Source organism: Variovorax sp. FW301-JW7 (genome assembly GCF_058788795.1).
Map to the genome: position 1 here is coordinate 54,371 of NZ_JBYTBC010000013.1, position 54,671 is coordinate 109,041.

52 protein-coding genes and 1 tRNA gene (2 of these 53 running past the window's edge) are annotated in these 54,671 nt (G+C 69.5%); 33 read left to right on the forward strand and 20 right to left on the reverse strand.

Features of this window, described 5'->3' with window-relative positions; genetic code table 11:
• Both AC3WQM_RS27495 and AC3WQM_RS27500 read left to right on the forward strand, forming a co-directional pair.
• Window positions 1–31, forward strand: partial view of a 2OG-Fe(II) oxygenase gene (locus tag AC3WQM_RS27495; RefSeq protein ID WP_492683195.1) — the 3' portion only. The gene continues 683 nt to the left of window position 1, outside the view; 31 of the gene's 714 nt are visible here — the last part of the coding sequence; its start codon lies off the left edge, out of view; it ends in the stop codon at window positions 29–31.
• A gap of 226 nt (window positions 32–257) precedes the next feature.
• A complete protein-coding gene (locus AC3WQM_RS27500) occupies window positions 258–2,222 on the forward strand; it encodes an adenylate/guanylate cyclase domain-containing protein (protein ID WP_492683197.1) in 1,965 nt (654 codons plus the stop codon).
• Between the two features lie 33 nt (window positions 2,223–2,255).
• Here the strand turns inward: AC3WQM_RS27500 and AC3WQM_RS27505 are convergent, their stop codons facing one another.
• On the reverse strand, window positions 2,256–2,723 hold the full coding sequence (locus tag AC3WQM_RS27505) for a YbaY family lipoprotein (RefSeq protein WP_070061382.1): 468 nt from the start codon (window positions 2,721–2,723) through the stop codon (window positions 2,256–2,258).
• Window positions 2,724–2,730: 7 nt separating this feature from the next.
• Window positions 2,731–4,725 carry an acetoacetate--CoA ligase gene (locus tag AC3WQM_RS27510; RefSeq protein WP_492683199.1) on the reverse strand — a complete coding sequence of 665 codons (1,995 nt, stop codon included), beginning with the start codon at window positions 4,723–4,725 and terminating at the stop codon, window positions 2,731–2,733.
• A 100-nt stretch (window positions 4,726–4,825) separates the two neighbouring features.
• On the opposite strand from AC3WQM_RS27510, the gene AC3WQM_RS27515 reads away from it, so the two are divergent.
• From AC3WQM_RS27515 to fahA, 7 genes are read left to right on the forward strand one after another with little or no spacing between them, the layout of a single operon-like run.
• Window positions 4,826–5,605: a TetR/AcrR family transcriptional regulator gene (locus AC3WQM_RS27515; RefSeq protein ID WP_492683201.1), complete on the forward strand. Its 780-nt coding sequence runs from the start codon at window positions 4,826–4,828 to the stop codon at window positions 5,603–5,605.
• Window positions 5,602–6,549 (forward strand): ABC transporter substrate-binding protein, encoded by a 948-nt coding sequence (locus AC3WQM_RS27520; RefSeq protein WP_354346114.1) that lies wholly within the window; start codon window positions 5,602–5,604, stop codon window positions 6,547–6,549. Before AC3WQM_RS27515 ends, AC3WQM_RS27520 begins: the two co-directional genes overlap by 4 nt.
• Window positions 6,546–7,331 (forward strand): ABC transporter ATP-binding protein, encoded by a 786-nt coding sequence (locus tag AC3WQM_RS27525; protein ID WP_492683203.1) that lies wholly within the window; start codon window positions 6,546–6,548, stop codon window positions 7,329–7,331. The genes AC3WQM_RS27520 and AC3WQM_RS27525 overlap by 4 nt, the downstream gene beginning before the upstream one ends.
• Window positions 7,324–8,094 carry an ABC transporter permease gene (locus tag AC3WQM_RS27530; protein ID WP_492683205.1) on the forward strand — a complete coding sequence of 257 codons (771 nt, stop codon included), beginning with the start codon at window positions 7,324–7,326 and terminating at the stop codon, window positions 8,092–8,094. Before AC3WQM_RS27525 ends, AC3WQM_RS27530 begins: the two co-directional genes overlap by 8 nt.
• Complete coding sequence (locus AC3WQM_RS27535; protein ID WP_492683206.1) at window positions 8,091–8,885, forward strand: ABC transporter permease; 795 nt, start codon at window positions 8,091–8,093, stop codon at window positions 8,883–8,885. The genes AC3WQM_RS27530 and AC3WQM_RS27535 overlap by 4 nt, the downstream gene beginning before the upstream one ends.
• A 49-nt stretch (window positions 8,886–8,934) precedes the next feature.
• Window positions 8,935–9,741: a cyclase family protein gene (locus tag AC3WQM_RS27540; RefSeq protein WP_095743084.1), complete on the forward strand. Its 807-nt coding sequence runs from the start codon at window positions 8,935–8,937 to the stop codon at window positions 9,739–9,741.
• A 2-nt stretch (window positions 9,742–9,743) separates the two neighbouring features.
• Window positions 9,744–11,066, forward strand: coding sequence for a fumarylacetoacetase (gene fahA / locus AC3WQM_RS27545; RefSeq protein WP_492683208.1), 1,323 nt, complete (start codon window positions 9,744–9,746; stop codon window positions 11,064–11,066).
• A 54-nt stretch (window positions 11,067–11,120) separates the two neighbouring features.
• Here fahA and AC3WQM_RS27550 read toward each other — a convergent pair.
• The 3 genes from AC3WQM_RS27550 to AC3WQM_RS27560 all read right to left on the reverse strand — a co-directional run bounded on the left by AC3WQM_RS27550 (window position 11,121) and on the right by AC3WQM_RS27560 (window position 12,613).
• A tRNA-Gly gene (locus AC3WQM_RS27550) sits at window positions 11,121–11,196 on the reverse strand.
• Window positions 11,197–11,259: 63 nt separating this feature from the next.
• A complete protein-coding gene (locus tag AC3WQM_RS27555; RefSeq protein WP_492683210.1) occupies window positions 11,260–12,162 on the reverse strand; it encodes an NAD(P)/FAD-dependent oxidoreductase in 903 nt (300 codons plus the stop codon).
• Window positions 12,152–12,613 (reverse strand): RrF2 family transcriptional regulator, encoded by a 462-nt coding sequence (locus tag AC3WQM_RS27560; protein WP_354346103.1) that lies wholly within the window; start codon window positions 12,611–12,613, stop codon window positions 12,152–12,154. The genes AC3WQM_RS27555 and AC3WQM_RS27560 overlap by 11 nt, the downstream gene beginning before the upstream one ends.
• A gap of 249 nt (window positions 12,614–12,862) precedes the next feature.
• Here AC3WQM_RS27560 and AC3WQM_RS27565 point away from each other — a divergent pair, with 249 nt between their 5' ends.
• On the forward strand, window positions 12,863–13,339 hold the full coding sequence (locus tag AC3WQM_RS27565; RefSeq protein WP_062470328.1) for a hypothetical protein: 477 nt from the start codon (window positions 12,863–12,865) through the stop codon (window positions 13,337–13,339).
• A gap of 105 nt (window positions 13,340–13,444) precedes the next feature.
• On the opposite strand, the gene AC3WQM_RS27570 is transcribed toward AC3WQM_RS27565, so the two are convergent.
• The 5 genes from AC3WQM_RS27570 to AC3WQM_RS27590 all read right to left on the reverse strand — a co-directional run bounded on the left by AC3WQM_RS27570 (window position 13,445) and on the right by AC3WQM_RS27590 (window position 19,775).
• Window positions 13,445–13,891, reverse strand: coding sequence for a MaoC family dehydratase (locus AC3WQM_RS27570; protein WP_062470325.1), 447 nt, complete (start codon window positions 13,889–13,891; stop codon window positions 13,445–13,447).
• A gap of 10 nt (window positions 13,892–13,901) precedes the next feature.
• Window positions 13,902–15,182 (reverse strand): benzoyl-CoA 2,3-epoxidase subunit BoxA, encoded by a 1,281-nt coding sequence (gene boxA / locus AC3WQM_RS27575; RefSeq protein ID WP_070061454.1) that lies wholly within the window; start codon window positions 15,180–15,182, stop codon window positions 13,902–13,904.
• Window positions 15,183–15,232: 50 nt separating this feature from the next.
• Window positions 15,233–16,660: a benzoyl-CoA 2,3-epoxidase subunit BoxB gene (boxB, locus tag AC3WQM_RS27580; protein ID WP_062470322.1), complete on the reverse strand. Its 1,428-nt coding sequence runs from the start codon at window positions 16,658–16,660 to the stop codon at window positions 15,233–15,235.
• Window positions 16,661–16,694: 34 nt separating this feature from the next.
• Entirely contained in the window at window positions 16,695–18,368 is a 1,674-nt protein-coding gene (gene boxC / locus AC3WQM_RS27585; protein WP_489062247.1) for a 2,3-epoxybenzoyl-CoA dihydrolase, read from the reverse strand.
• A gap of 459 nt (window positions 18,369–18,827) precedes the next feature.
• A complete protein-coding gene (locus AC3WQM_RS27590; RefSeq protein ID WP_492683212.1) occupies window positions 18,828–19,775 on the reverse strand; it encodes a helix-turn-helix transcriptional regulator in 948 nt (315 codons plus the stop codon).
• Window positions 19,776–19,943: 168 nt separating this feature from the next.
• Here AC3WQM_RS27590 and AC3WQM_RS27595 point away from each other — a divergent pair, with 168 nt between their 5' ends.
• The 9 genes from AC3WQM_RS27595 to AC3WQM_RS27635 all read left to right on the forward strand — a co-directional run bounded on the left by AC3WQM_RS27595 (window position 19,944) and on the right by AC3WQM_RS27635 (window position 29,260).
• On the forward strand, window positions 19,944–20,438 hold the full coding sequence (locus tag AC3WQM_RS27595; protein ID WP_492683214.1) for a 4-hydroxylaminobenzoate lyase: 495 nt from the start codon (window positions 19,944–19,946) through the stop codon (window positions 20,436–20,438).
• The gene (locus AC3WQM_RS27600; RefSeq protein WP_492683216.1) at window positions 20,435–21,985 is read left to right on the forward strand and encodes a 3,4-dehydroadipyl-CoA semialdehyde dehydrogenase; all 1,551 of its coding nucleotides are present in this window, start codon (window positions 20,435–20,437) and stop codon (window positions 21,983–21,985) included. Before AC3WQM_RS27595 ends, AC3WQM_RS27600 begins: the two co-directional genes overlap by 4 nt.
• A gap of 34 nt (window positions 21,986–22,019) precedes the next feature.
• The gene (locus AC3WQM_RS27605; RefSeq protein ID WP_492683218.1) at window positions 22,020–23,573 is read left to right on the forward strand and encodes a benzoate-CoA ligase family protein; all 1,554 of its coding nucleotides are present in this window, start codon (window positions 22,020–22,022) and stop codon (window positions 23,571–23,573) included.
• 151 nt (window positions 23,574–23,724) lie between these two features.
• Window positions 23,725–24,534: an alpha/beta fold hydrolase gene (locus tag AC3WQM_RS27610; protein ID WP_492683220.1), complete on the forward strand. Its 810-nt coding sequence runs from the start codon at window positions 23,725–23,727 to the stop codon at window positions 24,532–24,534.
• Window positions 24,531–25,706 carry an ABC transporter substrate-binding protein gene (locus AC3WQM_RS27615; protein WP_307582577.1) on the forward strand — a complete coding sequence of 392 codons (1,176 nt, stop codon included), beginning with the start codon at window positions 24,531–24,533 and terminating at the stop codon, window positions 25,704–25,706. The genes AC3WQM_RS27610 and AC3WQM_RS27615 overlap by 4 nt, the downstream gene beginning before the upstream one ends.
• A 105-nt stretch (window positions 25,707–25,811) precedes the next feature.
• Window positions 25,812–26,684, forward strand: coding sequence for a branched-chain amino acid ABC transporter permease (locus AC3WQM_RS27620; protein ID WP_492683222.1), 873 nt, complete (start codon window positions 25,812–25,814; stop codon window positions 26,682–26,684).
• Window positions 26,681–27,664 carry a branched-chain amino acid ABC transporter permease gene (locus tag AC3WQM_RS27625; protein ID WP_492683224.1) on the forward strand — a complete coding sequence of 328 codons (984 nt, stop codon included), beginning with the start codon at window positions 26,681–26,683 and terminating at the stop codon, window positions 27,662–27,664. The genes AC3WQM_RS27620 and AC3WQM_RS27625 overlap by 4 nt, the downstream gene beginning before the upstream one ends.
• Before the next feature lie 145 nt (window positions 27,665–27,809).
• Window positions 27,810–28,559, forward strand: coding sequence for an ABC transporter ATP-binding protein (locus AC3WQM_RS27630; RefSeq protein ID WP_492683226.1), 750 nt, complete (start codon window positions 27,810–27,812; stop codon window positions 28,557–28,559).
• Window positions 28,559–29,260: an ABC transporter ATP-binding protein gene (locus AC3WQM_RS27635; protein ID WP_492683228.1), complete on the forward strand. Its 702-nt coding sequence runs from the start codon at window positions 28,559–28,561 to the stop codon at window positions 29,258–29,260. The genes AC3WQM_RS27630 and AC3WQM_RS27635 overlap by 1 nt, the downstream gene beginning before the upstream one ends.
• Before the next feature lie 15 nt (window positions 29,261–29,275).
• On the opposite strand, the gene AC3WQM_RS27640 is transcribed toward AC3WQM_RS27635, so the two are convergent.
• Window positions 29,276–29,680 (reverse strand): hypothetical protein, encoded by a 405-nt coding sequence (locus AC3WQM_RS27640; protein ID WP_492683230.1) that lies wholly within the window; start codon window positions 29,678–29,680, stop codon window positions 29,276–29,278.
• A gap of 128 nt (window positions 29,681–29,808) precedes the next feature.
• Here AC3WQM_RS27640 and AC3WQM_RS27645 point away from each other — a divergent pair, with 128 nt between their 5' ends.
• Window positions 29,809–31,761: a sigma-54-dependent Fis family transcriptional regulator gene (locus tag AC3WQM_RS27645; RefSeq protein ID WP_492683232.1), complete on the forward strand. Its 1,953-nt coding sequence runs from the start codon at window positions 29,809–29,811 to the stop codon at window positions 31,759–31,761.
• On the opposite strand, the gene AC3WQM_RS27650 is transcribed toward AC3WQM_RS27645, so the two are convergent.
• On the reverse strand, window positions 31,758–32,972 hold the full coding sequence (locus tag AC3WQM_RS27650; RefSeq protein ID WP_492683234.1) for a glycosyltransferase: 1,215 nt from the start codon (window positions 32,970–32,972) through the stop codon (window positions 31,758–31,760). The genes AC3WQM_RS27645 and AC3WQM_RS27650 overlap by 4 nt on opposite strands.
• On the reverse strand, window positions 32,969–33,616 hold the full coding sequence (locus AC3WQM_RS27655; protein ID WP_492683236.1) for a TetR/AcrR family transcriptional regulator: 648 nt from the start codon (window positions 33,614–33,616) through the stop codon (window positions 32,969–32,971). Before AC3WQM_RS27655 ends, AC3WQM_RS27650 begins: the two co-directional genes overlap by 4 nt.
• A 224-nt stretch (window positions 33,617–33,840) precedes the next feature.
• On the opposite strand from AC3WQM_RS27655, the gene AC3WQM_RS27660 reads away from it, so the two are divergent.
• Complete coding sequence (locus tag AC3WQM_RS27660) at window positions 33,841–35,643, forward strand: NAD(P)-binding domain-containing protein (protein WP_492683237.1); 1,803 nt, start codon at window positions 33,841–33,843, stop codon at window positions 35,641–35,643.
• A 143-nt stretch (window positions 35,644–35,786) separates the two neighbouring features.
• Here AC3WQM_RS27660 and AC3WQM_RS27665 read toward each other — a convergent pair whose 3' ends face one another.
• Together AC3WQM_RS27665 and AC3WQM_RS27670 are read right to left on the reverse strand one after the other, a co-directional pair.
• Complete coding sequence (locus AC3WQM_RS27665) at window positions 35,787–36,497, reverse strand: Crp/Fnr family transcriptional regulator (protein WP_070061409.1); 711 nt, start codon at window positions 36,495–36,497, stop codon at window positions 35,787–35,789.
• Window positions 36,498–36,511: 14 nt separating this feature from the next.
• A complete protein-coding gene (locus AC3WQM_RS27670; RefSeq protein ID WP_354346070.1) occupies window positions 36,512–36,892 on the reverse strand; it encodes a DUF1090 domain-containing protein in 381 nt (126 codons plus the stop codon).
• A gap of 153 nt (window positions 36,893–37,045) precedes the next feature.
• Here AC3WQM_RS27670 and AC3WQM_RS27675 point away from each other — a divergent pair, with 153 nt between their 5' ends.
• Genes AC3WQM_RS27675 through AC3WQM_RS27690 form a run of 4 tightly spaced genes read left to right on the forward strand, consistent with a single transcriptional unit; the run spans window position 37,046 to window position 41,962 of the window.
• Entirely contained in the window at window positions 37,046–37,966 is a 921-nt protein-coding gene (locus AC3WQM_RS27675) for a beta-keto acid cleavage family enzyme (protein ID WP_070061411.1), read from the forward strand.
• Window positions 37,967–37,999: 33 nt separating this feature from the next.
• Window positions 38,000–39,208: an ABC transporter substrate-binding protein gene (locus AC3WQM_RS27680; RefSeq protein ID WP_492683238.1), complete on the forward strand. Its 1,209-nt coding sequence runs from the start codon at window positions 38,000–38,002 to the stop codon at window positions 39,206–39,208.
• Window positions 39,205–40,152: a 3-hydroxyacyl-CoA dehydrogenase NAD-binding domain-containing protein gene (locus tag AC3WQM_RS27685; RefSeq protein ID WP_492683239.1), complete on the forward strand. Its 948-nt coding sequence runs from the start codon at window positions 39,205–39,207 to the stop codon at window positions 40,150–40,152. The genes AC3WQM_RS27680 and AC3WQM_RS27685 overlap by 4 nt, the downstream gene beginning before the upstream one ends.
• 1 nt (window position 40,153) lies before the next feature.
• On the forward strand, window positions 40,154–41,962 hold the full coding sequence (locus tag AC3WQM_RS27690; RefSeq protein ID WP_492683240.1) for a feruloyl-CoA synthase: 1,809 nt from the start codon (window positions 40,154–40,156) through the stop codon (window positions 41,960–41,962).
• A gap of 13 nt (window positions 41,963–41,975) precedes the next feature.
• Here the strand turns inward: AC3WQM_RS27690 and AC3WQM_RS27695 are convergent, their stop codons facing one another.
• A complete protein-coding gene (locus tag AC3WQM_RS27695; RefSeq protein ID WP_492683272.1) occupies window positions 41,976–42,758 on the reverse strand; it encodes a PaaX family transcriptional regulator in 783 nt (260 codons plus the stop codon).
• A gap of 110 nt (window positions 42,759–42,868) precedes the next feature.
• On the opposite strand from AC3WQM_RS27695, the gene AC3WQM_RS27700 reads away from it, so the two are divergent.
• Both AC3WQM_RS27700 and AC3WQM_RS27705 read left to right on the forward strand, forming a co-directional pair.
• Window positions 42,869–43,651: a crotonase/enoyl-CoA hydratase family protein gene (locus tag AC3WQM_RS27700; RefSeq protein WP_492683241.1), complete on the forward strand. Its 783-nt coding sequence runs from the start codon at window positions 42,869–42,871 to the stop codon at window positions 43,649–43,651.
• A 47-nt stretch (window positions 43,652–43,698) separates the two neighbouring features.
• Window positions 43,699–45,243 (forward strand): class I adenylate-forming enzyme family protein, encoded by a 1,545-nt coding sequence (locus tag AC3WQM_RS27705; protein WP_492683242.1) that lies wholly within the window; start codon window positions 43,699–43,701, stop codon window positions 45,241–45,243.
• 15 nt (window positions 45,244–45,258) lie between these two features.
• On the opposite strand, the gene AC3WQM_RS27710 is transcribed toward AC3WQM_RS27705, so the two are convergent.
• Window positions 45,259–46,650, reverse strand: coding sequence for an aminotransferase-like domain-containing protein (locus tag AC3WQM_RS27710; RefSeq protein WP_489062274.1), 1,392 nt, complete (start codon window positions 46,648–46,650; stop codon window positions 45,259–45,261).
• A 137-nt stretch (window positions 46,651–46,787) separates the two neighbouring features.
• Between AC3WQM_RS27710 and AC3WQM_RS27715 the strand changes: the two genes are divergently transcribed.
• The 3 genes from AC3WQM_RS27715 (at window position 46,788) to AC3WQM_RS27725 (ending at window position 50,008) form a co-directional block, all read left to right on the forward strand.
• Entirely contained in the window at window positions 46,788–48,074 is a 1,287-nt protein-coding gene (locus AC3WQM_RS27715; RefSeq protein ID WP_492683243.1) for a hydroxymethylglutaryl-CoA reductase, degradative, read from the forward strand.
• 93 nt (window positions 48,075–48,167) lie between these two features.
• On the forward strand, window positions 48,168–48,623 hold the full coding sequence (locus AC3WQM_RS27720) for a hypothetical protein (protein WP_492683244.1): 456 nt from the start codon (window positions 48,168–48,170) through the stop codon (window positions 48,621–48,623).
• Between the two features lie 41 nt (window positions 48,624–48,664).
• The gene (locus AC3WQM_RS27725) at window positions 48,665–50,008 is read left to right on the forward strand and encodes a tripartite tricarboxylate transporter permease (RefSeq protein ID WP_159274353.1); all 1,344 of its coding nucleotides are present in this window, start codon (window positions 48,665–48,667) and stop codon (window positions 50,006–50,008) included.
• 154 nt (window positions 50,009–50,162) lie between these two features.
• Here the strand turns inward: AC3WQM_RS27725 and AC3WQM_RS27730 are convergent, their stop codons facing one another.
• Window positions 50,163–51,488: an AsmA family protein gene (locus AC3WQM_RS27730; RefSeq protein ID WP_492683245.1), complete on the reverse strand. Its 1,326-nt coding sequence runs from the start codon at window positions 51,486–51,488 to the stop codon at window positions 50,163–50,165.
• 87 nt (window positions 51,489–51,575) lie between these two features.
• On the opposite strand from AC3WQM_RS27730, the gene AC3WQM_RS27735 reads away from it, so the two are divergent.
• A complete protein-coding gene (locus tag AC3WQM_RS27735) occupies window positions 51,576–51,998 on the forward strand; it encodes a hotdog fold thioesterase (protein ID WP_159274265.1) in 423 nt (140 codons plus the stop codon).
• A 16-nt stretch (window positions 51,999–52,014) separates the two neighbouring features.
• On the opposite strand, the gene AC3WQM_RS27740 is transcribed toward AC3WQM_RS27735, so the two are convergent.
• Window positions 52,015–52,461, reverse strand: a complete 447-nt coding sequence (locus AC3WQM_RS27740) for a lysozyme inhibitor LprI family protein (RefSeq protein ID WP_492683246.1) — start codon at window positions 52,459–52,461, stop codon at window positions 52,015–52,017.
• A 23-nt stretch (window positions 52,462–52,484) separates the two neighbouring features.
• A complete protein-coding gene (locus tag AC3WQM_RS27745) occupies window positions 52,485–52,985 on the reverse strand; it encodes a glycoside hydrolase family protein (RefSeq protein WP_489062281.1) in 501 nt (166 codons plus the stop codon).
• A 225-nt stretch (window positions 52,986–53,210) separates the two neighbouring features.
• Between AC3WQM_RS27745 and AC3WQM_RS27750 the strand changes: the two genes are divergently transcribed.
• Both AC3WQM_RS27750 and minC read left to right on the forward strand, forming a co-directional pair.
• Window positions 53,211–54,497 (forward strand): solute carrier family 23 protein, encoded by a 1,287-nt coding sequence (locus AC3WQM_RS27750; RefSeq protein WP_492683247.1) that lies wholly within the window; start codon window positions 53,211–53,213, stop codon window positions 54,495–54,497.
• Between the two features lie 131 nt (window positions 54,498–54,628).
• Window positions 54,629–54,671: the 5' end (the start) of a septum site-determining protein MinC gene (gene minC / locus AC3WQM_RS27755; RefSeq protein ID WP_099794337.1), read on the forward strand. Its footprint extends 734 nt past the window's final position; 43 of the gene's 777 nt are visible here — the first part of the coding sequence; it begins with the start codon at window positions 54,629–54,631; its stop codon lies beyond the right edge, outside the window.

Sequence of the window (54,671 nt, forward strand, 5' to 3'; positions counted from 1 at the left end):
GCTGGGCCTGATCTTTCACGACGCGCGCTGAATAGAACGAACGTCCGTTCGCAATCAAGCCCTCGGGCGCAGCAACATCGCACCAAGCGTGCAAAGTTGCACACATGTATCAAATACAGGCGAAAATCCCGCGCGCATCCGGGGGATTGCCAGGATGGCCGGCGCACACGATCGGCCCCGCAACACCCTCCGGACGCCGGACCACGACCTCGTGAGGAGGAGCCGGGGTCCGTTCCGAGTTGTCGTCAGGGAGCTGTATGTACAAGGAATCGTCCGGGCCTCCGGATGCGGCGGGTCGCCCGTCTTTCGCGCACGTCACCACGCCGTTGCCACCGTCTCCGTCACCCTCTTCCGCTGAAATCCCACCGCCCCGGCGCCCCCGTCGCTTCCGGGTCGATGTCGGCTCCATCGTCAGTGCCGTTGCGCTCGCGCAGTCGCTGCTGCTGGTCACGCTGGGCTACTGGGGTTCGCAGCGGCTGGTGACGACGATCGGCACCTCGGCGCACAAGTCGAACCACGACCGCATCGAAGACAAGGTGCTGGCCTTCCTGGCCAAGGCCGAGTCGGCGGTCGGCGCGATCGGCAGTTCGCCCAGCCTCACGCCCGCGGGCGAGAACGTCGAGCGCACGGCCGAGCTCCTGTGGACGCTGCTGCAGCAATCGCCCGAACTCGACAGCGTCTACGTGGCGAACGTCGAGGGCAAGATGCTGATGGCCCTGCGCTACCCGGTGCCGGCCATCCGCCACATCGCGCGCAGCGCCGACTTCACCACCGAGACCTGGCAGTACAAGCTGCCGCTGGGCTCCGAGGCCGATGTGCAGCAGCGCTTTGCCACGCAGCGCGTGGAGGCCTACCGCAGCAACTACAACCCGACGCAGCGCAGCTGGTTCGTGCAGGCGCGCAAGACACAAGGGCCGGTGTGGACCAGCCCCTATGTGTTCGCCGCCGCGCAGGAACTGGGCGTGACCTACGCGCTGCCCAGCCAACGCCGCCAGGCCGAGGGCAGCCCGCAGGCGATGGTGGTGGCGGGCGACGTGTCGCTGGGCCGGCTGTCGGAGTTCGTGCGCCTGTTCAGCCGCAACGGCAATGGCAACAGCGCGCTGCTGAGTGCCGACCACAAGGTGCTCGCGCGCAGCGACATGCCTGGTGTGCTGCACACGCTGGAGGCGCCCACGGGCGCACTCGGCGCGCTGGACGCACAGATGACGGCCGACGGCATCGCCGGCAGCGGCAGCGACAAGGCCTTCGCCTTCAGCCACGAAGGGCGGCGCTACCTGGTGCAGGCCTCGCGCATTCCCGCCACCGGTTGGCAGCTCGTCAGCTGGGTGCCCGAAGACGTGCTGCTGGGTGGCCTGCGCCGCGCAGTGGCGTGGTCGCTGCTGCTGGCGCTGGTGTTCCTGGGGCTGGCGCTGTACATGTCGCTCAAGCTGTCGAAGCTGGTGACGGCGCCGGTCGAGAATCTCTCGCGCATCGCGCACCGCATCGGTCGCCTCGAGCTCGACAACCTGCCACGCGAGCCCAGCCGCGTGCTCGAGATCCAGCACCTCGATCAGGCGCTCGACGATTCGGCGCGCAGCCTCAAGGCCTTCAGCAAGTTCGTGCCGGTGGACGTGATCAACCAGCTGGTGGCGCAGGGCCATGCGCTCGCGCCCAACGGCTCGCCGCGCCAGGTGACGGTGATGTTCACCGACGTGGAGGGCTTCACGTCGATCTCCGAATCGATCGCGGCCGACGTGCTGGTGCGCCAGCTGACCGAGTACTTCAACCTCGCAGCCGATGTGTTCGCGCGCCATGGCGGCGTGATCGACAAGTTCATCGGCGACGGCATCATGGTGCTGTGGGGCGCGCCGGCCGACCTGGAAGACGCCGAGTACAAGGCCTGCCGCGCCGCGCTCGAGTTGCACGCCGAGATGCACCAGCTCAACCGGCAGTGGGCCGAACAGGGCCTGCCCGAGTTCCGCACGCACATCGGCATTCACACGGGCGTGGTGGTGGCGGGGGTGCTGGGGTCGAACGACCGGCTGTCGTACACGGCGTTCGGCGACGTGGTGAACGTGGCCAGCCGCATCGAAGGCGCGAACCGCCAGCTGGGCACGCGCATGCTGATCTCGGAAGTCACCTACGCGGCCCTGAACGGCCGGCTGGCCACGCGGCGCATCGAAGAGCTGGTGGAGCTGCGCGGCCGGCAGACGCGCATGGTGCTCCACGAGTTGCTGACCTGATCCGCGCGAACCTGTCGCGCGGGTTGGCATCGATCAGCGCGAAGGGCGCGGCGGCGGCGGTGGCGTGGCCACGCGCACCAGCATCAGGTTGGCGGTGGTGCCGTTGCCCTGCGTGAGCACCGAATACTGCGTGTCGTTGATGAACAGCAGCTGCTCGCCGCGCGTGATGCGCGCCGCCACGGCGTAGCGCATGCGCGGGTCGATGCGCGCGGCATCGACGCTGAGTTCGAAGGCGAAGGGCGGCTGCTTGCCGTTGGCGGGAATGCGCTGCTCGGCGAGCACGACCGAGGGCGCGTCCATGCGCGACACGTCGAGCAGTTGCACGCGCACTTCGGCCGCGGGGTCGAGTGCGATGCGCTCGCGGTAGGCCACGGTGCCCGTCACGCGCAGGGGTGCGGCGGCGGGTTGGGCAGGCGTGCCGGGCGAGCCGCCCGCGCAAGCGCTCAGGACGGAGGCGCCGGCAACGGCGGAGAGCATGAGGAGGCTGGTGCGTCTTTTCATCGCCCCATTATGCGGAGGCCCGCTGCGCGGCGAAAGCCACATACCAATCCAGACTGCCGGGGTTTGCCATCGCCTCGCGGTTCACCACCTTCTCGATGGGCTGGCCCAGCAGCAGCTTCTTGATCGGCAGCTCCTGCTTCTTGCCCGACAGCGTGCGCGGAATCTCGGCCACCTGGAAGATGTCGTTGGGCACGAAGCGCGGCGACAGCGAGGTCTTGATCGCATTGTTGATGCGCGCGCGCATGGCCTCGTCGAGCGCCACGCCGGGGCGCAGCACCACGAACAGCGGCATGTAGCTGTCGCGGCCCAGGTATTCGAGGTCGACCACCATCGAGTCGAGCACCTCGGGCAGGCCTTCGACCGCGCTGTAGATCTCGCTGGTGCCCATGCGCAGGCCCTGGCGGTTGATGGTGGCGTCGCTGCGGCCGTAGATGATGCAGCCGCCGTCGCTGCCGATCTTGATCCAGTCGCCGTGGCGCCACACGCCCGGGTAGGTGTCGAAGTAGCTCGACACGTAGCGCGCATTGCCCTCGTCGCCCCAGAAGTACAGCGGCATCGACGGAATGGGCTGCGTGCACACCAGCTCGCCGACCTCGCCGATGACCGGCTGGCCCTGCTCGTTCCAGGCTTCGACCGCGTGGCCGAGTTCGCGGCACTGCATCTGGCCCGGCACCTCGGGCAGCTCGCGGTTGCCGCCGACGAAGGCGCCGCAGAAGTCGGTGCCGCCCGAGATGTTGCACCACCACACCTCCTTCGATCCCGCATCGAGGATCTGCTGCGAGCCCCAGCGCTGCACCTCGTCGGGCAGCGGCGAGCCGGTGCTGCCGAGCGCGCGCACGCGCGACAGGTCGCCGCAGTCTTTGGCGACGAGCCCCGCCTTCATGCAGTTGGTGAAGTAGGCCGCGCCCGCGCCGAAGAAGGTGACGCGGTGCTTCGCCACGAAGCGCCACAGCACGCCCCAGTCGGGCTTGTCCTTGCTGCCCGCCGGGTTGCCGTCGTAGATGCAGATGGTGGCGCCGAAGGCCAGGCCCGAGAGCTGCGAGTTCCACATCACCCAGCCCGTGGAGCTGTACCAGTGGTAGCGCTCGCCGAAGTTGTTGGCGCCGTAGCTCGCGCCCACGTCGTTGTGCAGGCCGCAGGCGTGCATGGTCAGCAGGATGCCGCCCTGCCCGTGCACGATGGGCTTGGGCAGGCCGGTGGTGCCGCTCGAATAGACGATCCAGATCGGGTGGTCGAAGGGCAGCCACTCGGGCTCGAAGGCTGCGACTTCGGCGTCGTCGCGCGCGATGGCCTGCTGCCATTCGACGTCGTGCGCCACGGCGTTCGCGGCGAAGGGCGACTGCACGAGCAGCAGCTTCTGCACGCTCGGCAGCTGGCCGCGCAGCTCCTGCAGCACGGTGCTGCGATCGAGCGGCTTGCCGCCGTAGTGCACGCCGTCGACCGCGATCAGCAGCGTGGGCTCGATCTGGCGAAAGCGGTCGGCCACGGCGGCCGTGCCCATGTCGGGCGCGCACACGCTCCACACCGCGCCGATGCTGGAGCACGCGAGAAACGCGACCATGGTCTCGGGCACGTTCGGCATGTAGGCGGCCACGCGGTCGCCGCGGCGCACGCCGAGCGACTTCAGCGTGAGCGCCACCGCAGCCACCTGCCGGCGCAGCTCGGGCCACGACAGCTCGCGCACCTCGCCGCGTTCGTTGTCGCTCACGATGGCGGGCAGGCCGGCCGCATGGGCCGCGTCGGCATGGCGCAGCACCTCGCGCGTGTAGTTGACCTGTGCGCCGGGAAACCAGCGCGCGCCGGGCATGTGGCGTTCGGCGAGCACCGCGGTGTGCGGCGTGGGCGAGCGCAGGCCGGCGTAGTCCCAGATGCTCTGCCAGAAGGCATCGAGGTCGGTGACGGACCAGCGCCACAGCGCGTCGTAGCTGTCGAAGGCCAGGCCGCGCGTGTCGCGCAGCCAGTTCTGATAAAGGCGGATCTGGGGGATGTTGGGAGCGGGCATGCCACGAGCGTAGCGCCGCGAACGGCCGTGCTCAATGAGGGTTGACCTCAGGGTTTGTACGTGTGTTCAACATTTTTGTACAGCCGTTCAATACGCCCCCATGAACGCTCGCACACCGCCGGCCCGCAAACGCAGCGCCTCTCGAGGCTCAGGCACCTCAGGCGCCCCGACCGTCGCGCCCGAGCCCGCGCGGCCCGACCGCCGCCAGGCCATCCTGCTGGCGGCCGAGAAGCTCTTCGCGCAGCACGGCTACCACGCCGTGACGATCCGCCAGATCGCCGAAGAAGCCGGCGTGCCGCTCGCGCTGGTGGGCTACTACTTCGGCCCGAAGCACGAGCTGTTCCACGCGATCTTCGAGCACTGGAGCCACACCATCGAGGAACGGCTGGCGCGCCTGGCGGCCGTGACCATCGACCCCGACGACGCGCGCACGCTGCCGCGCATCATCGAGGCCTTCACCGCGCCCGTGCTGGCGCTGCGCGCGAGCACCGAGGGCGAGTACTACGCACTGCTGGTGGCGCGCGAGCTGTACCACGCCACCGAGGAAGCCGACCGCGTGCTGCGCGGCTACTTCGACCCGCTGGCCGAGGCCTACATCGACGCGCTGCACGTGGCGCTGCCGCATGTTTCGCGCAGCCAGGTCGCGTGGGGCTACCAGTTCGCGCTGGGCGCACTGCTGCACCACCTGAACGACAGCCGCATCGAACGACTCTCGCGCGGCGAGAACACGCGCGCCGATCCGGCCGTGGCGCCGATGCTCGTGAACTTCATCGTCGGCGGGCTGCGCGCCGCGCTGCCGAAACCGAAAGCGGCCGCCAAGGCCGCCGCCGCCAAGCCCTCACGCACGAAAAAGACCATCCCCAGGAGACCCCAGCCATGATGAAAAGACGCACCCTGCTGTCGGCGCTCGCGGCCGCATCGGCCACCGCCACGTTGCCTTCGCGCGCCCAGCAGGCGCACCCGAAGATCGTGTTCGGCTACACCGCGGTGACCGACTTCGCCTCGGTCTTCGTGGCGGCCGAAGAGGGCTACTTCAAGAAGCGCAGCCTCGACGTGGAGCTGAAGTTCATTCCGCTGAACTCCACCATCCCGGCCGCGCTGCAGTCCGACTCGCTGCAGATCGGCGGGCCCACGCCTTCGGTGTTCCTGCAGGCGGTGGACGGCGGGCTCGATCTCGTGCTGGTGGCCGGCGGCGGCCTCACCTCGAAGACGATCACGGGCTTCGGCCTCGTGGCGCGCGCGGGCTCGGGCATCAAGAGCGCGCAGGACTGCGTGGGCAAGAAGATCGGCGTGCCGGGGCTCGGTGCCTTCCTGCACGTGACCTTCCGCGCGTGGCTGAAGGACAGCGGCGTCGACTACCGCAAGGTCAACTTCATCGAGGCCGCGTTCCCCCAGCACGCCGACCTGCTGCGCGGCGGCTCGGTCGACGCGGTGGTGTCGGCCGACCCGTTCATGAGCCGCATCACCGAGAGCGGCGCGGGCTACGTGGCCTCGTACTACTCGACCTTCCTGCCCGAGAACAACCAGACCATCGTGCACGCGGCCAAGCGCGAGTGGGTGGCGAAGAACCCCGCCACGGCGCGCGCCTTCCGCGAGGCGCTGGTCGAGGCCGGCGCCTTCATCCAGCAGCCGAAGAACGACGCCAAGGTGCGCACGGCCATCGGCAAGTACATCAAGCTGCCGCCCGAGGTGCTGGCCAAGGTGCAGGTCTCGCCGCCCGGCCCGGTCGTCACCGACAAGCAGCTGGGCTACTGGACCGGGCTCATGAAGGAGCAGGACATGCTCAAGACGAACATCGACGTTGCGAAGCTGATCGCCAAGTGAGCGCGGCCGCCGATTCCTTTTTGCGCTTCGACGGCGTCACCATCCGCCTCGGCGGGCGCGAGATCCTGTCGCCCACCTCGTTCGACGTGGCGCGCGGCGAGTTCGTGTGCATCGTCGGCCCGAGCGGCTGCGGCAAGACCACGCTGCTGCGCGCGGCCAGCGGCCTCGTCACGGCCAGTGCCGGCGAGGTGCGGCGCAAGGGCGTGCCGATGACGGCGCCCTCGCGCGAAGTGGCCTTCGTGTTCCAGGACTACGGCCGCGCGCTGCTGCCGTGGCGCACGGTGGAAGGCAATGTGAGCCTGGCGCTCGAAGCGGCCGGCGTACCTGCGGCCGAGCGCGCGCCGCGCATTGCCGACGTGCTCGGCAAGGTCGGGCTCGCGAAGCACGCGCACAAGTTTCCGGTGCAGCTGTCGGGCGGCATGCAGCAGCGCGCGCAGATTGCCCGCTGCCTCGCGCAGAAGCCCGAGCTGATGATGATGGACGAGCCTTTCGGCGCGCTCGACGCGCTCACGCGCCAGAGCCTGCAGGACGAGCTCGCGCGGCTGGTGCGCGACGACGGGCTCACGGTGCTGTTCGTCACGCACGACCTGGAAGAAGCCATCTACCTCGGCGACCGCGTGATCGCGCTGCAGGCCAACCCCGGGCCGGGGCGCCCGAGCCTGGCGCGGATGATCGACGTGAAGATCCCGCGCCCGCGCGACCAGCTGACGACCAAGGAGCATCCGGCGTACCTGCAGTTGCGGCGTGAGCTGTTCGCCTTCATCGAGCAGGGCCATGACTGAAGGCCGCCTCTTGCGCTGGTTGCGGCCGTGGGTGTTTCCCGCGGTGCTGGTCGGCGCCTTCGAGTGGTACGCGCGACGTGCGGCGGCGTTGGGCAGCGATGCGCTCGCACCGCCGAGCGCGGCGGCCAAGGCCTTCGTCGGCGCGGCCATGGACGGCTCGCTCTGGCAGGCCACGGGCTTCACGCTCGGCACGGCCGCGCTCGGCCTGCTGCTGGGTGCGGTGCTCGGCATTGCATTCGGGCTGGTGCTCGGGCTCTCACGCCGTGCGGCGCAGCTGGGCGCCGTGTCCATCGAGGTGCTGCGCCCCGTGCCTTCGGTCGCGCTGATCCCGCTCGCGATGCTGGGCTTCGGGTTCGGCGTGCGCATGGAAGTGGCCATCGTCGCCTTCGCCACCTTCTGGCCGCTGCTGGTGCTGGTGCAGTCGGCCGTGCAGCAGATCGAGCCCCGGCTGCTCGAGGTGAGCCGCGTGCTCGGGCTGTCGGCGCGCGACCGTGCCTTCAAGATCGTGCTGCCGGCCATCGTGCCTCGCCTGTTCGTCGCGCTGCGCCTCGGTGTGGCGGTGGCGCTGGTGGTGGCCGTGACAGTCGAGATCGCCGCCAATCCGCACGGCATGGGCTACGCGATGATGATCGCGCAGCAGAGCTTCGACCCCGCGCTGATGCTCGCGTGGCTGGGCTGGATCGGCGTGGTGGGCTTCGCGGTCAACGCGGGCATGGTCCGCCTGCAGGCCCTCGTCGCGCGCCGCATGGGGGTGCAGCCATGAACAACCACCGCAACGACCGACTGGGTCTGGGGTGGCTGGGCTCGGTGGGCGTGCTGCTCGCACTGGTTGCGCTGTGGTGGGTGGCAAGCAACGCGGGCTGGGTCAGCCGCGTGTTCCTGCCGACGCCGCAGGCCACCTTCGCGAGCCTGCTCGAAGGGCTCAACCTCTCTTCGGGCAATTCAGGCAACGGCGAACTGCTGGCCTTCACGCAGGCCACGGTCGGCCGCATGGTCGAAGGCTGGCTGCTCGCCTCGCTGTTCGGTGTGCTGCTGGGCGCGGCCATCGGCGTGTCGCCCTCCGTGCGCGCGTGGGTGCAGCCGACGCTGGAGTTCATCCGCCCGCTGCCCGCCTCGGCGCTGCTGCCGCTGGCCATTTCGATCTTCGGGCTGAACCCCGGCATGGTGCTGTTCGTGGTCGCCTTCGGCGCGATGTGGCCGGTGCTGCTGGCCACGGTGCACGGCTTCGCGGCCGTGGAGCCGCGCCTGTCGGAGGTGGCGCGCTGCCTGCAGATGTCGCGCACCGCGTACATCTGGAAGATGGGCCTGCCCAACGCCATGCCCGACATCCTGGCCGGCATGCGGCTGGCGCTGACCATCGCGCTGATCGTCGCGGTGGTGGGCGAAATGATCGCCTCGCAAAGCGGCCTGGGCCAGGCCATCCTGCTGGCGGCGCGCGCCTTCCGCGCCAGCGATCTGTTCGCCGGCATCGTGCTGCTCGGGCTCATCGGCTTCGTGAGCAACGCGCTGCTGGCCTTTGCAGAGAAGCGCCTGCTGCGGTGGCAGCAGCCCTGACCGATTCGATCGATTCCTTCAAAACCTACACCCCACAAGGAGCCTCGCCATGCCACGCAAGTTCGTCGACCTGTCGATCTTTCTCGAAAACGACGTGCTGTCCGATCCACCGGCCTTCGCGCCGAAGATCCAGTACTTCACGCACGAGCACACCTTCGAGCAGATCGAGCCCTTCTTTCCCGGCCTGAAGAAAGAAGACCTGCCCGACGGCGAAGGCTGGGCCGTGGAACTGGTGCAGCTGTCCACGCACAACGGCACGCACCTCGATGCGCCCTATCACTTTCACTCGACGATGGACAAGGCACTGGGCGAGAAGAAGCCCGCCATCGCCATCCACGACGTGCCGCTCGAATGGTGCTTCCAGCCCGGCGTGAAGCTCGACTTTCGCCACTTCGCCGACGGCTACGTGGTCACGGCCGCCGATGTCGAGGCCGAGCTGAAGCGCATCAACCACACGCTGAGCCCGCTGGAGATCGTGGTGGTCAACACGCGCGCCGGCTCGCGCTACGGCAACCCCGACTACGTGTCGGCCGGCGCGGGCATGGGCTACGAAGCGACGATGTACCTGCTGGAGCGCGGCGTGCGCCTCACGGGCACCGACGCGTGGAGCTGGGACGCGCCCTTCGTGCACACCGCCAAGAAGTACGGCGAGACGCACGACGCCTCGCTGATCTGGGAAGGTCACAAGGCCGGGCGCGACATCGGCTACTGCCACATCGAGAAGCTGCACAACCTCGAGGTGCTGCCGCCCACGGGCTTTTTCATCAGCTGCTTTCCGCACAAGATCCGCGGCGCCTCGGCGGGCTGGACGCGCGCGGTGGCGATCTTCGACGACGCGCTGATGGCGTCGGTCTGAACATGATCGAACTCAACCACACACACGACGCTGGCGCCCGCAGCTGGGTCGCTTCGGCCAACGTCGCGGGCAGCGACTTTCCGATCCAGAACCTGCCGTATGCGATGTTCCGCCGCACCGGCAGCCCCGAGCCGTTTCGCGGCGGCGTGGCCATCGGCGACCAGGTGCTCGACCTCGCGGCGCTGGCCGCGGGCGCGCACGTCGACGGCCTGGCGCTCGATGCGGCGCGCGCCGCCGCCCTGCCCACGCTGAACGATTTCTTCGCGCTCGGCCCGCCCGCCTGGCAGGCGCTGCGCCACGCAGTCTTCGCGCTGCTGCACAGCGATGCGCCGGCCGCGACCGCAGACGACCTGCGCGGCTGCCTCGTGCCGCAGGCCGAGGTCGAATACACCGTGCCCGCGCGCATCGGCGACTACACCGACTTCTACACCTCGATCGACCACGCGCTGAACATCAGCCGCCTGATGAATCCCGACGGCGACGTCACGCCCAACTTCCGCTGGGTGCCGACCGCGTACCACGGGCGCGTGTCGACCATCGGCGTGAGCGGCCAGCGCTTTCACCGGCCGATGGGCCAGGCCATGGCGCCCGGCGCGAAGGCGCCGACCTACCAGGCCTGCGCGCGGCTCGACTACGAGTTGGAGCTGGGCGTGTGGATCGGCCAGGGCAATGCGCAGGGCGAGGCGATTCCGCTCGCGCGCGCGGAAGACCACATCTTCGGTATCTGCCTGCTCAACGACTGGTCGGCGCGCGACATCCAGTTCTGGGAAATGGCGCCGCTCGGGCCCTTCCTCGCGAAGAACTTCGCCACCACGATCTCGCCGTGGATCGTGACGATGGAAGCACTCGCGCCCTACCGCCAGGCGTGGACGCGGCCCGCGAACGAGCCGCAACCGCTGGCGTACCTGGAGAGCAGCGCGAACCGCGAAGGCGGCGCGCTCGACATCCGGCTCGAGGTGTGGCTCGAAAGCGAGAAAGCGCGCGCGCAGAAGACCGGACCATCGCGCCTGTCGGCCACGAGCTTCAAGCACCAGTACTGGAGCGTGGCGCAGATGGTGGCGCACCACACGGTGGGCGGCTGCAGCCTGAACCCGGGCGACCTGTTCGGCAGCGGCACCATCTCGGGCCCCGGCGAGGGCGAGGCCGGCGCGATCATCGAGCTGACGCGCGCGGCGCAAACCCCGGTGACGCTGGCCAACGGCGAGACGCGCGGTTTCCTGGAAGACGGGGATGCGGTGCTGCTGCGCGGCTGGTGCGAGAAACCCGGCCATGCGCGCATCGGTTTCGGCGAGAGCCGGGGGACCGTGCTGCCGGCGCGAGGTTGAAAGCGACGCACCAATGAAAAAGGCCACCTGGTGAGGTGGCCTTTTCATGCGATTTGGAGCGGGAAAAGAGTCTCGAACTCTCGACCTCAACCTTGGCAAGGTTGCGCTCTACCAACTGAGCTATTCCCGCGTGAGCCTCAGATTATAGGGTGGTTTCAGGCGGTTTGCCATCTTCCCCCGAAAAAATTTGAAATCAGGCGCCGAACACCAGCGCGCGGTGCATCGACACCCCGGCGAACAGCCCGTCGGCCGAGGCCAGCGTGGCGTTGGAAAAAGCCATCGCCACATCGCCCGCGGCGTACACACCGGGCACCGTGGTCGTCTTCATCGCATCGACGCGTAGCACCGGGCCCGTGGGGCCGTCGTCGAACGCGCAGCCCAGCTGCTCGGCCAGCGGACTGGTCGGCCGCGTGTGCGGCGCCACGAACAGCGCCTCGATCGGCACGCGCCGGCCGTCGTCGAGACGCACGGCCGCCAGGTCCGTCCCCTGCCCTTCGACGCCGGCGATGCGTCCGGGCTCGAGGGTCACGCCACGCGATTGCAGCCGGGCACGCGCCTCGGCGTCCGGCCCTGCGTCGCCATTCAGGAAGAGCGTGGTCGGGCCCCACTCGGCGATCAGCAGCGCGTGGTCCGGCGGGTGCGCGCTGTGAAAGAGCACGCCCAGCGGACGGTCGCCGAATTCGTAGCCGTGGCAGTAAGGACAGTGCAGCACGCTCTTGCCCCAGCGTTCGCCGAGGCCCGCGATGTCCGGCAGGCCGTCCTGCACGCCGAAGGCCAGCAGCAGCTTGCGCGTCGGCAACTGTTCCCCGCTGTTCAACGAGACCGTGAAGCCCTCCGCGCCATCGGCCGTTGCCGCAGTCGCCATGCCCTCGACGAAGGTGACCGATGGATAGGCAAGCAGCTTGTCGCGCGCATCGGCAATCATCTGCAGCGGCGGCATGCCGTCCTGCCCGAAGAAGCCGTGCGAGGCCGCGGCGAAGCGGTTGCGCGGCGCGCCCGCGTCGACCACGCAGACCTTCCTGCGTGCGCGCGCCAGTTGCATGGCGGCGGAGAGGCCGGCAAAGCTGCCGCCCACGATGAGTGCGTCATGGCGCATGTGCGATGTCCTTCGCGGTGAAGCCGCCGCCCGTCATGCGGCGATGAAAGTCCCTGGAAAGATCGGCCAGCGTGATCCCGTTGAGCCGCCGCAGCAGCAGCGCCTCGGCCTCCTGGCAGGCGCCGTCGAGCGCCGCGTTCACCGCCTGCTCGACGATGCAGCCCGGGCTCTCGGTGCGGTTGCCCATGGCCAGCAGCGCAGGCGCGCCGACGGCGTTGTGGATGTCGCCCAGCGTCACCGAACTCAACGAGCACGACAGCACCCAGCCGCCGCCATGCCCCTTGGCCGAGCTGACGAAGCCGGCCTGCCGCAGCCCCGCCATGAGCCGGCGCACGACCACGGGGTTGGTCTGCATCGCCGCGGCGAGCGCTTCGGAGGTGATGGGGGCGTCCAGCTCGGCCATGTGCAGCAGCACGTGGAGCACACCGGAAAGCTTGCTGTCTCGTTTCATGCAACATTATGAGTTGCATGTTTTCGATGACACGGCGCATCGCGCCAAGAAACCCCGGATCGGGCGGGGATTTGCAAACGCCGCCCTAACGCACGAGCCCCCGATTCCGCCGACGGCCGATTCCCACAGCGTCGAGCGAACGCGCCGCACATGGCGACAACCTGACGGCCCGTCATGGTTGCCCCCGAATCGATCGAACCCCGGTCGGTTCTGCAAACCGTGACTCAGCAACGAAAGGAACTGTCACTCATGACTACACATGCAACCAACCGCATCTTCATCGGCGCCATGCTGGCGGGCCTGCTGGCCCTCGGCGGGACGGCCCAGGCGCAAGGCGTCGGGGTCGGCGTGGGGGTCAACGCCGATGTGAAGGCCTCGGGCAGCACCGGCGCGACGCCACAAGGCGGCGCAGCAGGCGCTCGCGCGCAGACCGGTGCGTCGGCCGATGCCAACGCGGACACCTCCACCTCCGGCGCGACCGGCGGCGTGGGCAATGCCGTCGGTGGCGTGCTCGGCACGGCCACGGGTGCGGTCGGCGGTGCCACCGGCGCCGTGGGCGGCGCGACGCAAGCCGTCGGCGGTGTGACCAACACCGTGGGCAGCACCGTGAACAGCGCAACCGGTGCCGCGGGCGCCGTGGGCGGCGCCGTGAAACCGGCCACGGCCGGTGCCAAGGCGAGCGGCAAGGCGCAGGGCTCGGGCGCGGTCGACCTGCACAAGAAGTAAGTCGCACCCCGCATGGCTGCAGCGGCCGGACGCGGCGGCTGCAGCGCATCGCTCCGCAAGAAGAAATCAAGCCCGCAGCGCTAGCGCGTTGCGGGCTTGTGTCGTTCAAAGGTCGGGTGCGGGCAGCTTGAAGAGGCTGGTGACTTCGGTGTCGAGCACCACGAGCGCGCGCTGGTTGAACAGCCGCCAGCGCCAGCGCAGGATGCCGAGCGTGGGGCGCTTCTCGGAACGGCGCACCTCGATCACATCGGCCACGAGCCGCAGCGCATCGCCGGGGCGCACCGGGTTCGGCCAGCGCACGTGCTCGAGCCCGGGCGACGCGAACGATTCGGAACCGGCCAGCGCCGCCTCGACCACCAGCCGCATCGCGATCGAGCAGGTGTGCCAGCCGCTCGCGATGAGCCCGCCGAACGGGCTGCCGGCCGCCGCCTCGGCGTCGGTGTGAAACCACTGCGGGTCGTAGGCCCGCGCGAACTGCACGAGTTCGGCTTCGGTGAGCACATAAGGCCCGGCCTCGATGACCTGGCCTGCGTGGAAGTCGGCGAACTGCATCCGCCGCAGCTTAGTACGTTTCGAGGTGCAGGCGACCTTCGCGCTTCAGTGCCGCGCCCACCGTGTCCCAGTCGAGCCCCGCTTCCTTCGCCACGTCGCGCAGTGCGAGCACCACGCCCTCTTCCATGCTCTTGAGGCCGCACACGTAGAAGTGGCTGGCGCCGTCTTTCAGCAGCGCGGCCAGGTCGGCGGCGCGTTCACGCATCAGGTCCTGCACGTAGCGCTTGGGTTGGCCCGGCGTGCGCGAGAACGCGAAGTTGATGTCGATGAAGTCTTTCGGCAGCGACTGCAGCGGGCCGAAGTACGGCAGCTCCTGCTGCGTGCGCGCGCCGAAGAACAGCATGAGCTTGCCGCCTTCGAACTTGCCGCTCTTGCGCAGGCGGCGGCGCCATTCGGTCATGGCGCGCATGGGCGCGCTGCCGGTGCCGGTGCAGATCATCACGATGTGCGACTTGGGGTGGTTCGGCATCAGGAACGACGCGCCGAAGGGCCCCACCACCTGCACCGTGTCGCCCACCTTGAGGTCGCACACGTAGTTGGAGCACACGCCGCGCACCGGGTCGCCTTCGTGGTCCTCGGTGACGCGCTTCACGGTGAGCGAGACGTTGTTGTAGCCGGGCCGCTCGCCGTTGCGCGGGCTGGCCACCGAGTACTGGCGCGCATGGTGGCGCTTGCCGATGGCGTCGACGCCCGGCGGCACGATGCCGATCGACTGGCCTTCGAGCACCGGGAACGGCACCACGCCGAAGTCGAGCACGATGTGGTGGGTCTCGCTGTCGAAGCCGGCCTCGGTGCAGTTGAAGTTGCCCACCACGGTGGCGGTGGTCGGCGTCTTCGGCGGAAAGAGGTTGGTGTAGGCGTGCGCGGCCGACCAGGGCGGCACGCTGGCGCCGTACTGCGCGGAGTTGAAGGCGGGCTCGGTGCCCTGCACCGCGGCCTGGGCCTGCGTCTGGGCAGGCACTTCCGCGGCCTCGGCGGCAGCGCCAGACACGCCCGCCGCCTCGAGTTCTTCGGGCGACAGCTCGGCGGGAAGTTCTTCCCACGTGAGCTGCTCTTCGATGGTGTACGCGCGCACCAAGGGCATGGTGCGCCAGTTGTCGATCGAGCCCGTGGGGCACGGCGAGATGCAGGCCATGCAGCCATTGCAGACGTCCGCACGAACGACATAGTTGTTGTCGTCGTGCGTGATCGCGTTCACGGGGCAGGTCGCCTCGCAGGTGTTGCAGCGGATGCAGATCTCGGGGTCGATCAGGTGCTGCTTGATGACCCCGGCTTCAACGACCATGTCCATGTTGTTCTCCATGCCCTCGCCGTGGGGACGAGGGCGTCATATCCAGACGCTCAGCCGAAACGTACGTACTCGAAATCGACGGGCTGGCGGTTGATGCCCATCACCGGCGGCGAGATCCAGCCTGCGAACTTGCCCGGCTCGATGACGCGGCCCATCAACGATGCCACGAAAGCGAAGTCTTCGGAACTCGGCAGCCATTCGTCGCGCTTGGCGGCCCATTCGATGTCGTTCACCACGCGGCCCTCGGGCGACATCTTGATGCCGGCGAGTGCACCGATCTGGCGGTTGAAGGCCTTGTGCGGCACGACCAGGCGGGTGGGAATGCCGGCCTTCTCGAGCACCTTGTTCCAGCGGCCGACGCCGGCCACGGAGTCCTTGATGAAGTCGTCGCGCAGCACTTCGTTCAGGGCGTTGAGCATCGGCACGTCCTTCTCGACGAGCTGGCCGTCCTTGACCTCGAGCACCTTGTAGGTCTGGCCCTTGAGCACGTGGTCGTCGTCGCGCTTGCCTTCTTCGTAGCGGCCCTTCAGGCCCGAGCTGTAGAAGATGGCGGCGTTGCTCGACTGGTCGGCGCCGAACAGGTCGATGGTCACCGAGTAGTGGAAGTTCAGGTAGCGCTGGATGGTGCCCAGGTCGATGCAGCCGGCGGCGCGGATCTTCTGCGCGTCGTCGGTCTTGAGCTCGTTCATGACCTGCGCGGTGCGCGCGATGACGCGCGACACGCCGCTCTCGCCCACGAACATGTGGTGCGCCTCTTCGGTCAGCATGAACTTCGTGGTGCGCGCCAGCGGGTCGAACGCGCTCTCGGCCAGCGCGGCCAGCTGGAACTTGCCGTCGCGGTCGGTGAAGTAGGTGAACATGAAGAACGCGAGCCAGTCGGGCGTCTTCTCGTTGAAGGCGCCCAGGATGCGCGGGTTGTTGGCGTCGCCCGAGGTGCGCTGCAGCAGCGCGTCGGCCTCTTCGCGGCCGTCGCGGCCGAAGTGCTTCTGCAGCAGGTAGACCATGGCCCACAGGTGGCGGCCTTCCTCGACGTTGATCTGGAACAGGTTGCGCAGGTCGTACATCGACGGCGCCGTGAGGCCCAGGTGGCGCTGCTGCTCGACCGACGCGGGCTCGGTGTCGCCCTGCGTGACGATGATGCGGCGCAGGTTGGCGCGGTGTTCGCCGGGCACGTCCTGCCAGACCTTCTCGCCCTTGTGGTCGCCGAAGTGCACTTCGCGGTTGGCATCGCCCGGGTTCAGGAAGATGCCCCAGCGGTAGTCGCGCATCTTCACGTGGCCGAACTGGGCCCAGCCCTGCGGATCGACGCTCACGGCCGTGCGCAGGTACACCTCGTGGTTGGTCGAGCCCTCGGGGCCCACGTCGTCCCACCAGTTGATGAAGTTGGGCTGCCAGCCTTCGAGCGCGCGCTGCAGCGTGCGGTCTTCGCCGAGGTTGACGTTGTTGGGGATCTTCTCGCTGTAGTTGATCGTGCTCATCGTTGTTCCTTGGGTTGTGCGGACTGCTGGGTGCTCAAACGCGGTTCAGGTCGAAGCCGGCTTTTTGACCGGTGCCGTAGACCTTCAGCGCGCCCTTCTCGCCGACGGCATTGGGGCGGTTGAAGATCCAGTTCTGCCAGGCCGTGAGGCGGCCGAAGATGCGGGTGGCCATGTTCTCCTTGCTGGCGAAGCGCAGGTTGGCTTCGAGGCCGGTGAGTGCGTCGGGCGACATGGCGGCGCGCTCTTCGATGGCGATGCGGATCTCGTCGTCCCAGTCGATGTCGTCGGGCGCGGCGGTCACGAGGCCGAGCTTCACGGCCTCGTCGGCGTCGAGCGCCTGGCCGGCGGCGGCGCGCGCGGCTTCGAGCGGCGCGGCCTCTTCATAGAAGCGGCGCTGCAGGCGGCTCTGGTCGTTCACCATCGGGAAGAAGCCGAAGTTGAATTCGTTGAGCGTGAGCTTCGGTGCGCGCGCGGCATCGTCGGGCAGCGCGAGCATGTAGGTGCGGTCGGCCGCAAAGGCCAGCTCGGCCAGCGTGCCGGCGAAGCACGAGCCGGCCTCGACCAGCGCGAACAGGCTGCGCGACGACACATCCAGGCGTGCCAGCGTGCGGCGCAGCGCGCCGATGGTTTCGCGCACCAGCCAGTGGTCCTTGTTGGCGAACATCACGGCATCCGATGCGAGCACGGCGGCGGCGTCGCCTTCGGTCTTGAGCAGCCAGGTGCCGACGTCGAGTTCGTTGGTGCGCAGGTTGAGGATGGCGTCGTCGAGCTCGCGGCACACGGCCAGCGGCCACCAGGCGGCGCCCGCGGCTTCGATGGCGGCGATGTCGGCCGGCTGCGCGCCGGTGGGCGCCTTCACGGTGATCGTCGCGGTGCGCTTGCTGCGGTCGATCTGCACGTTGACGTTGGCATACGCGATGCCGTCGGCGCTGTCGGTGCGCTCGACGCGGGTCAGGGCCACGCCCTTGGCGCCGGCGGGGCGGTCGCTGCCGGCGGCGAGCTGGGTGGCGCGCTCCTGCACGGCGGCGGGGAACTGTGCGGGCTTGGCCACGGCATCGACCAGGCGCCAGTCGACCGCGCGCTGGCCGCGCACGCCTTCGACGCTGGTGCAGAAGATGTCGGCGAGGTCGTGGCGCACGTGGCGCTTGTCGGTCACGCGGGTGAGGCCGCCGGTGCCGGGCAGCACGCCGAGCAGGGGCACTTCGGGCAGCGAGACGGACGAGGAGCGGTCGTCGACCAACAGGATCTCGTCGCAGGCCAATGCCAGTTCGTAGCCGCCGCCGGCGCAGGCGCCGTTCACGGCCGCGAGGAACTTCAGGCCCGAGTACTTCGAGGTGTCTTCCATGCCGTTGCGCGTCTCGTTGGTGAACTTGCAGAAGTTCACCTTCCAGGCGTGGCTGGAAACGCCGAGCATGAAGATGTTGGCGCCGGAGCAGAAGATGCGGTCCTTGCCGCTGGTGACGATCACGCTGCGCACTTCAGGATGCTCGAAGCGGATGCGGTTGAGCGCGTCGTTCAGCTCGATGTCCACGCCCAGGTCGTAGCTGTTGAGCTTGAGCTTGTAGCCGGGGCGGATGCCGCCGTCTTCCGCGATGTCGAGCGTGAGGCGCGCAATGGCGCCGTCGAAGCTCAGCGACCAGTGGCGGTACTGGGCGGGTTCGATGCGGTAGTCGACGCGCTGGGGCGCCTGGAGCGTGGTGTCGGTCATGCGGAAGTCTCCTGTGGGGCTGTGTTCAGAAAACCGTGAACAGGAATAATAATGCACTTTCTTGTTCCGATGACATGCATCATGCTGCATGCAAATAGGCAAGTCAATGCCTGTTGTGCTTTTTTTCAGATTTCAGGATCGGGCAGGGCTTGTGCGGGGCGCACGACGGATCAGGGGGTGTGCGCAGGACACCGGGTACTTCCCTCCGCGAATGTCCCCCGGGCTTCGCCCTCCTCCTTGATTTCGCTGCGGGAAGCACCCAGTGCCCTGCGCACGGGGCACGCGGCCGGGACATGGCCGATCAACCACCGCACCTCCCAACGCTCCCGCCGACGGGGTGCCTTGCGCAGCGAAATTAAGGAGGAGGCCGCAGGCCGGGGGACATTCGCGGAGCAAGGTACCCCGTCGGCGGGAGCGTCGCCCTGAACAGCGAACGCTCGACACAACCCAGTCAGAAACTCAGGCCAACCCCATCGACTGCCGGGCGACCGCACGCAGCGCCTGAAAGCTCTGCGGCAAGGTCTTTCCACTGGTATCGACCGACAGATCAGCCTTCGAATAGAAAGCGGCGCGCCCGTTCAGGATGCGCCGCAGGTCTTCCATCGCTTCCTTGCTGGCGGCCATCGGGCGGGTGTCGCCCTGCGCGGCCACGCGGCCCATGTGCTCCTCGGGCGCGGCCTGCAGCCACACGGTGGTGCAGTGGGCCAGCAGCTCGTTGAAGGTGGCCGGGTCGGACACGATGCCGCCGGGCGTGGCGATGACCACCTCGCTGTAGATCTGCACCGCCTCTTCCAGCGCGCGGCGCTCGTAGCGGCGGTAGGCGTTGGTGCCGTACAGGTCGTGGATTTCGCGCACGCTGCAGCCCGCGAGCTTCTCGATCTCGCGGCTCAGCTCGATGAATGGAATCTCGAGGTCTTCGGCCAGCATCTGCCCCAGCGTCGACTTGCCCGCGCCGCGCAGCCCCACGAGCGCGATGCGCCGGTGCCGCGCCGGGTCGACCGAGGCCGTGCCCAGCATCTCGCCCAGCGCCACGCGCACGCGGCGCAGGTCGGCCTCGCTGCGGTGCTCGAGCAGCTCGCGGATCAGCAGCCACTCGGGCGAACTGGTCGTCACGTCGCCCACCAGCTCGGCCAGCGAGCAGTGCAGCGCCCCGGCCACCTGCTGCAGCACCAGGATCGATGCGTTGCCGATGCCGTATTCCAGGTTCGCCAGATGGCGCTCCGACACGTCGGCCGACAGGGCCACCGCCTTGCGCGTGAGGCCGCGCTGCGCGCGCAGGTTGCGCACGCGGTCGCCCAGTGCCACCAGCAGTGGGTTCTTGGCCTCCCCGGCCACGGCGGCGCCGTGGTGGTTGCCGGTGCCGCCCTCGGGCGCGGTGGCCAGCACCGCGTCTACATGCTCGTTCATGCCATTCCTCGTTCTTCGCCGGGATTGTGCGCGCTCAGGGTAAACACCATATATGCACTATATTGCTTGACACCTGTTGTCTCGCTGCTTATTGTTCGATCACACGCAAGATACTGCACACGCAGACTTCCTGCAAGAAGACGATAGTTCATCCGTTCGAGGCCCACGATGTCCGACACCCCCACGCCCGCCACCGGCAAGGCGGCATTTCACCAGCTGATCGCCGACCTGACCGCCGAGATCGCCGGCCAGCCGCTGGACGCCACGCTCGACCAGTGGCTCAACGCCACCCACGGCGCCGGCAGCGCCCGTTTTGCGCAACTGCGCCAGGCCTGCATCGGCGGCGTCGCCGAGGGCTGGCTGTGCGATCGCGAAGGCGGCGGCATCCGATACGGCCGCGTCTTCAAGGCCGAGGACGCATTGCACCGCTTCTCGGTCGACGTGGTCGACATGCAGGACCTCGCCGGCCCGCACCACACGCATCCCAACGGCGAGATCGACCTGATCATGCCGCTGGACGACACCCCCGCCGCCACCTTCGACGGCCGGCCCGCGGGCTGGTGCGTCTACGGGCCCGGCACCGCACACCGCCCGACCGTGGCCCACGGCCGCGCGCTCGTCCTCTATCTCCTGCCCGAAGGGCAGATCAAGTTCACCTCATGACCGACCTTCTCGCCAACCACGTCGCCGGCCGCTGGCAAAGCGGCACGGGCGCCGGCACGCCCCTGTTCGACCCGGTGCTCGGCACCGAACTCGCGCGCGTCGACGCCACCGGCCTCGACCTGCCCGAGGCCTTCGCCTTTGCGCGTGAGCAAGGCGGCCGCGCGCTGCGCGCCCTCACCTACCGCCAGCGCGCCGGCCTGATCGCCGCGCTCGTGAAGGTGCTGCAGGCGAACCGCGACGCGTACTACGAGATCGCCACCGCGAACTGCGGCACGGTGAAGAACGACTCGGCCGTCGACATCGACGGCGCGATCTTCACGCTCGGCCAGTACGCCAAGTGGGGTGACGCGCTCGGCGACGTGCGCGCGCTGCGCGACGGCGAGGCCGTGAAGCTCGGCAAGGAGCCCGTGTTCCAGTCGCAGCACCTGCAGGTGCCGACGCACGGCGTGGCGCTGTTCATCAACGCCTTCAACTTCCCCTCGTGGGGCCTGTGGGAAAAGGCCGCGCCCGCGCTGCTGTCGGGCGTGCCCGTGATCGTGAAGCCCGCCACGGCCACCGCCTGGCTCACGCAGCGCATGGTGAAAGACGTGGTCGATGCGGGCGTGCTGCCGGCCGGCGCGCTGTCGGTCATCTGCGGCAGCTCGGCCGGCCTGATGGACCAGCTGCAGCCTTTCGACGTGGTCTCGTTCACCGGCTCGGCCGAGACGGCCGCCGTGATCCGTTCGCACCCGGCCGTGGCCGAGCGTTCGGTGCGCGTGAACATCGAGGCCGACAGCCTCAACAGCGCCCTGCTGCTGCCCGGCGCCGCGCCCGGCAGCGAGGCCTTCAACCTGCTCGTGCGCGAAGTGGTGCGCGAGATGACGGTCAAGTCGGGCCAGAAGTGCACCGCCATCCGCCGCATCCTGGTGCCGGCCGAGGTGTACGACGCCGCCGCCGAAGCCATCGGCGCGAAGCTCGCGGGCGTCACGGTCGGCAACCCGCGCAACGAGAGCGTGCGCATGGGCTCGCTCGTGAGCCGTGCGCAACTGAACGCTGTGCGCGAAGGCCTCGACGCCCTGGCCGCGCAGACCACCGTGCTGCACGACAGCAGTAACAAGCCCCTCATCGACGCCGACCCGGCCGTGGCCGCCTGCATCGGCCCCGTGCTGCTGGGCGCGCGCAACGCCGATGCGGCGCAGCGCGTGCACGACGTGGAAGTGTTCGGCCCGGTCGCCACGCTGCTGCCCTACAACGACCTGGCGCACGGCATCGCGCTCGCGCACCGTGGGCAGGGTTCGCTCGTCACCTCGCTGTACGGCAGCGACGATGCCGCGCTGGCCCAGGCCGCGCTGTCGGTCGCACCGAGCCACGGCCGCGTGCACGTCATCACGCCCGAGGTGGCGCAGGCCCACACCGGCCACGGCAACGTGATGCCGATGTCGCTGCACGGCGGCCCCGGCCGCGCGGGCGGTGGCGCCGAACTGGGCGGCCTGCGCGCGCTCGATTTCTATCACCGCAGGAGCGCGGTGCAGGCGAGCCCCGGCGTGCTCGCCGCGCTCGGCCTCTAGAGCCCGCCACGCACAGGCCCCAAGGAGACACACGATGAACAGCAGCCTGCCCGCACGATTCAACTTTGCCGAACACCTGTTCGCCCTCAACCGCGGCCGCGCCGAGCGCACCGCCTACATCGACGACCGCGGCACGCTGGGCTACGGCCAGCTCGAAGACCGCGCGCGCCGCCTGGCCGCCGCGCTGAAGGCCGCGGGCATCCGCCGCGAAGAGCGCGTGCTGCTGCTCATGCTCGACGGCAACGACTGGCCCGTGAGCTTCCTGGGCTGCCTCTACGCGGGCATCGTGCCCGTGGCCGTGAACACGCTGCTCACGCCCGACGACTACGCCTACATGCTCGACCACAGCCGCGCGCAGGCGGTGCTGGTGTCGGGCGCGCTGCTGCCGACCTTGCAAGATGCGATGGCGCGCGGCGGCCATGAAGTGCAGACGCTGTTCGTGTCGCAACCGACGGGCGCGCTGCCCGAGGGCGCACAAGAGTTCGAAGCCGCGCTCGCCGCCGTCGAGCCGCTGGCCGCCCCCGCGCTCACCGCGTCGGACGATCCCGGCTTCTGGCTCTATTCCTCCGGCTCCACCGGCAAGCCCAAGGGCACGGTGCACACGCACGCCAACCTGTGGTGGACCGCCGAGCTCTACGGCAAGCCCGTGCTCGGCCTCACCGAAGGCGACGTGTGCTTCTCGGCCGCCAAGATGTACTTCGCGTACGGCCTGGGCAATGCGCTGACCTTCCCGCTGTCGGTGGGCGCCACCGTCGTGCTGATGGCCGAGCGCCCCACGCCCGACGCCACCTTCCGCCGCTGGACCGAGCACAAGCCCACCGTGTTCTTCGGCGCACCCACAGGCTTCGCCGGCATGCTCGCCTCGCCCAAGCTGCCCGCGCGCGAAGCCGTGGCGCTGCGCATGTGCTCGTCGGCCGGCGAAGCGCTGCCGGGCGAGATCGCGCAGCGCTTCAAGGCGCACTTCGGCTGCGAGATCATCGACGGCATCGGCTCGACCGAGATGCTGCACATCTTCATCTCCAACCGGCCCGGCGACGTGCGCTACGGCACCACGGGCAAGCCGGTGGACGGCTACGAGGTCGAGCTGCGCGGCGAGGACGGCCGCCCCGTGCCCGACGGCGAGGTGGGCGACCTGTACATCCGCGGCCCGAGCTCGGCGCTCATGTACTGGACCAATCGCGAGAAGTCGCGCGACACCTTCCAGGGCGGCTGGACCAAGAGCGGCGACAAGTACACGCGCGACGCCGACGGCTACTTCACGTACGCCGGGCGCAGCGACGACATGCTCAAGGTCAGCGGCATCTACGTCTCGCCCTTCGAGGTCGAGGCCACGCTGATGCAGCACCCCGCCGTGCTCGAGGCCGCCGTCATCGGCAAGGACGACGCCGACGGGCTCACGAAGACCAAGGCCTTCGTGGTGCTGAAAGACGGCGCCGCCGCCACCGAGGACGAGCTCAAGGCCTTCGTGAAGGAGCGCCTGGCGCCCTACAAGTACCCGCGCTTTTTGGAGTTCGTGAGCGAGCTGCCGAAGACGGCGACGGGGAAGATTCAGCGGTTCCGCTTGCGCGAGCGGGAGAAGCAGGCATGAGCATGCGGTCCCCGTTTTTCTCCCTCCCCTCCCGGGGGAGGGTTGGGGTGGGGGCATCGGCCTCCACACACGCACAGCCTTTGCAAGCGCCGCGAGCCCCCATCCCAGCCTTCCCCCGGAAGGGGAAGGAGCAACAGCCAGAGGCCATGCAATGAGCACCGACTTCGCCACCATCGACTGGCGCGGGCGCACCGTGCGCATCGAGTGCCAGTGGATCGCCCCCGAGCGCGGCGCCGACACCCCGCTCATCGTGTTCCTGCACGAGGGCCTGGGCTCCGTCGCGATGTGGAAGGACTTCCCCGCGCAAGTCTGCGAGGCCACCGGCGCGCGCGGCCTCGTGTTCTCGCGCCCCGGCTACGGCCGCTCCACGCCGCGCGCCGAGGACGAGATCTGGGACGTCGACTTCATGCACCGCCAGGCGCACGAGGTGCTGCCCGCGCTGTTCGCCGCGCTGAAGCTCGGCGACGAAAAACCCTGGCTCTTCGGCCACAGCGACGGCGGCTCGATCTCGCTGCTGTACGCCTCGCGCTTCTCCGACAGGGTCGCGGGCCTCGTGGTGCTCGCGCCGCACATCTTCGTGGAAGACAAGACCGTCGCGAACATCGAGATCGCACGCGACGCCTACCGCACAAGCGACCTGCCCAGCAAGCTCGGCCGCTACCACGACAGCGCCGACTCGGCCTTCTGGGGCTGGAACCGCATCTGGCTGCACCCGCCCTTTCGCGACTGGAACATCGAGGCCGAGCTGGCCACGATCCGCTGCCCCGTGCTCGCGGTGCAGGGCATCGACGACGCGTACGGCACGCTCGCGCAGATCCGCGACATCGCACCACGCGTCGGTGGAGTTTGCGAGCTGCTCGAAATCCCTGAATGCGGGCATTCCCCGCATCGCGATCAGCCGGATCGTGTCATCGTCGCGACCGCTTCTTTCATCACCAACAACAGGAGACAGACACCATGACGAACCTTCGCACCGCGCGCTTGGCGCTCACGGCCATCGCCTTCGCCGCCCTGGCCTCCGCGGCCGGCGCACAAGGCACCGGCAAGCTCAAGGTCGGCCTCATGCTGCCCTACAGCGGTACCTACACCGCCCTGGGCGTGGCCATTGAAAACGGCTTCAAGCTCTACGTGGAACAGCAGGGCGGCAAGCTCGCCGGCCGCGAGATCGAATACTTCAAGGTCGACGACGAGTCCGACCCGGCCAAGGCCACCGACAACGTCAACAAGCTCATCAAGCGCGACAACGTCGACGTGATCGTGGGTACCGTGCACTCGGGCGTGGCGATGGCCATGGCCAAGGCCGCCAAGGAAAGCGGCACTGTGCTCATCGTGCCCAACGCCGGCGCCGACGCGGTGACGGGCCCGATGTGCGCGCCCAACATCTTCCGCAGCTCGTTCAGCAACTGGCAGCCGGCCTACGCCATGGGCGAGGTGGCGGCCAAGCAGCAGGGCAAGAAGAAGGTCATGACCATCACCTGGAAGTACGCGGCCGGCGAAGAGTCGGTCAACGGCTTCAAGGAAGGCTTCGAGAAGAACGGCGGCAAGGTCGACAAGCAGCTCACCCTGCCCTTCCCCAACGTGGAGTTCCAGGCCCTGCTGACCGAGATCGCGGCGGCCAAGCCCGATGCGGTGTACGCCTTCTTCGCGGGCGGCGGCGCGGTGAAGTTCGTCAAGGACTACCAGGCCGCCGGCCTGAACAAGACCATCCCGCTGTACGGCCCCGGCTTCCTGACCGACGGCACGCTCGACGCGCAGGGCGAATCGGCGCAAGGCATGCTCACCACGCTGCACTACGCCGACGGCCTGAACACCCCGCGCGACAACGCCTTCCGCGTGGCCTATGCCAAGTCCTTCAAGCTGCAGCCCGACGTGTACGCGGTGCAGGGCTACGACGCCGCGCAGATGCTGGGCGTGGGCCTGAATGCCACCAAGGGCGACATCTCGAAGAAGGCCGAGTTCACGGGTGCGATCGAGAAGGCGAAGATCGACAGCCCGCGCGGCACCTTCACGGTGAGCAAGTCGCACAACCCGGTGCAGGACATCTACCTGCGCAAGGTCGAGGGCAAGGAAAACAAGCTGGTCAGCACCGCGATCAAGGGCCTGTCGGACCCCGCTCGCGGCTGCCGGATGTAAGCCAGGCACGGGCCTTCGGTTCTCTCTCGTTCCCTCGCGGCCCCTGACCGAGTTCACGGGGTTGCGAGCCGCCTTGCGGCAACCACACTCAACTGGGATCACACGGTGGATTTCGGAACCTTCTTGGTGCAGTGCCTGAACTCCGTTCAGTACGGCCTGCTGCTCTTTCTCGTGGCCTCGGGGCTGACGCTGATCTTCGGGATCATGGGCGTCATCAACCTCGCCCACGGGAGCTTCTACATGATCGGCGCCTACATGGCGTTCTCGCTGGCGCCGCTGTTCGGCGACCAGTTCCTGCTGATGCTGGCGGCCGGCGTGGTGCTGGCCGCGATCTTCGGCTACATGCTGGAGTGGGCCTTCTTCAGCTACCTCTACCAGCGCGACCACCTGCAGCAGGTGCTCATGACCTACGGGCTCATCCTGGTGTTCGAGGAGCTGCGCTCCATCTTCGTGGGCAACGACGTGCACGGCGTGAAGGTGCCCGCGTGGCTGGACGGCAGCTTCGCGCTGGGCAACGTCATGAGCTACCCGTGGTATCGCCTGTTTGCCTCGGCCGCCTGCATCGTGCTGGCCGTGGGCCTGTACTACGTGGTGAACCGCACGCGCCTGGGCATGATGATCCGCGCCGGCGCCAGCAACCGCGACATGGTGCGCGGCCTGGGCATCGACGTGAAGCGGCTGTACCGCATCGTGTTCGCGGCCGGCGTGGCGCTGGCGGCGCTGGCCGGCATGATCGCCGCGCCGATGTCCTCGGTGTACCCCAACATGGGCGCCAGCGTGCTCATCATCTGCTTCGTGCTGGTGGTGATCGGCGGCATCGGCTCGATCACCGGGGCGCTCGTCGCCTCGCTGCTGGTGGGTTTTGTCGACACCTTCGGCAAGGTGTTCTTCGCCGACCTGGCGGGCATCGGCATCTACCTCTTGATGGCCATCGTGCTGATCTGGAAGCCCGAAGGCTTGATGGGGAGGCGGCCATGAGCCCGGTGGTTGCATCCGCACCGTCGTCGCCGCGGCGTGGTGCCTTCGTCGTGCCCGTGCTGTGCGCCATCGCCCTCGCCGTGGCGGGCCCGCTGCTGGGCAACTACGCGTCGGACTTCATCGTCAAGGTGATGATCCTGTCGATCTTCGCGCTCAGCCTGGAACTGCTCGTGGGCATGACCGGGCTCGTGAGCCTGGGCCATGCGGCCTTCTACGGCATCGGGGCGTACGTCACGGTGCTGGCCTCGGGCAGCGAGGGCGGCAACTTCGCGCTGCTGCTGGTGCTGTCGATGGGCGCGGCGGCGCTGTATGCGCTCTTCGTGGGCGCACTGAGCCTGCGCACGCGCGGCGTGTACTTCATCATGGTCACGCTGGCCTTTGCGCAGATGGCCTTCTTCGTGTTCCACGACACCAAGGTCGGCGGCGGCAGCGACGGCATCTACCTGTACGTGCGCCCGGCCCTCGGCGCGCTCGACATGGAGAACCGCACGGTGCTGTTCTACGTGGTGCTGGCGGCGCTGGTGTTCACCTACGGCCTGCTGGCGCTCATCCGCCGCTCGCGCTTCGGCGCGGCGCTCGCGGGCATCCGCGTGAACGAGCAGCGCATGCGCGCGGCGGGTTTCGCGGTGTACGGCTACAAGCTCGCGGCCTTCGTGCTCGCGGGCGCGCTGGCCGGGCTCGCGGGCTTTCTGCTGGCCTCGCGCGACGGCGTGGTCAACCCCGAGCTGATGGCCTGGCACAACTCGGGCGAGGTGCTGCTGATGGTGATCCTGGGCGGCCTCGGCCACCTGCGCGGCGCGGTGATCGGCGCCGTGGCCTTCACGCTGCTCAAGGAAATCTTCTCCACCCACGCCGTGATGGGCCCGCTGGCCGACCACTGGCAGCTCACGCTGGGCATTGCCATCATCGTGTTCGTGGCGCTGCTGCCCAAGGGCCTGATCGGCCTGGTGCAGCGCCTGTCGCCGAAGGGAGGCGCATGACCCGCGCTCTGGCTTCGACTGTGAATTTCTCCCTCCCCTCCCGGGGGAGGGCCGGGGTGGGGGCTGACGGCCTCCAACGCCGCGCAGCCTCGAAGGCCGCGTGCCCCCATCCCCACCTTCCCCCGGAAGGGGAAGGAGCAACACCATGACCGCACTGCTGTCCGTCGACAAACTCACGCGCCGCTTCGGCGGCCTCACGGCCGTCAACGCCGTCACGCTCGACCTGCACATCGGTGAGGTGCATGCGGTGATCGGCACCAACGGTGCCGGCAAGTCGACGCTCATCAACATGCTCTCGGGCGAGATCGAGGCCTCCGAAGGCCGCATCGCGCTGGACGGCGTGGACATCACCGCGCGCGCGCAGTCGCGCCGCGCCCGCGACGGCGTGGGCCGCAGCTACCAGCGCACCACCATCTTCCCGGAGTTCACGGTGCACGAGAACTGCCGCCTCGCCGCGCAGGCCGCCACGGCCAAACCGTGGGCGATCTGGCAGTCGTCGCAGCGCTGCGCCACCAGCAACGCCTCGGCCGACGCGGCGCTCGAAGCCGCCGGCCTCGCGGCCGAAGCCCGGCGCGTCGCCGGCACGCTGAGCCACGGCGCGCAGCGCCAGCTCGAAGTGGCGATGTGCCTGGCCACCCATCCGCGCGTGCTGCTGCTGGACGAACCGCTCGCCGGCATGGGCGCCGAGGAAACCGACCGCATGCTCACGCTGCTCGCGCGGCTGAAGGCCACGCACGCCATCCTGCTGGTGGAGCACGACATGGACGCCGTGTTCCGCATCGCCGACCGCATCACGGTGATGGTGAACGGCACCGTCATCGCCACGGGCAACCCACAAGAAATTCGCGAGAACCCCGAGGTCCGCACGGCGTACCTCGGCGAGGAGCAACACTGATGCTGATCGTTCGCGACCTCAACACCTATTACGGCAACAGCCACATCCTGCGCGGCGTGCATGCCGGCATTCCGGCGGCGACCTCGGTGGGCCTGCTCGGGCGCAATGGCATGGGCAAGACCACGCTGATCCGCACGATCATGGGCTACGTGCGCCCCGCTTCAGGCGAAGTGCAGGTCGACGGCCGCACCGTCACCGGCCTGCCGCCCGAGAAGATGGCGCGGCTGGGCATCGGCTACGTGCCTGAGGGGCGCGGCATCTTCCCGAACCTGTCGGTGCGCGAGAACCTCGTGATGAGCGAGCGCGCCGGCATCGACGGCCAGCGCGCCTGGACCTTCGGCCGCGTGATGGCCACCTTTCCGCGCCTGTCGGAACGGCTCTCGCACGGCGGCCAGCAGCTGTCGGGCGGCGAGCAGCAGATGCTCTCCATTGGCCGCGCGCTCATGACCAATCCGCGCCTGCTGATCCTCGACGAGGCCACCGAAGGCCTCGCCCCGCTGATCGTGGCCGAGATCTGGCGCGTGATCAGCGAGATCCGCGCGACCGGCATCGCCACGCTGATCGTCGACCGCGACTACCGCAAGGTGCTCGCGCACACGGACCTGGCGGTGGTGATGGAGAAGGGGCAGATCGTGCGGCATGGGGCGTCGGCCGATCTGCTGGCCGAGCCGCAGGTGCTGGAGGAATTGCTGGGCGTGTAGCCCGCACGCTGTCAGTCAGTCCGCCGACGCGAACATCTCGGCGAACACCCTCGCCCCAGGCTTCGCATTGAACGGCGGCTTCAGCGCCAGGATCAGCAGCAGTTCGAGCGTCAACCGGTCGGTGCGATCGCTGACGCGCAGGAAGCGCATCGCCGTCCACGAAGGCCACCACGCGGCCTTGGCATGCGGCGAGGTTTCATCGTGCATCCGTGACTTGATGCGGCGGCCCGTTTCACCGACGTAGACCGCACGGCCGTCCGCGTCGAAGTAGGCATAGACGGCGCCCGTGCCCTCGTCCCCCAGCTGCCCGCGCGAAAGGAAGACCTCGCGTGTCTTGGGCGTCGTCGTCGCCAGGAACATGTCCCTGGCGTCCGACGCTGTTTTCTCCAGTGATTTGCGCAGCGTTTCAAGGGTCGGCATCGAAGAAGCGTAACCGGACTTTTCAGCCCACCGGGTTTCACCTCTGTCCTGCGACAGCGCGACAGCCGAATCATGTCCGGCTGCGCAGCCCCTCCCCGTGCCGCGCCCACCCACGCACGAGGCTGCGCATGACGTCCCTGCAATCGCGCCACATCGACAACGTCTATTCGATCGCCACCGGCACGGCGCTGCGGGCCGATCCGGCGGCGAGCCTGGTGCACAAGTCGTGGGCGCGCTGCGTGCGCGACCACGGGCTCGATCCGTCGCGGCCGACGCCCGCGCGCATCCTGCCGGCGCAGGAGGTGCGCGCGCACCAGCAGCAGCTCGAGCACTTCCTGCGTGCCGCGCGTGCGGGCATGGAAGACATCTACCGCCGCGTGGCCGAGCTGGGCTACATGGTGCTGCTGACCGATGCCGAGGGCATCACGGTCGACTACATCGGCAACCCGGCCTGGGACGACCAGCTGCGCCGCGCCGGCCTGTACCTGGGCGCCGACTGGAACGAGGCGCACGCCGGCACCTGCGGCGTGGGCACCTGTCTCATCGAGCGCCAGCCGATGACCTGCCACCAGACCGAGCATTTCGACGCCACGCACATCGCGCTCACCTGCACGACGGCGCCGCTGTTCGACCACAGCGGCAAGCTCACGGCGATCCTCGACGTGTCGGCCCTGCGCTCGCCCGAGGCGCGCGAGAGCCAGCACCTGGTGCGCCACCTGGTGTCGATCTACGCACGGATGATCGAGGACGCCGACTTCCTGCGGCACTTTCGCGGCCACTGGATCCTGCGGCTGGGCAGTGCCTTCGGGCTGGTCGACGTGGCGGGCGAAGTGATGCTGGCCTTCGACGAGGGCGGCACGGTGGTGGGCGCAAACGGGGGCGCGCGCGAGGTCTTCCTGGGGCGCCAGCCACCGCTGCTGGGCGGCGCGGTGTCGGAGCTGCTGCACCTGCCGATGGACGCGATCTGGCGGCTGGGCAACGGCGGCGCGTCGGCCCTGCCGTTTGCGCACACGGTGCTGCTGCCCGGCGGCGGCGAGTACCACGCCTCGCTGATCGCGCCGCGCCTGCGGCGCTCGCCGGTCACCGCATCCACATCGCCCGCACCCCAGCCTTCGGACCGTTTGCCGCCACTCGAACGCATCGCGGGCGACGACGACCCCGCGATGCAGCAGCTGATCGCGCAGGCGCGCCGGCTCGTGGACCGCGGCATCCATGTGCTGGTCGAAGGCGAGACCGGCAGCGGCAAGGAGGTGCTGGCGCGCGCGCTGCATGGCGCGAGCCGGCGTGCGGCGCTGCCCTTCGTGGCGGTGAACTGCGCGGCCATTCCCGATTCGCTGATCGAGAGCGAGCTCTTCGGCTACACGCCCGGCAGCTTCACGGGCGGCCGCGCCAAGGGCATGAAGGGCCTGATCGCGCAGGCCGACCGCGGCACGCTCTTTCTCGACGAGATCGGCGACATGCCGATGGCGCTGCAGACACGGCTGCTGCGCGTGCTGTCCGAAGGCGAGGTGCTGCCGCTGGGCGCGGAATCGCCGCAGCGCGTGGACCTCGCGGTGGTGGCGGCCACGCACCGCGACCTGTCGGCGCTGGTCGCGGCCGGGCGCTTTCGCGAGGACCTGTACTACCGGCTGTGCGGCGCGGTGCTGAAGCTGCCACCGCTGCGCGCGCGGCGCGACCGGCGTTATCTGATCGAGGCGATGTTCCGTGAAGAGGCAGCGGCGATGGGCTCGACCGCACGGCTGTCGGAGGCCGCGATGCAGCGGCTGATGGCGCACGACTGGCCGGGCAACCTGCGCGAGTTGCGCAATGTGCTGCGGCTGGCGCTGGCGCTCTGCACGGGGGCGAGCATCACGCCCGAGGAACTTCGCTTGGCGCCGCATCGTTCGTCGCTCGACCACCGCGACGCCATGCCTTCCACGGTCGACGCTGAAGACAACGCCGCCGACGCCACGCGCCTGCTCGACGCGCTGCAGCGCCACCGCTGGCATGTGGCGCGGGCTGCGCAGGCGCTCGGCATCAGCCGCGCCACCGCGTACCGCCACATGAAGCGCTTCGGCATCGTGGCGCCGCAGCGCGGCTAACGCCTCAGGATCTGTTCGATGGTGCGCACGGCCGTGCCCAAGCCGTCTTCCGCGCGCATGCGTTCGCCCAATGCCCGTGCCCGCGCGCGCACCTGCGGGTCGTGCGCGAAGGCGATGCCGCGCGCCAGGTCGTCGGCGCCGAACCGGGCCCCCGCCACCGCAGGCGGCGCCACGCCCGCCTGCGCGAGGTGGTGCGCCCAGAACGCCTGGTCGCCCGCGAAGGGCACGACCACCGAGGGCACGCCCGCGCGCGCGGCCGAGTGGCTGGTGCCCGAGCCGCCGTGGTGCACCACCAGCGCCATCTGCGGAAAGAGCCAGTCGTGCGGGGTGTCGCCGATGACGTGGAAGTTCGGCGGCAGCTGCTCCACTTCGAGGCCGCTCCATCCGGGGTGCAGCACCGCGCGCCGGCCGGCCATGCCGTCGACGAGGGCCGCGAGCAGCCGCGCCTTGTCGAAGCCCGTCATGCTGCCGAAGCCGATGTAGACGGGTGCCTCGCCGGCCGCGAGGAAGTCGTGCAACGCCACCGGCGGCTGCCAGTCGGGCACGGGCGCGAGCCACTGGCCGCACACGGCAACGTTGGCCGGCCAGTCGGCGGGGCGCGGCAGCAGGCTCGGCGAGTAGCCATAGAGCGCGGGGTGCGTGGTCCACAGGCGGCGGCGCGGCGGCAGGCCGCAGACCTCGGCGCGCGCGGCATTCACGGCCGGCCGGAAGGCGCGCCAGAGCAGCCCGTTGACGAGGTGGTGGCTCGCGCGGTTCAAGAAGCGCGGCACACGGGCAGGCGGCAGAAAGGGCGAGGCGAACGCGGCCGTCGGCGTGAGCGGGAACATGCCCGCGCCGATGGCCGGCACGCCCAGCGCCTCGGCCGCCGACAGGCCCACGAAGGCCGCGAGCCCCGCGCAGACGATCGCGTCGCAGCCTTGCGCCGCCTCCACGGTCTGGCGCAGCCAGGGCGTGGGGTTGGCATTGGCGATGTCCGCCAGCGCCTTCGCGGCGGCGGCCGGCTTGTCGCCCTGCGCGATGACGCCGCCGAGCGCCTGCCGGATGTCGCCGGCCAGCGCCTGCGAGCGCACGCCGAGCCGTTCGGCCGCGCCGAGCGTGGTGGCGTCCGCCAGCAGCACCGACGCATGGCCCGCGTCGTCCAGCGCGCGGCACAGCGCGGCGAGCGGGCGGGCGTCGCCCTCGGTGCCGTAGGTGAGCACGGCGAGTTTCATGGGGCGCGCCTCCTTGCAGCGGATGGCTTCGGGGCCGTGCGCGCGCCGCCGACGAAGAGCTCGACGACCACCGCGAACTCGTCGCGCAGCACGAGGCCGGGCAGCGTGAGCCAGCGCATCAGCGCGCCGAAGTACAGGTGGTGCAGCAGGCTCGCGAGGTGCGCCGCCGAGACGTCGGTGCGCAGCGTGCCGGCCTGCTGAGCGGCGGCGATGAGCGCCTCGAACAGCCCCGACAGGTCGCGCGGCGTGCCGCGGTCGCCGCCGCCGAGTTCGCTCTCGATGTTGAGGAAGCGAAAACGGAAATAGTCGAGCAGGTAGGCCCGGTAGCGCTCGGACCAGTCGGCCGAGGCGTCGAGCAGGCCTGTGAGCTGCGCCGTGAAGCCCGCCTTCGGGTCGATCGACGCATGCAGGCGCTGCGCATCGACCACGAGTTCGAGGTGCACCCAGTGCGCCAGGATCGCTTCCTTGGTCGGGAAGTGGTTGTAGAGCGTGCCCTTGGCCACGTCGGACTGCTGCGCGATCTGCTCCATCGTCGTCGCGTCGTAGCCCTGGGCTTCGAACAGGCGCATGGCGGTGGCGGCGACGTGGTCGAGCGTCTGGGCGCGGCGGCGCTCGCGGCGGCCGGGGGGATCGGGTTCTGTCACGGTGCGGGCCCTTGAATTTGAACGTCGTCCAATTTTATACGTCGTTCAAATCTCATGCATCGTCTCAGTCTCGGTGAGACAGCGACAGGCGCCTGCGACAAAACCCCCGCCAACCCCTTGATTCTTCGTCGCCCTCCGCACGGCACGAAAGCTGCGCCACGCCCTTCGCGTGCGCCTTGCCGCGCCGCGATTCGATTCGTTCAACGACACAACGGAGACATGCAATGACAGACCCGACCACCGGCCCCACCCGGGCCGCCGCCCAATGGCTGGCCGATTTCGCCGCCGCGCTCGCACGCGGCGACATCGATGCGGCCGTCTCGCTGTTCGAGGCCGACAGCTACTGGCGCGACCTTGTCGCCTTCACCTGGAACATCCGCACACAGGAAGGCGCGGGCGCCATCCGCGCGATGCTGCAGGCGCGCCTGGCCGATACGCAGCCCACGGCCTTCGCGGTCGAGGGCGAAGCGACCGAGGCCGATGGCGTGGTCGATGCGTGGTTCACCTTCGAGACCCGCGTCGCGCGCGGCCGTGGCCACGTGCGCCTTCGCAACGGCAAGGCCTGGACGCTGCTCACCACCATGACCGAGCTGAAAGGCTTCGAGGAAAAGACCGGCGACAACCGCATCAAGGGCGCGGAGCACGGCGTGCACAAGGGCCGCAAGAACTGGCTCGAGAAGCGCCGCGACGAAGAGACGGCGCTGGGCTACACCGAGCAGCCCGAGGTGGTGATCATCGGCGGCGGCCAGGGCGGTATCGCGCTGGGGGCGCGGCTGCGGCGGCTGGGCGTGCCGACGATCATCGTGGAGCGCAACGCCAAGGCCGGCGACTCCTGGCGCAAGCGCTACAAGTCGCTGTGCCTGCACGACCCGGTCTGGTACGACCACCTGCCCTACATGCCCTTCCCCGACGACTGGCCGGTGTTCGCGCCCAAGGACAAGATCGGCGACTGGCTCGAGATGTACACGAAGATCATGGAGCTCAACTACTGGAGTTCCACCAACGCGACCAAGGCGCGCTTCGACGAGGCCACGCAGCGCTGGGAGGTGCAGGTGGAGCGCGAGGGCAAGCCCGTGACGCTGCGCCCGAAGCAGCTGGTGTTCGCGCTCGGCGTGTCGGGCTACCCGAACGTGCCGAAGGTGGCGGGCGCCGAGAACTTCCTGGGCGACCAGCACCACTCCAGCCAGCACCCCGGGCCCGAGGCCTACGCGGGCAAGAAGTGCGTGGTGCTGGGCTCGAACAACTCGGCGCACGACATCTGCGCGGCGCTGTGGGAGCACGGCGCCGACGTGACGATGGTCCAGCGCTCGTCCACGCACATCGCGCCCTCGCAGTCGCTCATGGAGCTGGCGCTGGGCGGGCTGTATTCCGAGCAGGCGGTGAAGAGCGGCATCGACCACCACAAGGGCGACCTGATCTTCGCCTCGGTGCCCTACAAGATCATGCACACCTTCCACATCCCGGTGTACGAGGAGATGAAGAAGCGCGACGCCGACCTGTACGCACGGCTGGAAAAGGCGGGCTTCCTGCTCGACTTCGGCGTGGACGGCTCGGGCCTGTTCATGAAGTACCTGCGGCGCGGCTCGGGGTACTACATCGACGTGGGCGCCTCGGAGCTGGTGGCCAACGGCAGCATCCACCTCAAGAGCGGCGTGAACATCGAGCGCGTGAACGAACGCTCGGTCACGCTCACCGACGGCACCGAGCTGCCGGCCGACCTGCTGGTGTACGCCACGGGCTACGGCTCGATGAACGGCTGGCTGGCCGACCTGATCTCGCCCGAGACCGCCGACAAGGTCGGCAAGTGCTGGGGCCTGGGCTCCGACACGCCGAAGGACCCGGGCCCGTGGGAAGGCGAGCTGCGCAACATGTGGAAGCCGACGCAGGTGCCCCAGCTGTGGTTCCACGGCGGCAACCTGCACCAGTCACGCCACTACTCGCAGTTCCTGGCGCTGCAGCTGAAGGCGCGCATGGAAGGGATCGACACGCCGGTGTACGAGCTGGCAGCGTCGCACCACAAGCGCTGAGCGGAGGGTCGTGTGTTGTCCCCTCTCCCGCTTGCGGGAGAGGGCTAGGGTGAGGGCAAGTGCGTTGAACGAAGCGCGGTGCTCGAATGGAAGCCGCCGCCCTCACCCCAACCCTCTCCCCGAGGGGAGAGGGAGCAGGTCATTCACTCCTGGATGAAGCGCCGCAAGCCTTCGAGATCCGTCACGGTGATGCCGCCGTACTCGATATGCAGGAACCCGGCCTCCTTCAGCCGGTTCAGCGCCGCGTTGCAGCGCTGGCGCGACACGCCCGACAGGTTGGCGATTTCTTCCTGCGAGGTCTGCAGGTGCGGCTCGCTGCCCGGGTGCAGCCAGGGGTGGAACAGGCCGGCCAGCGCGCGCGCCACCTGGCTGTCGGCGTCGAGCAGGCGGTGCGCGGCGTAGCTGCCCATGAACCAGTGCAACCGCTCGTTGATCTGCTGCAGCAGGAAGTGATCGAAGCCGCGCTGCGTGCGGTGCAGCCACTCGAAGGTCTCCAGCGGCAGCTGCGCCACGCGGCTGGGCCGCAGCGCGATGATGTCGGCCGAGCGCGGCACGGCGCGCAGCAGCGTGCCCTCGCCGAACCAGCTGCCCACCGACAGCCCGCCCAGCGTGACCGAGCGGCCGTCGCTGGAGGTGATCGACCACTTGAGCAGCCCTTCGAGCGTGCCGTACCAGTGCAGCGGCGTGTCGCCGCGCCGGCACAGCGCGGCGCCGGCGGCCACCTCGACCTCGCGCATCTCGTCGAGCACGCGCTCGCCCGCGCCCACGTCGAGCAGCGGGAACCAGGCCGAGCCCTGCAGCAGCTGGGGAATGGTCAGGGAGGCCGCGGGGATCGCCGGCTTGGTCGGGGGCATGCTGTCTTTTTTGTTTACTGCGCGCCCTTGAGCTGCTGCAGCTCGGCCTGCGCCTCGTGCAGCTTCTTCTCGCGGTCGGCGATCTTGCTGGCACGGCCCTTCTCCTGCGCCGCGCGCAGGTCGCGCTCACGCTCGGCCACCTTGCGCTCCTGGGCGCGGATGCGCTTCTGGTGCTCGGCCGCCAGCTTGGCATCGGTGCAATGGCGGTTCACTTCGGCCAGCGCCGTCTCGAGCCCGCGCACGCGCTGCTTCTGGCCCTTGGACTGGGCCATCTCGATGTCGCGGCCGATGGCTTCGCGCTTGGCGTCGCAGGTGGCGGGGCCGGCGGGTTGCGCGGCGGCGCCGAGGGTGGTGAACGCGGCCGCGGCGGCCAGCACGAGGGGCAGAAATTTCATGGAAAGGTTCCTTGTGTGCGCAACGGCGCAGGGGCGACTTTAGCGGCTGGCGCCGCGTAAACCCTGCCCCCGAATGTCGTCGCGATGACTGAGTACAAACGCACTCCAAAAAATAATGGCGCGCCCCCATGAAAGACCCCAGGAGCCCCGAGCATGTCGAAGCGCAAAGTGATCGTGACCATCGCCCCCACCGGCGGCATGGCGCACAAGTCGCAGAACCCCCACCTCCCCACCCAGCCCGCCGAGATCGCCGCCGACGTGCTGCGCTGCTGGAACGCCGGCGCCAGCGTGGTGGCGATCCACGCGCGCCGCCCCGACGACGGTGCCACCTGCAATGCCGAGGTGTACCGCGACATCAACAGCCGCATCCGCGCGGCCGGCTGCGACATCGTGCTGAACAACTCCACCGGCGGCGGCGTGCACGGCGACATGGTGAAGCCGCTGGCGGGCGATCGCTGGGAGATCGCGTGGGAAGAACGCATCAAGGGCATGGACGCCGGCGCCGAGATGTGCACGCTGGACGCCACCACGCTCAACCTGAGCTTCGAAGGCAAGCAGATCCTGATGGACACGCCCATCACGCGCGGGCGCGAGCTGGCCGCCGGCATGAAGGCGCGCGGCATCAAGCCCGAGTGGGAGGTGTTCAGCCCCACGCACATCCTGCAGGACACGACCACGCTGATCGAGGAAGGCCATGACGACGAGCCCTACTTCATCAACCTGGTGATGAACGTGCACCGCAACTTCCAGAACGCGATGCCGTACTCGCCGCGCAACCTGCAGATGATGGTCGACACGCTGCCCAAGGGCGCCATCTTCGGCGTGAGCGGCATCGGCATGTCGCAGCTCGAAGCCAACGTGGCGGCGCTGCTGCTGGGCGGGCATGCGCGCGTGGGGCTGGAAGACAACCTCTACTTCCGCCACGGCGAGCTGGCCACCAACGTGCAGCTCACCGAGCGCATCGTGCGCGTGATCCGCGAGCTCGACATGGAGGTGGCCACGCCGGCCGAGGCGCGCCAGATCATGGGCCTGCCGCGCGTGGGCGGCCCGCGGCCCGAGTTCGCGCTGGGCTGAAGACGCACGAGAACAACGAACGGAGACACGCACATGAACATTCCCCGCACCGCCCTGGCTCTCGCACTCGCCGCCGCATTCGCATCGGGCGCATCGGCCCAGGTGTCCGACGACACCATCCGCATCGGCTTCATCAGCGACATGTCGGGCCTGTACCGCGACTACGACGGCCCGGCCGGCGCCGAGGCGATCCGCATGGCCATCGCCGACATGGGCGGCGCCATCGACGGCAAGAAGATCGAGCTGGTCACGGCCGACCACCAGAACAAGCCCGACATCGCCGCCGCCAAGGCGCGCGAATGGTTCGACGTGAACAAGGTCGACATGCTGATCGGCGGCGTGAACTCGGGCGCGGCCATTGCCATGGCCGGCGTGGCGGCCGACAAGAGGAAGCCCTACTTCGTGGTGGGCTCGGGCGCGTCGAGCCTCACCAACGAGTACTGCTCGCCCTACACCGTGCACTACGCCTACGACACGGTGGCCATGGCGCGCGGCACCGCGAGCGCGGTGGTCAAGGCCGGCGGCAAGAGCTGGTACTTCGTGGCGGCCGACTACGCCTTCGGCGCGGCGCTGCAAAGCGACGCCACCAAGACCGTGCAGGCCAGCGGCGGCACGGTGACGGGTTCGGTGAAGCACCCGCTGGGCGCGAGCGATTTCTCGTCGTTCATGCTGCAGGCGCAAAGCTCGAAGGCGCAGGTGCTGGCGCTCGCGAATGCGGGCGGCGACACGGTGAACGCCATCAAGTCGGCGGCGGAGTTCGGCATCAGCAAGCACATGAAACTCGCCGGCATGATCATCACCATCAACGACGTGCACGCGCTGGGCCTGAAGGCTTCGCAGGGCATGTACCTCACCGACAGCTGGTACTGGAACCAGAGCCCCGAGTCGCGCGCCTGGGCTCGGCGCTTCTTCGACAAGCACAAGCGCATGCCCTCCTCCTTCCATGCCGGCGACTACTCGGCCGCGCTGCAGTACCTGCAGGCCGTGAAGGCCGCGGGCAGCGACGACGCCGACAAGGTGATGGCGCAGCTGCGCAAGACGAAGTTCAACGACATGTTCGTCAAGGGCGGCTGGCTGCGCGACGACGGCCTCATGGTGCACGACATGCACCTCATGCAGGTGAAGACGCCGGCCGAGTCGAAGGAGCCGTGGGACTACTACAAGGTGATCGAGAACATCCCCGGCGAAGCCGCCTGGACCACCAAGACGGAGAGCCGCTGCGCGCGGTGGAAATCGGCATGAACCCCACCACCGACGTGAAGCGCGTCGCCGTCGTCGGCACCGGCGTGATCGGCGCGAGCTGGGCCGCGCACTTCCTCGCGCACGGGCTCGACGTGAACGCGACCGACCCCTCGCCCGGTGCCGAAGACCGGCTGCGCGCCGCCGTGGCGCAGCACTGGCCGACGCTGGAACGCTTCGGCCTGGCCGAGGGCGCCTCGGTCGACCGTCTGCGCTTTCACGACAGCCTGGAAGACGCCGTGGCCGTGGCCGACTTCGTGCAGGAGAACGGCCCCGAGCGCATGGATTTCAAGATCGACCTGTTCCGCCGCATGGACGCGGCGGCGCCGCCGGAGACGGTTCTCGCGTCGAGTTCGTCGGGCCTGGCGATCAGCGGCGTGCAGTCGGGCTGCGCGCATCCGCGGCGCGTGGTGCTGGGGCATCCGTTCAACCCGCCGCACCTGATCCCGCTGGTCGAGGTGATCGGCGGCGAGCAGACCTCGGCCGACACCATCGCCCGCACGATGGCCTTCTATGCCGCCATCGGCAAGCGGCCGATCCACGTGAAGCGCGAGGTCAAAGGCCACATCGCGAACCGGCTGCAGGCCGCGCTGTGGCGCGAGGCCTTCCATCTCGTCAACGAAGGCGTGGCGAGCGTGGCCGACATCGACACCGCCATCGCGCACGGCCCCGGCCTGCGCTGGGCCGTGATGGGGCCGTTCATGAATCTGCACCTCTCGGGCGGCGCAGGCGGCATCGAACACCTGCTGGCGCACCTGGGCGGGCCCATCGAAGACTGGTGGAAGGACCTGGGCGCGCCGTCGATGACGGACGCGTTGAAGCAGCAGGTGGTGCAAGGCGTGGACGACGCCCTGGGCACGCGCCACACCGCCGACCTCGAAGCCGCGCGCGACACCCTGCTGTTGAACCTGATTCGCGCCAAGGCCGAGACGGGTACGCTGGATTGACATGACCGACTTCCTTCTCGACGACACCCTGGTCGCGCCGCCCCGCACGGTGCGCATCGACTTCGACGACGGCTCGTTCGTGCTGCGCTCGCCGACGGCGCTGCAGCCGTATGCGCGCTGCATCGGCGAATGGATCGAGCGCTGGGCGCGCGAGACGCCCGACGCGCTGGCCTTCGCCGAGCGCGATGACAGCGGCGAAGGCTGGCGCACGCTCGACTACCGCGCGCTGCGCGCCGCCGTCGGCGCCGTGGCGCAAGGCCTGCTCGACCTGGACCTGCCCGCCGGCCGACCGGTCGTGATCCTCTCGGACAACGCCATCGACCATGCCGTGCTGATGCTCGCGACGATGCACATCGGCCGCACGGCCTGCTCGCTGTCGAGCGCGTACTCACGCATGGCGAAAGACCCGTCGCGGCTGCACGGCATGTTGAAGGCGCTGCAGCCCGGGCTGATCTACGCCTCCGACGCGACGGTGTACGGCGCATCGATCGCCGGCTGCGGCATCGAGGCCGTGACGGTGTTCAGCCGCCACGCCAACACGCATCCGGGCGCGCTGACTTTCGACCAGTTGCTCGACGCGAAGGAAACGCCCGCCGTCATGCAGGCCTTCGCCGCCGTGGGCCCCGACACGCACGCCAAGTACCTGCTGACCTCCGGCTCCACCGGCCAGCCCAAGGTGGTGATCAACACGCACCGCATGCTGTGCGCCAACCAGCAGATGATGGCGCAGACCTGGCGCTTCCTCGCGCAAGAGAAGCCCGTGCTGGTCGACTGGCTGCCGTGGAGCCACACCTTCGGCGCGAACCACAACCTGCACATGGTGCTGTGCCACGGCGGCGCGCTCTACATCGACGAAGGCCGGCCTGCGCCGGGCCTGATCGAGAAGACCGTGCGCAACCTGCGCGAAGTGAAACCCACGCTGCTGTTCAACGTGCCGCGCGGCTTCGACATGCTGCTGCCCCTTCTCGAAGCCGACGACGCGCTCGCCGCCGAAGTGTTCTCGCGGCTGCGCCTGGCCTTCTACGCGGCGGCGGCGCTCGCGCCTTCGACCTGGCAGCGGCTCGAAGCGGTGGCCCGGCGCGTGCGGCCCGCGCGCCCGCTGTGGCTCACGACCTCGTGGGGCGCGACCGAGACCTCGCCCGCCATCACCTCGGCGCACTGGCAACTCGACGGCGCCGGCTGCATCGGCGTACCGCTGCCGGGGCTGGAACTGAAGTTCGTGCCCAACGGCGAGAAGCTGGAGATGCGCGTCAAGGGCGTCTCGGTGTTCCCCGGCTACCGCGACGCGCCGCGCGAGACCGCCAGTGCCTTCGATGCCGAGGGCTACTACCGCATCGGCGACGCGGGCTACCTCGCGAGCCCCGGCGACCCGGCGCAGGGCGTGATCTTCAACGGCCGCGTGGCGGAAGACTTCAAGCTCTCGACCGGCACCTGGGTGTCGGTGGGCACGCTGCGCGTGAAGCTGGTGTCGCTGCTGGCGCCGCATGTGCAGGACATCGTGCTCACCGGCCACGACCGCGACGCGATCGGCATGCTGGTGTTCGCCAGCCCGCAAGGCGCCGCCCTTGCGCCGGACGCATTGGCCGCGCGCATCGCCGGGGTGCTGCGCGCCCTGCGCGACGAAGGCGCGGGCTCGTCGCAGTGCCCGGCCTGCGCGCTGGTGCTGGCCGAACCGCCCAGCCTCGATGCGGGCGAGATCACCGACAAGGGCTACATCAACCAGCGCGCCGTGCTCACGCGGCGCGCGGCCGAGGTGGCGCGGCTGCATGCGCCGGCGCCGGGCGATGCGGACGTGATCCGCCCGCTCTGAAACAGCTGCGACCTCAGGCGGCGGGCAGCGCCAGCCACTGGCGCCACAGCTTGCGCGCCCGGTCCTGGTAGCGCCGCGCGACGGCCCGCAGCGCCGTGCGCGGCGCGGGCGACATCAGCTCGTCGGGCAGCAGCGGGTCGCGCACCAGGTGCGCGATCACGGCGCGCCCCAGCAGCAGCGACTCGCGCACCGCCACCTCCAGCGGCACGGTGCGCAGCCGCTGTTCGCCACGCTCCAGCCCGGCCTGCAGGCGGCGGCAGTCGTCGGCGAGCGCGCGCACGTTCCACAGCCCGCGCGCTGCCGCCTGCGCGGCGGGGTCGAGGCCGGCCAGGCGGAACACCAGCGCGTGCGGCGACAGGCCCAGCGCCTCGAGCTGCGCGCGCTCGGCCTCGAGCCCGCCCGCCAGGTTGTCGGGCCGGATCTGCAGGCCCGGGCGCAGCGCCGCGAAACCGCGCAGCGACAGCGCCAGGCTGTGGCGGCGCCACGCGGTCTTGTCGGCGCGCGCCACGCCCGCGTCGTGCACCGCGAGCCAGCCGCCCTGCCACGCCACGACCTGTGCGCGCGTGTGCCGCCAGTCGCCCACCGCGCGCGACAGCGCCGGCCCCGCGCGGTTCAGGCTGTAGCTGCCGCGCTCGCCGCGGGCGATCTTGCCTTCGGCCGCCAGCCGCGTGAGCCCCACGCGCAAGGTGGTTTCGCCGATGCCCATGAGCGCGCCCGCGCGGCACAGCGCCTGCGAACTCAGCGTGCCGCCATCGGCCACCAGCAGGTCGAGGATCAGCTCCGGCGCGCTCGGCATCGCCACGGGAACATTACATACCTTGTCCATGTTTGCGAAATAAAGAAATGTTTCCTAGGATGCCAGAGACCGACTGATTCCCGCCATTTTTCTCCGGAAGGACTCCGCACATGACCACGCCCTTCGTGACCTGGGAGGTGGACGGCCCCGTCTGCACGCTCACGCTGAACCGCCCCGACAAACGCAACGCGGTGGACGGCGCCGTGGCCGCCCAGCTGCGCGCGGCCTTCGAGCGCTTCGAGGCCGACGACGCGCTGCGCGTGGCCGTGCTGACGGGCGCCGGCGGCCACTTCTGCGCGGGTGCCGACCTGGGCGCCGTGGGCGACCCGGCGCGCCGCAACGAGCTCGACCCCGACGGCGGCGGCGCCGGCCCGATGGGCCCGACGCGCATGGCGCTGTCCAAGCCGCTGATCGCGGCAGTGAACGGCTACGCGGTGGCGGGCGGGCTCGAACTGGCGCTGCTGGCCGACCTGCGCGTGGCCGACGACGACGCGGTGTTCGGCGTGTTCTGCCGCCGCTGGGGCGTGCCGCTGATCGACGGCGGCACCGTGCGGCTGCCGCGCCTCGTGGGCATGGGGCGCGCGCTCGACCTGATCCTCACGGGTCGCCCCGTCGGCGCGGTCGAGGCGCTGGCGATGGGCCTCGTGAACCGCACCACGCCGCCGGGCGGCGCGCTGGCTGCCGCACAGGAACTGGCGCGGCAGATCGCCGCCTTTCCGCAGCAATGCATGTTGACCGACCGCCGCTCCACCTTCGAACAGTGGGACCTGCCGCTGGCCGAGGCGCTGCGCCGCGAAGGCGCGCAGGGCGTGCCGATCGTCGCGGCCGAGGGCGAGGCCGGTGCCGCGCGCTTTGCCGGCGGTGCCGGGCGCCACGGCGAGTTCAAACGCTGAACGCCCCTGCTCTTTCGATTTCACATAGAACCTCCTGGAGACACGCCTTGCCTTCCCCCTCGCCCGCCCGTGGCCCGACCTACCTCGAACTGATCCGCCGCGGCGCCCTGCAGCACGGCCCGCGCACCGCCATCGTCTACGGCGACCAGTCGATGACCTTCACCGAGGTCGACCAGCTCAGCAGCCGGCTCGCCCATGCGCTGCACGCCGCCGGCGCCGCGCCGCGCACGCGCGTGGCGCTGCTGCTGAACAACGGCCTGCACAGCGTGCCGCTGGACTTCGCCTGCGTGAAGGCCGGCATCAACCGCGTGCCGCTGAACGCGCGGCTCTCGCTGGCCGAGCACGCGCGCATGGTGGCCGACACCGGCTGCACGCACCTCGTGTTCGGCCCCGACCTCGCCGAGCGCGCGGCGGCCCTGCGCGACACGGTGCCGGGCCTGGTCTGCATGGGCCTGGGCGCGTCGCTCGACGGCGCCGCCGACCTGTTCGCGCAGGCCTTGTCGTGCGCCACGCAGGCGCCGGCGTTCGAGCCCGCGCCCGACGACGTGGTGCTCACGCTCTTCACCTCGGGCACCACCGGCACGCTGAAGGCCGCGCAGCACACACAGGCCTCGTACGCGGCGATCTGCCGCAACGTGCTGCTCAACCTGCTGCCCGCCACGCCCGACGACGCCATGCTGCATGCGGCCTCGCTGATCCACGCGAGCGGCGTGTTCGTGCTGCCCTTCTGGCTGCGCGGCGGCCGCACGGTGATCCTGCCGGGCTTCGAGCCGGGCGCCTTCCTGCGCACGCTGCAGGCCGAGCGCATCACCGCGATCAACCTCGTGCCGACGATGCTGCAGATGCTGTTCGAGCACCCCGACATCGCGCACACCGACGTGGCCGCGCTGCGCTACGTGATCTACGGCGCCTCGCCGATGCCGCGCGCGGTGATCCGGCGCGCCATGGCGGTGTGGGGCCAGCACCGCTTCTGGCAGTACTACGGCCAGACCGAGGTGCCGCTGTGCCTGGCGGTGCTGCGCCCCGAAGACCACACCGAGGAGCTGCTCGACGCCTGCGGCCAGCCGGCGATCGACGTCGAGCTGCGGCTGGTCGACGAGGCCGACAACGACGTGCCGCCCGGCACGCCGGGCGAGATCGCGGTGCGTGCACCCTCCGCCGTGTCGGGGTACCACAACGCGGCCGGGCTCAATGCCGAGACCTTCGTCGACGGCGGCTGGGTGCGCACGCGCGACGTGGGCCAGTTCGACGCGCGCGGCTTCCTGCACCTGAAGGACCGCACCTCCGACATGATCATCAGCGGCGGCTACAACGTCTATCCGCGCGAGGTCGAGAACGCGCTCATGACGCACCCCGCCGTGCGCGAGTGCGCGGTCATCGGCCTGCCGCACGAGAAGTGGGTGGAGATCGTCACCGCGGTGGTGGTGCTGCGCGAAGGCCAGCAGGCCGACGAAGCCGCATTGATCGCGCACGTGGCGGACCAGCTCGCCTCGTACAAGAAGCCGCAGCGCGTGCTGTTCGCCCACGAGATCCCGAAGACGGCGGTGGGCAAGCTCAACCGCCGGCAGCTGCGCGAGCTGCACCGCGGCTGACAGCCCGCCGGCCGGTCAGCCTGCGCGCCGCCGCAACGCGGTGCGCAGCGCCTTGGCAAAGCGCGGGTCGGCCATGGCGCCCACGTTGAAGCGCGACCAGCGCGAGACCTGCGTCGAATCGACGCTGAAGATGCGCCCCGGCGCCATCACGATCTTGCGCGGCAGCAACTCCTTCGCGAAGGCCAGCGAGTCGTCCACGCCGGGCAGCGCGGCCCAGATGTAGAGCGACTGCGGGCTGCGCGCGAAGACCTCGGCGTCCACCGCGTCGAACAGCTTCAGCGCGTCGCGCGTGGCCTCGCCCAGCCGCTGCTGCAGGCGCTTGAGGTGCCGCTGGTAGTGGCCCTCGCTCAGGATGACGTCGACCGTGCGCTCGCTGTACTCCGAGCTGCTCACGTGGATCAGCGCCTTCAGGTCGGCCAGGTCGCTCGCCAGGTCGGCGCCGCAGGCGATGAAGCCCACGCGCAGCGCGGCCGAGAACGACTTCGAAAAACTGCCGATGTAGATCGTGCGCTCGAGCTGGTCGAGTGCCGAGAGCCGCGGCAGCGCCGTGGGCTTGAAGTCGGCCAGCGGGTCGTTTTCGACGATCAGCAGGTCGTACTTCTGCGCCAGCTGCAGCACGCGGAATGCCTTGGCCGGCGAGATGTCGGAGCCCGTGGGGTTGTGCGCGAGCGACTGCGTGAAGAACAGGCGCGGCCGCTCGGCGATGAGCAGCTGCTCCAGCACCTCGAGGTCGGGCCCGTCGGCCAGGCGCGGCACCGCCAGCATCTGCGCGCCCGCGAGCTTGAGCTTGCCGAACAGCGGGTAGTAGCCCGGGTCGTCGACCAGCACCTTGCCGCCGGGCGGCACGAAGTAGCGGATGACGATGTCCATCGCCTCGTTGGCGCCGTGCGTGAGCACGATCTGCCGCGGCTCGGCGCCGATGCCGAAGTCGGCCAGCTTGCGCACGAGGTGGTCGCGCAGCGGCGCGTAGCCGAAGCGGCTGCCGTAGCGGAACAGCGCGCCGAGCCCCGTGCGCACGACCTTCGGGTGGTACTTGTCCAGCCGCACGTCGGCCAGCCATTCGACAGGCGGGAAGCCGTCGCCCACCGCCACCGCATCGGGCTGCGTCTTGAGCTGCTCGCGCATGAGCCACACGATGTCCATCGCGCGGCCGAGGCTTCCGGCGTCGTCCTCGGCCGGCTTGGGCGTGGCCGTGGCCTGCGCGAGCACGTAGTAGCCCGAACCGCGCCGCGGCTCGACGAGGCCGCGCGACACCAGCAGCTCGAAGGCGGCCACCACGGTGTTCTTGGCATAGCCATGCAGCTGCGCGAGTTCGCGCAGCGAGGGCAGCTTGTCGCCGGCCTTGTAGGCGCCGCTCGCGATCTGGCGCGCGAGGGTGTCGGCGAGCGAATCGGCGATCGTGGTCATGGGTTTGGACTGTGACACAGCGAGGCATGGCGGCGCACCACTGTCCGCACTGTCCCGCCAAACTGTGCCTTCCGCGGGCGGTACAGCCGGCCTAAATTGCCTGCTCCCGAATTCACCTTCCGAAGAGACACGCACCGATGGCCGCCGATTCCCGCATTCCCAATTTCCGCGCACTCACGCCCACCCGACGCCTGGCCCACATCGCACAGGCCGCCGCGCTCACCGACGACGAGGTGGCGCTGCTCGCGCAACCCGGCGCGCTGGGCGTGGAGCGCGCCAACGGCATGGTCGAGAACGTGATCGGCACCTTCGAGCTGCCGCTGGGCGTGGCCGGCAACTTCACCGTGAACGGGCGCGATTACCTGGTGCCGATGGCGGTGGAAGAACCCTCGGTGGTCGCCGCCGCCTCCTTCATGGCCAAGCTGGCGCGCGAAGGCGGCGGCTTCGAGGCCTCGAGCACCGGGCCGCTGATGCGCGCGCAGGTGCAGGTGATCGGCATCACCGACCCGTACGGCGCACGGCTCGCGCTGCTGCGTGCGCGCGACGAGATCCTGGCCGTGGCGAACAGCCGCGACAAGGTGCTGATCGGCCTGGGCGGCGGTTGCCGCGACATCGAGGTGCATGTGTTCGGCGACACGCCGCGCGGCGCGATGGTGGTGATGCACCTCATCGTCGACGTGCGCGACGCGATGGGCGCGAACACCGTCAACACGATGGCCGAGGCGGTGTCGCCGCTGGTCGAGAAGCTCACCGGCGGCACGGTGCGCCTGCGCATCCTGTCGAACCTGGCGGACCTGCGGCTGTCGCGTGCGCGCGTGCGGCTCGCACCCTCTGTGCTGGCCACGCGCGAGCGCAGCGGCGAAGAAGTGGTCGAAGGCGTGATCGATGCCTACACCTTCGCGGCCATCGACCCCTACCGCGCGGCGACGCACAACAAGGGGATCATGAACGGCATCGACCCGGTGATCGTCGCGACCGGCAACGACTGGCGCGCGGTGGAAGCCGGCGCGCACGCCTATGCCTGCCGCAGCGGACGCTACACCTCGCTCACCACATGGGAGAAGGACGCGGGCGGCGCGCTGGTCGGCACCATCGAGATGCCGATGCCGGTGGGCCTGGTCGGCGGCGCGACGAAGACGCACCCGCTCGCACGGCTCGCGCTGAAGATCCTCGACGTGAAGTCGGCGCAGGAGCTCGGCGAAGTCGCTGTGGCCGTCGGCCTCGCGCAGAACCTCGGCGCGTTGCGTGCGCTCGCCACCGAAGGCATCCAGCGCGGCCACATGGCACTGCACGCCCGCAACATCGCGCTCGTCGCGGGCGCCACCGGCGACGAGATCGACGCCATCGCCAGACAGATGGCCGCCGAGCACGACGTGCGCACCGACCGCGCCGTGGCGCTGCTCGACGCGCTGCGCAAGAAGTAAGCAACGCGGGAGCCTCCCGCACCACGGTCCGCGGCCGACACCGCGGCGGTCGCGCACGCGGCCGTCACACAACCACAGACGGAGACAACTCGAATGAACGCAGACAGTGCAACGCCCGCCCGCTGGCGGCTGGTGGAGATATGGGGCGACACGGCCGACCTGGGCCACCTCGCGTGGTCGATCGCGATCGGCGTCGCGGTGAGCCTCACGGGCTACCTCGTGGCGAGCCGCGTGCTCGCGAGCGTGGTGAGCACGCCGGAGCTGGCGCGCGCCTACGCGATGCTCGCGGGCCTGGGCGGCTGCGTGGTCTCGGGCGTGATCTGCGCGAAGCTCTTCACGCCCAAGCGCGAAGTGGTCGAAGGCACCGCCGCCGATCCGCGCTGGCGCGAGGAGGTGCTGGCCGAGCTGGCCGCCGAACACGGCGGCCTGGGCTCGGTGGACGACCTGCCGCCGGTGGTGGTGCGCGAGATGAAGGAGCTCGAGATCTACGAGCTGTTCGCGTCGTACAAGCCCCAGGCCGCCAAGGCCGTTGAAGGAGCCGCCTCGTGATCGACGCTGCCCTGTTCAACCAGATCCTCGTCGCCACCGGCATGGGCCTCGTGGGCGCCATCGTGTTCGCGGCCATCGGCCTCGTCTCGGGCACCGACGAAACCACCACGCTCGCACCGCTCACGCTGCTGGTGGTGCTGCTGGGCGTGCCGCCCGAAGGCGTGTTCACCTTCTTCCTGGCGGCCGCCGTGGCCAAGCACATGACGCACGCAGTGCCCACCGCGCTGCTGGGCATTCCGGGCGACACCATGGCCACGCCGCTGCTGCAGGACGCCAACGTGCTGCGCAACCTGGGCGTGCCGCACATCGCGCTGCGCAAGATGGTGTCGGGCGCGATCATCGCGGCCTTTCTCGCGGTGCCGCTGGCCGTGCTGTTCGCGGTGCTTCTGGCGCCGTACGGCGCGGCCATCACCAAGGCGGCGCCGTGGATCTTCGTGGTGGCGGCCGTGGCCATCGCCTGGTTCTCGAGCGGACGCTGGGCCTCGGTGGCCACGCTGGTGCCCTTCGTGATGGTGATCGTGGCGCTGCAGGCGCTCACGGGCAAGTACGGCGTGAAGCTGAGCATCAGCTACTTCCTGGGCATCGCCATCGGGCCGCTGGTGGCCGATCTGTTCTCGGTGATCTCGCCGGCGGCGCGTGCGCGCATGAAGCGCGACAAGGTCCGCACCTTCTCGCTCGCGCCCGACGTGAAGGGCTGGTCGGGCTACTTCCCGAACCCGTTCAAGGTGCTCGACCGCGGCCAGGTGAAGTGGACCTTCGCGACCGCCGCGATCTCCAGCGCCACCTTCGTGTTCAGCCCGGTCGCGATGACGGTGGTGCTGGGCGAGCTGGTCGGCTCGCGCATCAAGCATGCGTACCACCGCCTCACCACCACGCTGGCCGCACGCAACGGCGTGACCGAGGCGACCTACATCGCCGAAGCGCTGATCCCGCTGATCGCCATCGGCCTGCCGCTGAGCCCCGTGGCGGCCGGCCCCGCCGCGCCGCTCTTCAATGCGCCGCCGGTGTTCACCATCGACTCGGCCACGGGCCAGACCCACAACCTGCACAACCTGCTGAACCACTGGGAGTTCCTGGGCTACGGCATGCTGGCCGTGGTGCTCGCGGCGCTGGTGGCCTACCCCTTCACGATGAACTTCGCGCGCCGCGCGGCGCTGTTCGTCTCGCGCAAGGTGAGCCACGAGGCGATCATCGCGACCTTCGTCGGCTTGATCGTGGTGATCAGCGTGTGGGAAGGCCAGCTGCTCGGCCTCCTGGTGATCCTCACGATGGGCCTGCTCGGCGGCCTCCTGTCGCGTGCCATCGGGTTCAACACGGGCGTGCAGTTCATGGGCTACTACACGGCGGTGCTGACGGTGCCGGCGGTGATCAAGGCCTTCTCCTGATCGGCCGGCCGCACACCAGCAGCGCGTCCAAGTGCCCAGGGCACTGGGTGCTTCCCGCAGCGAAATCAAGGAGGAGGGGCGAAGCCCCGGGGGACATTCGCGGAGGGAAGTGCCCGGTGGCCTGGGCACACGCCCTGAACACGCCGGCAGCCAGTCAGCGCTTCAACGCAGGCTTCTTCTTCGCCGGCTCATCCCCGCCAAACAGCTTCTCCACCTGCTGCCCCACGCGCGCCCCGATCGCCGTGCCCACCCCCGGCAGCACCGCGCTGCCGACCGCCGCCCCCGCGAGCGCGCCGCCGGTCATCGACACCTCGGGCTCGGCCACGGTGCCGCCGATCTTGAGCGGCACGCCGACCACGCCGTCGACGAGGTCCACCGCCATCTCACCCGACATCTGCCGGTTGAACAGCCGCAGGTTGCCGCTCGCGGTGAGCACGCCCGAGCGCGCCTTGAGGTTGGTGTAGCGCATCACGATGCCGTTGTCGGTGCCCTGGGTGTCGAGCGTGCCGGTGAGTTCGTCCAGCGCCGTGGTGCCGCCGCGGCTGATGCCGGCGGTGGTCACGGCCTTGGCGATGTCCAGCTTGGTCAGCGTGGCGGGCTGCACCGAGAAGGTGGTGCGCGTGTGCAGGCTGCGCATCAGCGCGCCCAGGTCCTGCGCCTTGTCGGCTTCGGCCACGAGCGTGGAACTTCCGCTGACCTTGCCGGCCACCGAGGTGCGCCGGCCGAAGGCCTGCACCAGCCCTTCGATGTCGATCTGGTGCGGGTCGAGTTCGGCCGACAGGCGCAGCGCGCCGCCGGGCAGCGTCTCGAAACGCGAGACACCGTTCCACGTGCCGCCTCCCACGTCGATGCGGGTGCGCCAGCGGTCCTGGCCGGCCTCGCGGTCCAGGCGCAGGCGCGCAGGCGGTGTCACGCCCGCCCGCTCCACGCGGGCCTGGCGCGGGCGCCACTGCGCGTCGAAGGCGATCTCGCCGTCGTAGGCGAGCGCAATGTCGCGCCGGTCGATCCAGACCACGTCGCGCCAGCGCAGCCGTTCCAGCGGGACAGGCGCCAGCGTCCAGGGCGCAGGCAGCGCGACGACATTGCCGCCCTCCTGCGGCCTGGGGCCCTTGCCGCGGAAGGCGCGCACCGACTCGCGCGGCAGCACGAGGCTTTCGATCTCGAGTGCGTCGACGGCGATCACGCGGTGCAGCAGCGGCGACAGCTGCAGCTGCGCCGTGACGCGGCGCAAGGTGATGGGACGCGGCTGGTCGGTGGCGATGTCCGAGAGCACGAGCACGGGGGTGGGCAGCAAGGCCCAGTGGGCGCCGCCGACCTTCAGGCCGACGCCGAAGCGCTGCGCGAAGGCCTCGGAGATCCGGGCTGCCACCTCGGCGTCGCTCGGCAGCCGCGAACTCACGAACGCCACCAGCGCGCCGATGCCCAGCAGCAGCACCGCCACCGAGCCCAGGAGCCACCGCCGCACCGAAGGGAAGGTCATCGGGCCAAGGTAGCACGCAAAGGCGACTGCGGTTGTCAGCCGTCGTCGCTATAGTGCCCTCGCACCCCCTGTATCGGAGACCCCTGCATGCGTATCTGGAAGAAAGACATCTCGGTCGAGTCGCTGACCGCCAACCACGTGGGCACGGCCGTGGCCGCCCTGGGCATCGAATTCCTGGAGGTGGGCGACGACTTCATCCGCGCCCGCGTGCCGGTGGACGAGCGCACCCGCCAGCCCTACGGCATCCTGCACGGCGGCGTGTCGGTGGTGCTGGCCGAGACGCTGGGCTCCTGCGGCGCGCACTACTCGGCCCCCGAAGGCGACCGCGCCGTGGGCCTGGACATCAACGCCAACCACATCCGCTCGGCCACCAGCGGCTGGGTCACCGGCACGGCGCGGCCGGTGCACCGCGGGCGCACCACGCAGGTCTGGCAGATCGACCTGACGAACGAGGCGGGCGAGCTGACCTGCGTCTCGCGCATCACCATGGCGGTGCTGCAGCCGCGCTGAGCGCGGGCGCCTCTTTTCATGCGCGTGGGCAACTGCTCAGGCGTTGCACCTGCCTGACCATGCGGCCGGTGCGCTCGGCGAGACAGGTGTTCCGTGCCGTGGGCTCCATGGAGCCACCGCCCCATTCCCGGGCCGCGCTCTTCGTGCAGGCCCGGTCGCGGGCCGCCTTCCAGCGTTCGACCTTGGCGTCGATCGCGCCCTTGCACTCCGGGCGCCCGCGCGCCTTGTCCGCCACCGCGCGATCGAGCGTCAGTTCAGCCGCCACGACATCGCGGTAGGCGCAGAAATACATGCGCTGCTGGTCGGCAGCGCAATCCACGGTCAGGTGGCGCAGTTCGTCTTCGGGGAGCTGGCTGCGCCGGGACAGTGCGGACAGGACCTCCTGGGCAGACGGCGTTTCGACCGACCTTTCGGGCGGCTGCGCACGCACCGACCCGCAAAGGCTCATGGCGATGAGCCACACGCACGCAGCGAGACGTGCTGCGCTCACCGGGAACCCGGCGCCGGCTGGAATGGCGCCACCTCTTCGCGGCGCCGGTTCACAAGCCCGGAAGATCGGACCGCCCGTCCTCTGCGGCCATTCGCACCTCTGGGATGAATGAAGACATGGTGTGTCATGTTCGCCGTCACATCCGCATGGCTGCCACGGTCCGCGGCGTCGAGTGTGCGGCGCGCGCCGGTCGGGCCCGCGTTGAAAGTAAAGCTCACCAGTGCATCGAACTGTTCCTGCGTGAGCGGATGACGGGTGACCCGTCGCCGCACCGTCCCCTCGGCCGCGGACACCCTGGACGCCAGCGATGCATCCACTTGCGCGGCCGTGACCGTGCGCGCCAGTTCCTCGGCCGTGCACCCGCCCAAGTGGGCCAGCGTGCCCGCGCCGAAGGTGCAGTTGTTCGCGACGTCGTTGTAGTACCGCAGAACGACGCGCTCCCGACGACGCAGTTCAGACATGCCGGCGGCGCTCATGTGCATGGTTTCGTTGGCCATTTTTCCTCCTGATTTGATGTGGTGACGCCGAGAGACTAGAGACACCCGGCGGGTCGGCATACCCAATCCATCACGGTTCGCTCTCGAATTACCGGTTCACATTCGTCGCACGCACGCTGGCCGCTGCGGCACTTCCCGGTGTTCAGCACGAAGCGCTTCGACCACAATCTCGCCCCAGGGAGCGCGTCGACCCCCCACACACACCAACCGAGGAGAAGAAAACACATGTTCAACTGGACTGAAAAGCCGGTGTCCACACTGGCCAACGGCGCCGTCATCGCGCCCGACGAGCGGCTGCCCTGGCTGCAGACCGGCGCGATGGGCATCCAGCACGTGATCGCCATGTTCGGCGCCACGGTGCTGGCGCCGATCCTGATGGGCTTCAACCCCAACATCGCGATCCTGATGAGCGGCATCGGCACGCTCATCTTCTACTTCGTGACCGGCGGCAAGGTGCCCAGCTACCTGGGCTCGAGCTTCGCCTTCATCGGCGTGGTGATCGCGGCCAGCGGCTATGCCGGCAAGGGGGCCAACGCCAACATCGCGGTGGCGCTGGGCGGCATCGTGGCCTGCGGGGTGGTCTACATCCTGATCGGGGCCATCGTGCAGGCCGTGGGCACGGGCTGGATCGAACGCTTCATGCCGCCCGTGGTCACGGGCGCCGTGGTGGCGGTGATCGGGCTGAACCTGGCGGGCATTCCCATCAAGAACATGGCGGCCAGCAACTTCGACTCGTGGATGCAGGCCGTGACCTTCCTGTGCGTGGGCCTGGTGGCGGTGTTCACGCGCGGCATGGTGCAGCGCCTCTTGATCCTCATCGGCCTGATCCTGGCCACGCTGGTGTACGCGGCGCTCACCAACGGCATGGGCCTGGGCAAGCCGGTCGACCTGAGCGGCATCGCCAACGCGGCCTGGTTCGGCCTGCCGACCTTCACGGCGCCGGTGTTCACGGCCAACGCGATGCTGCTGATCGCGCCCGTGGCGATCATCCTGGTGGCGGAAAACCTCGGCCACCTGAAGGCCGTGACGGCCATGACGGGCCGCAACCTCGACCCGTACATGGGCCGCGCCTTCATCGGCGACGGCATTGCCACGGTCATCAGCGGTTCCGCGGGCGGCACCGGCGTGACCACCTACGCCGAGAACATCGGCGTGATGGCGGCCACCCGCATCTACTCGACGGCGGTGTTCGTGGTGGCGGCGCTGATTGCGCTGGTGCTGGGCTTCAGCCCCAAGTTCGGCGCGCTGATCCAGGCGATTCCGCTGCCGGTGATGGGCGGCGTGAGCATCGTGGTGTTCGGCCTGATCGCCATTGCGGGCGCCAAGATCTGGGTCGACAACAAGGTCGATTTCTCGCAGAACAAGAACCTGATCGTGGCCGCCATCACGCTGATCATCGGCACGGGCGACTTCACGCTGAAGTTCGGCGACTTCGCCCTCGGCGGCATCGGAACCGCCACTTTCGGGGCGATCATCCTTTACGCCCTGCTGGGCCGTTCGCGCAACGCCTGAGGGCAGACAAAGTGAAACCTCGTGCAATAACTGTTGTGCGGGGTCAGTGAACACGGCGCCGGTCACCGGGCTTTGGCCGGCGCCCGTTAGACTCCAACGCTTTTCGCACCGACGTTCACACACGTTTTCCAATGGCCGATGTTTCCGCCGCTCGTACCAAGGCGGTTTTCGAAT

What these genes read in the sequence shown, in the direction of transcription:
- AC3WQM_RS27500 (WP_492683197.1), top strand. Translation starts at nt 258, where the DNA reads ATGTACAAGGAATCGTCCGGGCCTCCGGATGCGGCGGGTCGCCCGTCT.
- AC3WQM_RS27505 (WP_070061382.1), bottom strand. Translation starts at nt 2,723, where the DNA reads ATGAAAAGACGCACCAGCCTCCTCATGCTCTCCGCCGTTGCCGGCGCC.
- AC3WQM_RS27510 (WP_492683199.1), bottom strand. Translation starts at nt 4,725, where the DNA reads ATGCCCGCTCCCAACATCCCCCAGATCCGCCTTTATCAGAACTGGCTG.
- AC3WQM_RS27515 (WP_492683201.1), top strand. Translation starts at nt 4,826, where the DNA reads ATGAACGCTCGCACACCGCCGGCCCGCAAACGCAGCGCCTCTCGAGGC.
- AC3WQM_RS27520 (WP_354346114.1), top strand. Translation starts at nt 5,602, where the DNA reads ATGATGAAAAGACGCACCCTGCTGTCGGCGCTCGCGGCCGCATCGGCC.
- AC3WQM_RS27530 (WP_492683205.1), top strand. Translation starts at nt 7,324, where the DNA reads ATGACTGAAGGCCGCCTCTTGCGCTGGTTGCGGCCGTGGGTGTTTCCC.
- AC3WQM_RS27535 (WP_492683206.1), top strand. Translation starts at nt 8,091, where the DNA reads ATGAACAACCACCGCAACGACCGACTGGGTCTGGGGTGGCTGGGCTCG.
- AC3WQM_RS27540 (WP_095743084.1), top strand. Translation starts at nt 8,935, where the DNA reads ATGCCACGCAAGTTCGTCGACCTGTCGATCTTTCTCGAAAACGACGTG.
- fahA (WP_492683208.1), top strand. Translation starts at nt 9,744, where the DNA reads ATGATCGAACTCAACCACACACACGACGCTGGCGCCCGCAGCTGGGTC.
- AC3WQM_RS27555 (WP_492683210.1), bottom strand. Translation starts at nt 12,162, where the DNA reads ATGCGCCATGACGCACTCATCGTGGGCGGCAGCTTTGCCGGCCTCTCC.
- AC3WQM_RS27560 (WP_354346103.1), bottom strand. Translation starts at nt 12,613, where the DNA reads ATGAAACGAGACAGCAAGCTTTCCGGTGTGCTCCACGTGCTGCTGCAC.
- AC3WQM_RS27565 (WP_062470328.1), top strand. Translation starts at nt 12,863, where the DNA reads ATGACTACACATGCAACCAACCGCATCTTCATCGGCGCCATGCTGGCG.
- AC3WQM_RS27570 (WP_062470325.1), bottom strand. Translation starts at nt 13,891, where the DNA reads ATGCAGTTCGCCGACTTCCACGCAGGCCAGGTCATCGAGGCCGGGCCT.
- boxA (WP_070061454.1), bottom strand. Translation starts at nt 15,182, where the DNA reads ATGGACATGGTCGTTGAAGCCGGGGTCATCAAGCAGCACCTGATCGAC.
- boxB (WP_062470322.1), bottom strand. Translation starts at nt 16,660, where the DNA reads ATGAGCACGATCAACTACAGCGAGAAGATCCCCAACAACGTCAACCTC.
- boxC (WP_489062247.1), bottom strand. Translation starts at nt 18,368, where the DNA reads ATGACCGACACCACGCTCCAGGCGCCCCAGCGCGTCGACTACCGCATC.
- AC3WQM_RS27590 (WP_492683212.1), bottom strand. Translation starts at nt 19,775, where the DNA reads ATGAACGAGCATGTAGACGCGGTGCTGGCCACCGCGCCCGAGGGCGGC.
- AC3WQM_RS27595 (WP_492683214.1), top strand. Translation starts at nt 19,944, where the DNA reads ATGTCCGACACCCCCACGCCCGCCACCGGCAAGGCGGCATTTCACCAG.
- AC3WQM_RS27600 (WP_492683216.1), top strand. Translation starts at nt 20,435, where the DNA reads ATGACCGACCTTCTCGCCAACCACGTCGCCGGCCGCTGGCAAAGCGGC.
- AC3WQM_RS27605 (WP_492683218.1), top strand. Translation starts at nt 22,020, where the DNA reads ATGAACAGCAGCCTGCCCGCACGATTCAACTTTGCCGAACACCTGTTC.
- AC3WQM_RS27610 (WP_492683220.1), top strand. Translation starts at nt 23,725, where the DNA reads ATGAGCACCGACTTCGCCACCATCGACTGGCGCGGGCGCACCGTGCGC.
- AC3WQM_RS27615 (WP_307582577.1), top strand. Translation starts at nt 24,531, where the DNA reads ATGACGAACCTTCGCACCGCGCGCTTGGCGCTCACGGCCATCGCCTTC.
- AC3WQM_RS27625 (WP_492683224.1), top strand. Translation starts at nt 26,681, where the DNA reads ATGAGCCCGGTGGTTGCATCCGCACCGTCGTCGCCGCGGCGTGGTGCC.
- AC3WQM_RS27630 (WP_492683226.1), top strand. Translation starts at nt 27,810, where the DNA reads ATGACCGCACTGCTGTCCGTCGACAAACTCACGCGCCGCTTCGGCGGC.
- AC3WQM_RS27635 (WP_492683228.1), top strand. Translation starts at nt 28,559, where the DNA reads ATGCTGATCGTTCGCGACCTCAACACCTATTACGGCAACAGCCACATC.
- AC3WQM_RS27640 (WP_492683230.1), bottom strand. Translation starts at nt 29,680, where the DNA reads ATGCCGACCCTTGAAACGCTGCGCAAATCACTGGAGAAAACAGCGTCG.
- AC3WQM_RS27645 (WP_492683232.1), top strand. Translation starts at nt 29,809, where the DNA reads ATGACGTCCCTGCAATCGCGCCACATCGACAACGTCTATTCGATCGCC.
- AC3WQM_RS27650 (WP_492683234.1), bottom strand. Translation starts at nt 32,972, where the DNA reads ATGAAACTCGCCGTGCTCACCTACGGCACCGAGGGCGACGCCCGCCCG.
- AC3WQM_RS27660 (WP_492683237.1), top strand. Translation starts at nt 33,841, where the DNA reads ATGACAGACCCGACCACCGGCCCCACCCGGGCCGCCGCCCAATGGCTG.
- AC3WQM_RS27665 (WP_070061409.1), bottom strand. Translation starts at nt 36,497, where the DNA reads ATGCCCCCGACCAAGCCGGCGATCCCCGCGGCCTCCCTGACCATTCCC.
- AC3WQM_RS27670 (WP_354346070.1), bottom strand. Translation starts at nt 36,892, where the DNA reads ATGAAATTTCTGCCCCTCGTGCTGGCCGCCGCGGCCGCGTTCACCACC.
- AC3WQM_RS27675 (WP_070061411.1), top strand. Translation starts at nt 37,046, where the DNA reads ATGTCGAAGCGCAAAGTGATCGTGACCATCGCCCCCACCGGCGGCATG.
- AC3WQM_RS27680 (WP_492683238.1), top strand. Translation starts at nt 38,000, where the DNA reads ATGAACATTCCCCGCACCGCCCTGGCTCTCGCACTCGCCGCCGCATTC.
- AC3WQM_RS27685 (WP_492683239.1), top strand. Translation starts at nt 39,205, where the DNA reads ATGAACCCCACCACCGACGTGAAGCGCGTCGCCGTCGTCGGCACCGGC.
- AC3WQM_RS27690 (WP_492683240.1), top strand. Translation starts at nt 40,154, where the DNA reads ATGACCGACTTCCTTCTCGACGACACCCTGGTCGCGCCGCCCCGCACG.
- AC3WQM_RS27695 (WP_492683272.1), bottom strand. Translation starts at nt 42,758, where the DNA reads ATGCCGAGCGCGCCGGAGCTGATCCTCGACCTGCTGGTGGCCGATGGC.
- AC3WQM_RS27700 (WP_492683241.1), top strand. Translation starts at nt 42,869, where the DNA reads ATGACCACGCCCTTCGTGACCTGGGAGGTGGACGGCCCCGTCTGCACG.
- AC3WQM_RS27710 (WP_489062274.1), bottom strand. Translation starts at nt 46,650, where the DNA reads ATGACCACGATCGCCGATTCGCTCGCCGACACCCTCGCGCGCCAGATC.
- AC3WQM_RS27715 (WP_492683243.1), top strand. Translation starts at nt 46,788, where the DNA reads ATGGCCGCCGATTCCCGCATTCCCAATTTCCGCGCACTCACGCCCACC.
- AC3WQM_RS27720 (WP_492683244.1), top strand. Translation starts at nt 48,168, where the DNA reads ATGAACGCAGACAGTGCAACGCCCGCCCGCTGGCGGCTGGTGGAGATA.
- AC3WQM_RS27725 (WP_159274353.1), top strand. Translation starts at nt 48,665, where the DNA reads ATGGGCCTCGTGGGCGCCATCGTGTTCGCGGCCATCGGCCTCGTCTCG.
- AC3WQM_RS27730 (WP_492683245.1), bottom strand. Translation starts at nt 51,488, where the DNA reads ATGACCTTCCCTTCGGTGCGGCGGTGGCTCCTGGGCTCGGTGGCGGTG.
- AC3WQM_RS27735 (WP_159274265.1), top strand. Translation starts at nt 51,576, where the DNA reads ATGCGTATCTGGAAGAAAGACATCTCGGTCGAGTCGCTGACCGCCAAC.
- AC3WQM_RS27745 (WP_489062281.1), bottom strand. Translation starts at nt 52,985, where the DNA reads ATGGCCAACGAAACCATGCACATGAGCGCCGCCGGCATGTCTGAACTG.
- AC3WQM_RS27750 (WP_492683247.1), top strand. Translation starts at nt 53,211, where the DNA reads ATGTTCAACTGGACTGAAAAGCCGGTGTCCACACTGGCCAACGGCGCC.